Origin of the sequence: Streptomyces sp. B15 (assembly GCF_018070605.1) — a bacterium.
Lineage (GTDB): Bacteria > Actinomycetota > Actinomycetes > Streptomycetales > Streptomycetaceae > Streptomyces > Streptomyces smyrnaeus.
Genome location: NZ_JAGPXJ010000002.1, coordinates 1 through 57,671, shown reverse-complemented (window position 1 = coordinate 57,671; position 57,671 = coordinate 1). Strand labels below are relative to the sequence as shown.

At 71.3% G+C, this 57,671-nt stretch carries 45 protein-coding genes; 28 read left to right on the top strand and 17 right to left on the bottom strand.

Annotated features, from left to right (window positions below):
* Positions 1-92: 92 nt before the first annotated feature.
* The 3 genes from KBY19_RS01685 (at position 93) to KBY19_RS01680 (ending at position 3,031) form a co-directional block, all read left to right on the top strand.
* Positions 93-851 carry an LPXTG cell wall anchor domain-containing protein gene (locus KBY19_RS01685; RefSeq protein ID WP_185017060.1) on the top strand — a complete coding sequence of 253 codons (759 nt, stop codon included), beginning with the start codon at positions 93-95 and terminating at the stop codon, positions 849-851.
* A gap of 102 nt (positions 852-953) precedes the next feature.
* Positions 954-1,919, top strand: a complete 966-nt coding sequence (locus KBY19_RS36120; RefSeq protein WP_247690501.1) for a DUF916 domain-containing protein — start codon at positions 954-956, stop codon at positions 1,917-1,919.
* A 71-nt stretch (positions 1,920-1,990) separates the two neighbouring features.
* On the top strand, positions 1,991-3,031 hold the full coding sequence (locus KBY19_RS01680) for a neocarzinostatin apoprotein domain-containing protein (protein WP_307843421.1): 1,041 nt from the start codon (positions 1,991-1,993) through the stop codon (positions 3,029-3,031).
* Between the two features lie 91 nt (positions 3,032-3,122).
* Here KBY19_RS01680 and KBY19_RS01675 read toward each other — a convergent pair whose 3' ends face one another.
* Positions 3,123-4,649, bottom strand: coding sequence for a peptide MFS transporter (locus KBY19_RS01675; protein WP_099881630.1), 1,527 nt, complete (start codon positions 4,647-4,649; stop codon positions 3,123-3,125).
* Positions 4,650-4,970: 321 nt separating this feature from the next.
* On the opposite strand from KBY19_RS01675, the gene KBY19_RS01670 reads away from it, so the two are divergent.
* Together KBY19_RS01670 and KBY19_RS01665 are read left to right on the top strand one after the other, a co-directional pair.
* Entirely contained in the window at positions 4,971-5,651 is a 681-nt protein-coding gene (locus KBY19_RS01670) for a response regulator transcription factor (RefSeq protein ID WP_210964960.1), read from the top strand.
* Positions 5,652-5,717: 66 nt separating this feature from the next.
* Positions 5,718-7,004: an ATP-binding protein gene (locus tag KBY19_RS01665; protein ID WP_099881625.1), complete on the top strand. Its 1,287-nt coding sequence runs from the start codon at positions 5,718-5,720 to the stop codon at positions 7,002-7,004.
* Here KBY19_RS01665 and KBY19_RS01660 read toward each other — a convergent pair.
* Positions 6,924-7,571, bottom strand: a complete 648-nt coding sequence (locus tag KBY19_RS01660) for a GtrA family protein (RefSeq protein ID WP_247690500.1) — start codon at positions 7,569-7,571, stop codon at positions 6,924-6,926. The genes KBY19_RS01665 and KBY19_RS01660 overlap by 81 nt on opposite strands.
* Positions 7,572-7,712: 141 nt before the next feature.
* Positions 7,713-8,222 carry a protease inhibitor I42 family protein gene (locus tag KBY19_RS01655; RefSeq protein ID WP_210956692.1) on the bottom strand — a complete coding sequence of 170 codons (510 nt, stop codon included), beginning with the start codon at positions 8,220-8,222 and terminating at the stop codon, positions 7,713-7,715.
* 48 nt (positions 8,223-8,270) lie between these two features.
* On the opposite strand from KBY19_RS01655, the gene KBY19_RS01650 reads away from it, so the two are divergent.
* From KBY19_RS01650 to KBY19_RS01635, 4 genes are all read left to right on the top strand, one after another.
* Positions 8,271-9,476, top strand: a complete 1,206-nt coding sequence (locus KBY19_RS01650; protein WP_099881621.1) for a 5-(carboxyamino)imidazole ribonucleotide synthase — start codon at positions 8,271-8,273, stop codon at positions 9,474-9,476.
* A 141-nt stretch (positions 9,477-9,617) separates the two neighbouring features.
* Entirely contained in the window at positions 9,618-10,130 is a 513-nt protein-coding gene (gene purE, locus KBY19_RS01645) for a 5-(carboxyamino)imidazole ribonucleotide mutase (RefSeq protein WP_099886547.1), read from the top strand.
* On the top strand, positions 10,127-11,326 hold the full coding sequence (locus KBY19_RS01640) for a dipeptidase (RefSeq protein WP_099881619.1): 1,200 nt from the start codon (positions 10,127-10,129) through the stop codon (positions 11,324-11,326). The genes purE and KBY19_RS01640 overlap by 4 nt, the downstream gene beginning before the upstream one ends.
* A 161-nt stretch (positions 11,327-11,487) precedes the next feature.
* On the top strand, positions 11,488-14,757 hold the full coding sequence (locus KBY19_RS01635) for an amidohydrolase family protein (protein WP_210964958.1): 3,270 nt from the start codon (positions 11,488-11,490) through the stop codon (positions 14,755-14,757).
* Positions 14,758-14,823: 66 nt separating this feature from the next.
* On the opposite strand, the gene KBY19_RS01630 is transcribed toward KBY19_RS01635, so the two are convergent.
* Positions 14,824-15,990: an acyl-CoA dehydrogenase gene (locus KBY19_RS01630; protein WP_282106792.1), complete on the bottom strand. Its 1,167-nt coding sequence runs from the start codon at positions 15,988-15,990 to the stop codon at positions 14,824-14,826.
* A gap of 220 nt (positions 15,991-16,210) precedes the next feature.
* Here KBY19_RS01630 and KBY19_RS01625 point away from each other — a divergent pair, with 220 nt between their 5' ends.
* Positions 16,211-17,554, top strand: a complete 1,344-nt coding sequence (locus tag KBY19_RS01625) for a UDP-glucose/GDP-mannose dehydrogenase family protein (RefSeq protein WP_099881615.1) — start codon at positions 16,211-16,213, stop codon at positions 17,552-17,554.
* A 96-nt stretch (positions 17,555-17,650) separates the two neighbouring features.
* Here KBY19_RS01625 and KBY19_RS01620 read toward each other — a convergent pair whose 3' ends face one another.
* Positions 17,651-18,199 carry a CGNR zinc finger domain-containing protein gene (locus KBY19_RS01620; RefSeq protein ID WP_210964956.1) on the bottom strand — a complete coding sequence of 183 codons (549 nt, stop codon included), beginning with the start codon at positions 18,197-18,199 and terminating at the stop codon, positions 17,651-17,653.
* Between the two features lie 116 nt (positions 18,200-18,315).
* Here KBY19_RS01620 and KBY19_RS01615 point away from each other — a divergent pair, with 116 nt between their 5' ends.
* On the top strand, positions 18,316-18,699 hold the full coding sequence (locus KBY19_RS01615; protein WP_099886545.1) for a VOC family protein: 384 nt from the start codon (positions 18,316-18,318) through the stop codon (positions 18,697-18,699).
* Between the two features lie 137 nt (positions 18,700-18,836).
* Here KBY19_RS01615 and KBY19_RS01610 read toward each other — a convergent pair whose 3' ends face one another.
* On the bottom strand, positions 18,837-20,096 hold the full coding sequence (locus KBY19_RS01610; protein ID WP_185017050.1) for an LCP family protein: 1,260 nt from the start codon (positions 20,094-20,096) through the stop codon (positions 18,837-18,839).
* 186 nt (positions 20,097-20,282) lie between these two features.
* Here KBY19_RS01610 and KBY19_RS01605 point away from each other — a divergent pair, with 186 nt between their 5' ends.
* Positions 20,283-20,822, top strand: a complete 540-nt coding sequence (locus KBY19_RS01605) for an acyl-CoA thioesterase (protein WP_099881609.1) — start codon at positions 20,283-20,285, stop codon at positions 20,820-20,822.
* Between the two features lie 21 nt (positions 20,823-20,843).
* Here the strand turns inward: KBY19_RS01605 and KBY19_RS01600 are convergent, their stop codons facing one another.
* Entirely contained in the window at positions 20,844-22,286 is a 1,443-nt protein-coding gene (locus KBY19_RS01600; RefSeq protein WP_210964953.1) for an LCP family protein, read from the bottom strand.
* A gap of 187 nt (positions 22,287-22,473) precedes the next feature.
* Between KBY19_RS01600 and KBY19_RS01595 the strand changes: the two genes are divergently transcribed.
* Positions 22,474-23,529: a glycosyltransferase family 2 protein gene (locus tag KBY19_RS01595; protein WP_099886544.1), complete on the top strand. Its 1,056-nt coding sequence runs from the start codon at positions 22,474-22,476 to the stop codon at positions 23,527-23,529.
* Between the two features lie 129 nt (positions 23,530-23,658).
* Here the strand turns inward: KBY19_RS01595 and KBY19_RS01590 are convergent, their stop codons facing one another.
* From KBY19_RS01590 to KBY19_RS01575, 4 genes are all read right to left on the bottom strand, one after another.
* The gene (locus KBY19_RS01590; protein ID WP_210964952.1) at positions 23,659-25,428 is read right to left on the bottom strand and encodes an LCP family protein; all 1,770 of its coding nucleotides are present in this window, start codon (positions 25,426-25,428) and stop codon (positions 23,659-23,661) included.
* A 70-nt stretch (positions 25,429-25,498) separates the two neighbouring features.
* On the bottom strand, positions 25,499-27,322 hold the full coding sequence (locus tag KBY19_RS01585) for an LCP family protein (protein WP_210964951.1): 1,824 nt from the start codon (positions 27,320-27,322) through the stop codon (positions 25,499-25,501).
* Between the two features lie 147 nt (positions 27,323-27,469).
* Positions 27,470-28,621 (bottom strand): LCP family protein, encoded by a 1,152-nt coding sequence (locus tag KBY19_RS01580; protein ID WP_210964950.1) that lies wholly within the window; start codon positions 28,619-28,621, stop codon positions 27,470-27,472.
* Between the two features lie 197 nt (positions 28,622-28,818).
* On the bottom strand, positions 28,819-29,574 hold the full coding sequence (locus KBY19_RS01575; protein WP_210964949.1) for a TIGR03089 family protein: 756 nt from the start codon (positions 29,572-29,574) through the stop codon (positions 28,819-28,821).
* Between the two features lie 79 nt (positions 29,575-29,653).
* Between KBY19_RS01575 and KBY19_RS01570 the strand changes: the two genes are divergently transcribed.
* The 3 genes from KBY19_RS01570 to KBY19_RS01560 all read left to right on the top strand — a co-directional run bounded on the left by KBY19_RS01570 (position 29,654) and on the right by KBY19_RS01560 (position 33,415).
* Positions 29,654-31,198, top strand: coding sequence for an N-acetylmuramoyl-L-alanine amidase (locus tag KBY19_RS01570; protein ID WP_247690499.1), 1,545 nt, complete (start codon positions 29,654-29,656; stop codon positions 31,196-31,198).
* A 160-nt stretch (positions 31,199-31,358) separates the two neighbouring features.
* The gene (locus KBY19_RS01565; RefSeq protein ID WP_099881597.1) at positions 31,359-32,441 is read left to right on the top strand and encodes a sugar phosphate nucleotidyltransferase; all 1,083 of its coding nucleotides are present in this window, start codon (positions 31,359-31,361) and stop codon (positions 32,439-32,441) included.
* Positions 32,442-32,500: 59 nt separating this feature from the next.
* Positions 32,501-33,415: a DNA-3-methyladenine glycosylase gene (locus KBY19_RS01560; protein ID WP_210964947.1), complete on the top strand. Its 915-nt coding sequence runs from the start codon at positions 32,501-32,503 to the stop codon at positions 33,413-33,415.
* 19 nt (positions 33,416-33,434) lie between these two features.
* Here the strand turns inward: KBY19_RS01560 and KBY19_RS01555 are convergent, their stop codons facing one another.
* From KBY19_RS01555 to KBY19_RS01545, 3 genes are read right to left on the bottom strand one after another with little or no spacing between them, the layout of a single operon-like run.
* Positions 33,435-34,922 carry a coenzyme F420-0:L-glutamate ligase gene (locus tag KBY19_RS01555; protein ID WP_307843415.1) on the bottom strand — a complete coding sequence of 496 codons (1,488 nt, stop codon included), beginning with the start codon at positions 34,920-34,922 and terminating at the stop codon, positions 33,435-33,437.
* Positions 34,919-35,923, bottom strand: a complete 1,005-nt coding sequence (gene cofD, locus KBY19_RS01550; RefSeq protein ID WP_099881591.1) for a 2-phospho-L-lactate transferase — start codon at positions 35,921-35,923, stop codon at positions 34,919-34,921. The genes KBY19_RS01555 and cofD overlap by 4 nt, the downstream gene beginning before the upstream one ends.
* Before the next feature lie 37 nt (positions 35,924-35,960).
* A complete protein-coding gene (locus KBY19_RS01545; RefSeq protein WP_210964946.1) occupies positions 35,961-36,506 on the bottom strand; it encodes a cysteine dioxygenase family protein in 546 nt (181 codons plus the stop codon).
* Between the two features lie 831 nt (positions 36,507-37,337).
* Here KBY19_RS01545 and KBY19_RS01540 point away from each other — a divergent pair.
* The 3 genes from KBY19_RS01540 to KBY19_RS01530 all read left to right on the top strand — a co-directional run bounded on the left by KBY19_RS01540 (position 37,338) and on the right by KBY19_RS01530 (position 43,338).
* A complete protein-coding gene (locus tag KBY19_RS01540; protein ID WP_004952403.1) occupies positions 37,338-37,601 on the top strand; it encodes a WhiB family transcriptional regulator in 264 nt (87 codons plus the stop codon).
* Positions 37,602-37,882: 281 nt separating this feature from the next.
* Entirely contained in the window at positions 37,883-41,740 is a 3,858-nt protein-coding gene (locus tag KBY19_RS01535) for a glycosyltransferase family 2 protein (RefSeq protein ID WP_210964945.1), read from the top strand.
* Positions 41,737-43,338 (top strand): DUF5719 family protein, encoded by a 1,602-nt coding sequence (locus KBY19_RS01530; RefSeq protein WP_210964944.1) that lies wholly within the window; start codon positions 41,737-41,739, stop codon positions 43,336-43,338. The genes KBY19_RS01535 and KBY19_RS01530 overlap by 4 nt, the downstream gene beginning before the upstream one ends.
* 170 nt (positions 43,339-43,508) lie before the next feature.
* Here KBY19_RS01530 and KBY19_RS01525 read toward each other — a convergent pair whose 3' ends face one another.
* Positions 43,509-43,958 (bottom strand): metallopeptidase family protein, encoded by a 450-nt coding sequence (locus tag KBY19_RS01525; RefSeq protein ID WP_099881585.1) that lies wholly within the window; start codon positions 43,956-43,958, stop codon positions 43,509-43,511.
* A 289-nt stretch (positions 43,959-44,247) separates the two neighbouring features.
* Here KBY19_RS01525 and KBY19_RS01520 point away from each other — a divergent pair, with 289 nt between their 5' ends.
* The 6 genes from KBY19_RS01520 (at position 44,248) to KBY19_RS01495 (ending at position 50,239) form a co-directional block, all read left to right on the top strand.
* Positions 44,248-44,694 carry a DUF3499 domain-containing protein gene (locus tag KBY19_RS01520; RefSeq protein ID WP_099881583.1) on the top strand — a complete coding sequence of 149 codons (447 nt, stop codon included), beginning with the start codon at positions 44,248-44,250 and terminating at the stop codon, positions 44,692-44,694.
* A gap of 84 nt (positions 44,695-44,778) precedes the next feature.
* Positions 44,779-46,164, top strand: a complete 1,386-nt coding sequence (locus KBY19_RS01515; RefSeq protein ID WP_099881581.1) for a phosphomannomutase/phosphoglucomutase — start codon at positions 44,779-44,781, stop codon at positions 46,162-46,164.
* Between the two features lie 90 nt (positions 46,165-46,254).
* The gene (locus tag KBY19_RS01510; RefSeq protein WP_099881579.1) at positions 46,255-46,428 is read left to right on the top strand and encodes a Trm112 family protein; all 174 of its coding nucleotides are present in this window, start codon (positions 46,255-46,257) and stop codon (positions 46,426-46,428) included.
* A gap of 117 nt (positions 46,429-46,545) precedes the next feature.
* Entirely contained in the window at positions 46,546-47,877 is a 1,332-nt protein-coding gene (locus KBY19_RS01505) for an SIS domain-containing protein (RefSeq protein ID WP_210964943.1), read from the top strand.
* Positions 47,878-47,999: 122 nt separating this feature from the next.
* Entirely contained in the window at positions 48,000-49,232 is a 1,233-nt protein-coding gene (manA, locus tag KBY19_RS01500) for a mannose-6-phosphate isomerase, class I (RefSeq protein ID WP_210956682.1), read from the top strand.
* Positions 49,233-49,270: 38 nt separating this feature from the next.
* Positions 49,271-50,239, top strand: coding sequence for a cation diffusion facilitator family transporter (locus KBY19_RS01495; protein ID WP_099881575.1), 969 nt, complete (start codon positions 49,271-49,273; stop codon positions 50,237-50,239).
* Between the two features lie 118 nt (positions 50,240-50,357).
* Here KBY19_RS01495 and KBY19_RS01490 read toward each other — a convergent pair whose 3' ends face one another.
* Positions 50,358-52,679, bottom strand: coding sequence for a fructose-specific PTS transporter subunit EIIC (locus tag KBY19_RS01490; RefSeq protein ID WP_210964942.1), 2,322 nt, complete (start codon positions 52,677-52,679; stop codon positions 50,358-50,360).
* A 396-nt stretch (positions 52,680-53,075) separates the two neighbouring features.
* On the opposite strand from KBY19_RS01490, the gene ahcY reads away from it, so the two are divergent.
* Positions 53,076-54,536, top strand: a complete 1,461-nt coding sequence (ahcY, locus tag KBY19_RS01485) for an adenosylhomocysteinase (RefSeq protein ID WP_099881570.1) — start codon at positions 53,076-53,078, stop codon at positions 54,534-54,536.
* Between the two features lie 184 nt (positions 54,537-54,720).
* Positions 54,721-55,335: a hypothetical protein gene (locus KBY19_RS01480; protein WP_099881568.1), complete on the top strand. Its 615-nt coding sequence runs from the start codon at positions 54,721-54,723 to the stop codon at positions 55,333-55,335.
* Positions 55,336-55,374: 39 nt separating this feature from the next.
* Here the strand turns inward: KBY19_RS01480 and KBY19_RS01475 are convergent, their stop codons facing one another.
* Entirely contained in the window at positions 55,375-56,217 is an 843-nt protein-coding gene (locus KBY19_RS01475; protein ID WP_185017028.1) for an RDD family protein, read from the bottom strand.
* A gap of 93 nt (positions 56,218-56,310) precedes the next feature.
* Between KBY19_RS01475 and KBY19_RS01470 the strand changes: the two genes are divergently transcribed.
* On the top strand, positions 56,311-57,318 hold the full coding sequence (locus KBY19_RS01470) for a stage II sporulation protein M (protein ID WP_099881564.1): 1,008 nt from the start codon (positions 56,311-56,313) through the stop codon (positions 57,316-57,318).
* Positions 57,319-57,671 lie beyond the last annotated feature (353 nt).

Here is a 57,671-nt window from a genome sequence, read left to right as displayed (position 1 = left end):
GGCTCTTCCCTCTGTAAGGGGCTGGGGCTACTGTCGGCGCAAATCTGATGTGTCGTCAGTAACTTGCGAGTCCGGATGAAGGGGGAACCCCCGTGTCCCACAGCAAGAAACGCCACACCCGCAATGTCGCCGCCACGGTGGTGGCAACAGCCCTCGCCGGATCGGCCGTCCTGCTGTCGGCGCCCGCGGCGAGCGCCACCACGGTCGACGTCGACTACCAGTGCAAGACCCCCATCGGCGACAAGAGCGCCGTCTCGCCGATCGACATCAAGTCGACCAAGAGCGGCAGCGGTTACAAGCTGACCATGTCCTTCGAGAAGGGCGTCTCCTCCAGCCCCGTCGAACTCGGCAAGGGCGCGATGAAGCCCAGCGCCAAGATCAAGCTCGGCGGTGCCGAGACCGGCGACGTGTCGGTGAGCGGCCCCGGCAACGACAAGGCCATCCCGGCCAACACTCCGATCAAGATTCCGGACCTGACCGGTACCTACACACCGAAGAAGTCCGGCAAGGTCACCTTCACCGCCAGCACCCTCACCATCAAGGCGCTGGGTACCACCACCACCTGCAACCCGAAGAACAACCCCAAGCCCTCCCTCACCCTCGATGTGACGGCGGCCGGCGGCAGCGGCGGCTCGGGCGGCGGCGACGCCTCGGGTGGCGCGGCGAGCGGCGGGGGCGACGCGTCCGGCGGCGCGGCGAGCGGCGGGAGCGCCCCCAGCGGGGGTGAACTGCCCAAGACCGGTCCCACCGACTCCGCGGTCGCCCTCGGCACCCTCGGTGGCACCGTGCTGCTGGCCGGAATCGGCGGAACACTGTGGGTGACGCGGCGCAGGGCCGCGGTACGGCACTAGCCCGTGGTGGGCCGTAGGCCGCCCCGTAACGGCGCCCGCATCGCGCCGGCCCCCCTTACCCCGGCACCGCGACCGGGCCGCACCCGGGGGGCGCTGGTCTGTGTGCTCGTCGCGCTCTGCGTGTCGACGGCGGGCAGCCCGGCTCGGGCGGCACCGCTCAGGGGCGATCCCACATGGTCGGCTGCGCCCGCTCCGCCCGCGGGCACCCCGGGCCCGGACGCGCGCTCGTACTTCTATCTGGAGGGTGAGCCCGGCACCGTGCTCCGGGACTCCGTCGCGCTCACCAACCCCGGTGACGAGTCCCGTACCTTCCGGCTGCGCGGCGCCGACGCGTACAACGAGCGCGGCGGCGGGTTCGCGGTACGGGAGGAGGGCCGCAGCCGGGGGCCGGGCAAGTGGATCGCCCCCGCCGAGGACACGGTCGAGGTGCCGCCGCGCACCCGGGCCGAGGTGCCGTTGAGCGTGACCCTCCCGGACGGTGCCGTACCCGGCGACCATCCCGCCGCGCTCGTCGTCGACGACGGCGAACGAAAGGTGGGGGTCAGGATGTATCTGCGGGTGAGCGGGCCGACCCTGGCCGCCCTGAGCATCGAGAACGTCTCCGTCGAGGAGCGGGACGACGGCTCCGCGACGATCGGCTACACCCTGGTCAACCGCGGCAACACCACGCTGCGGCCCCGGCTCGCCGTCGACGCCGACGGGCTGTTCGGCTCGCTGGTGCGGCAACCCGCCCGCGTCCTGCCCGTCGAACTGCTCCCCGGCCGGAGCGTCACCCGCCATGAGCGATGGCCCAAGCCGCCCTTGGTCGACGTGGCGCACGTCCGCCTCACGGTGACGGCGGAAGCCGGGGCCCGCTCCACGGCCACCACCACGTACCCGGCCGTGCCGGTCGGATGGCTCGTCGGCGTACTCCTCGTGCTCGCCGGGGGAGCGGTCGGCTGGTACGCCCGCCGCAGACGCGCACGGGGCCGGGCGGACCGGCCCCCCTCGCCCCCGGCCCCGCCGGAACGGCACGAGCGACGGCCTCGACCCCAGCCTGCGGCGCCAACCACGGGAGCGGCGAAGTGAGGACGAACATCCGGCGAACCGTAGGCCTGTTGGGCGCCCTGGTGGGCTGTGTCCTCTCGCTGACCGTACCGGTGGACACGCCCGCGGGCGCCGCGACGAAGCAGCAGCCGAAGGTCACCCTGTCGCGGAGCGAGGCGGGTGCGGGCGCGACCGTCACGGTCCGGGGCACCGGATGGCGCCCCGAGACCCTGCTCACCCTGCTGGTGTGCGGCCAGAACGCGATCGGCGGCACGAACGCCTGCGCCAACGCCGAGGGGCGGGCCGTCACCACGGACGGCGAGGGCCGTTTCCGCAAGAAGATCCCCGTCGCGGAGCCGCCCAAGCCGTGCCCCTGCGTCGTCCGGGCCACCACGGTGACCGGCGACCACGCGGCGGCGAACGCGAAGCTCCGGGTGGCGGGCCACCCGGTGGAGCCGCTGCCCGCCAAGCGGGCCGGCGGGCGGCTCAGCGTGCTGGCGGCGCGGCTGGAGGGCGACAGCGGGCTGCTCAACTGGTTCGGCGCCCCCGAACAGCGCAAGCTGGTGCTGACGGTCGGCAATCTGGGCGCCGACCCCGCCCGGGACCCGGTCTTCGAGGTCGGCACCTCGCACGGCGTCCTCGCCCCCGAGTGGGAGCGTCAGCAGTGGCGCGGCACCATCGACCCGGGCGAGAAGGCACGGGTCGAGCTGACCGTCGAGCTGGCCTCCGGCGCCCACGGCGAGTACACGGTCGCGGCCAAGCTCGGCAAGCGCGTACTGACGGAGCAGCCCTGGGAGGTCGGCCGGCCGTGGGGGGTGACCCTTTTCTGGGTGCTGTTGTGCGTGGTGGTCCCGCTGGCCGCGTTCCGGCTGGGCATGGCGCTCGTGGCGCGGGTGGCGCCGTCCTCGCAGCGCTCCGCCCGTGCGGGCTCCCCCGGCGATGGCCCGACCTCCGGCACCCTTCCCTGGTTCGCCCCCGACACGGCGAGGGCAGCCCCTTCCGACTCCGCTTCCGTTTCCCGTCGTGGGGGCACTTCCCCTGCCACCGGTGGGGATACGCCCACCCGGACGGAGTCCGGGGGAGGTGGGGACGAGGACGGCGAGGGCCTGGGGGCCTCCCGGCCCCAGACCGGGGGAGGAACGGCGACCCGCTGAGCGGATCGCCGTTCCCCGGAGCCTCGCGTCGGTTGCTTCTCGTCGTCGCGGGGGAAGAACTCCCCGCCGACGAGAGGCAAGGGTCGAGGGGCTACTTCGCCTCGGACATGGTCGAGGCGATCTGCCGCCGGTACATGTAGATCGCGAAGCCCGCCAGCACGGAGAGGGTGGCTTCCGTGGCCACCACGCCGGTGGTGCTCAGATCGGCGCCGCCGATCGACAGCAGGCCGGTGATGCTGTCGCCCGCCGTCACGGCGAGGAACCAGACACCCATCAGCTGGCTCGCGTACTTGGCGGGGGCCAGCTTGGTGGTCACCGACAGGCCCACCGGCGAGAGGCACAGCTCCGCGACGGTGTGCAGCAGGAAGATCAGGACCAGCCACATCGGGGTCACCTTCGCCCCGTCGGCGGCCATGCCCATCGGGACGACGAAGACGAAGAACGACAGGCCCATCACGACCAGCGAGAAGGCGAACTTCACGGTGGTCGACGGCTCCTTGCCGCGCCGGTTGAGCGCCAGCCACAGCGCCGCGAAGACCGGGGCGAGCAGCATGATGAACAGCGGGTTGATCGACTGGAACCAGGTCGAGGGGAAGTGCCAGCCCAGTATCTGGGTGGTGGTCTTGGCGTCACCGAACGCCTGCACGGTCGAGGCGCCCTGGTCGTAGATCATCCAGAAGATCGCCGCGGCGGCGAAGAACCAGATGTACCCGGTCATCCGGCCCTGCTCGGCCTGGGTGAGGTCCTTGTCGCGCTTGATCCGCACCAGCATGCCCAGCGGGATGAGCAGGCCCAGGACGGTGAGCGGGATCATCGCCCAGTTGAGGGTGAAGGTGCCGGTGGCGACCACGACGCCATAGAAGATCACGGCGACGACCAGCCACAGCAGCGCCTTGCGCAGCACGCCCGCCTTCTCCTGCTCCGACAGCGGCGAGGGGACCTGGCTGCTCTTGGGGTCCAGGTGGCGCGAGCCGATGAGGAACTGGATCAGGCCCAGGCCCATGCCGACGGCCGCCATGCCGAAGCCCAGGTGCCAGTTGACGGTCTGTCCGACGGTGCCGATGGCGAACGGGGCGAAGAACGAGCCCGCGTTGATGCCCATGTAGAAGACGGTGAAACCGCCGTCGCGGCGCGGGTCGTCGGGGCCGTTGTACAGGTCGCCGACCATCTTGGAGATGTTGGCCTTGAGCAGACCGGAGCCGGTGGCCACCAGGGCCAGGCCGACGAAGAACGTCGGCTCACCCGGCACCGCCAGGGTCAGATGGCCGAGCATGATGATGCCCGCGCCGACGGTGACCGTCTTGCGGGGTCCCCACAGCCGGTCGCCGAACCAGCCGCCCGGCATGGTCAGCAGATAGACCATGGCGTTGTAGACGGAGTAGATCGCCGTCGCCGTGGCCAGGTCCATGGCGAGCCCGCCACCCTGGTGCCCGGCGCCGCCTTCACCCGCGTCGGGCCCGCCGGCCACGAGGTAGACGACGAGCAGTGCGCGGAGGCCGTAGAAGCTGAAGCGCTCCCACATCTCCGTCATGAAGAGCGTGGCCAGACCTCGTGGGTGGCCGAAGAAGGTCTTGCCGCCGGTGTTGCCGGGGGCGTCCTTCGTCAGGCTGGGCGCCATATCGGTGTTCCTTGCCATTGCGCTGCGGGTGCCGCGCTGCCCAGCGGCGATGCTCGCAGCGGGACCCGTACACGGAAAAGGACCCCCGGCCGATGGTGCTGTGGCGCCAGGAGTCCTCGACGTTCACTACATAAGTGCATTCACCATAGGTCACCGTGTACCGCACCAGGGAAGAGGTTGCGAGATACATCACAGGTGAATCGTGCAACCTGCCCATGTATTCGTTGGTGTCGTGTCCATCTCACCTCAAGATCGACAGTGTCCGGGGGAGAGCGCACCAGGTCACCACTGGCGCGCGGCCACGCGGACTACCATCGGTCCATGACCCGTGTACTGCTCGCCGAGGATGACGCGTCGATCTCGGAGCCCCTGGCCCGCGCCCTGCGCCGGGAGGGATACGAGGTCGAGGTGCGCGAGGACGGCCCCACCGCGCTCGACGCCGGGCTGCGCGAGGGTATCGACCTGGTCGTGCTCGACCTGGGGCTGCCCGGTATGGACGGCCTGGAGGTGTGCCGCCGGCTGCGCAACGAGGGCCACGCCTTCCCGGTCCTCGTCCTGACCGCACGCGCCGACGAGGTGGACACCGTCGTCGGCCTCGACGCGGGCGCCGACGACTACGTCACCAAGCCCTTCCGGCTCGCCGAGCTGCTGGCCCGCGTCCGCGCGCTGCTGCGCCGCGGTACGCCCGCCGAGCCGGCCCAGCCCCCCGCCACCCACGGCGTGCGGATCGACGTCGAGTCGCACGCCGCCTGGATGGGCGAGGAGGAGCTGCAGCTGACCGCCAAGGAGTTCGACCTGCTGCGGGTGCTGGTGCGGGACGCGGGCCGGGTCGTCACCCGGGACCAGCTGATGCGCGAGGTGTGGGACACCACCTGGTGGTCGTCGACCAAGACGCTGGACATGCACATCTCGTGGCTGCGCAAGAAGCTCGGCGACGACGCGGCCAACCCGCGCTACATCGCCACCGTGCGCGGCGTCGGGTTCCGCTTCGAGAAGAGCTAGGGCCGGCGGCGGAGAGTCGTACGTTTGGGGTGCGCCCCCTGCAACAGCTAGGAAAGAAGCCAGCACGTGCGCCGTCGGCTCATCCTGTCCATCCTCGCCGTCGTCCTCGTCGTCGTCGCGGTCTTCGGTATCTCGCTGGTGATCGTCGAGTCCCGCACGATCGAGAACAGCACCAAGGAGAACGTCCGCGCCGAGGCGGTCCGCCTGGTCTCGACCGTCGAGAGCCGGCTGGTGGCCGGGGAGCGGGTGACCAAGGAGTCCATCGGCGTCACCACCTCCAAGGACCGCTACGTCCGCTACATCCGCATCGAGCTGCCCGACCGGCGGCCCATCGAGGTCGGTGAGCGGCCCTCCGGCGATGTCGTCGAGGCCAAGGAGACCGGCGCGCACGGCGAGCACGTGACCGTACAGGCGTCGCGCTCCGCGGTGCGGGCCGAGGTCGGCCGCACCCTGCTGATCATCCTCGCGGTCGCGCTGCTGGCGGTGGTCGCCGCGGCCGTGCTGGCCGTACGCCAGGCGCACCGGGTGGCGGCCCCGCTCACCGACCTGGCCGAGACCGCCGAACGCCTCGGCTCCGGCGACCCGCGCCCCCGGCACCGCCGCTACGGGGTGCCGGAGCTGGACCGGGTCGCGGATGTGCTGGACGCCAGCGCCGACCGCATCGGCCGGATGCTCACCGCCGAGCGGCGGCTGGCCGCCGACGCCTCCCACCAGCTGCGCACCCCGCTGACGGCGCTGTCCATGCGGCTGGAGGAGATCATCGCGATGGCCGAGGGCGACGAGCCGGGGGACCGCGCCGTCGTCCGGGAGGAGGCGACCATCGCGCTCGCCCAGGTCGAGCGGCTGACGGACGTGGTGCAGCGGCTGCTGACCAACTCCCGCGACCCGCGCACCGGGTCCGCGGTCAGCTTCGATCTGGACGAGGTCGTCAAGCAGCAGATCGAGGAGTGGAAACCCGCCTACCGCAGTGCGGGCCGGGCCATCGTGCGCTCCGGCAAGACCGGCCTGCGGACCGTGGGCACGCCGGGCGCGGTGGCGCAGGTGCTGGCGACGCTGATCGAGAACTCGCTGATGCACGGCGAGGGCACCGTCGCACTGCGCACCAGGGTCACCGGCAACCAGGTGGTGGTGGAGGTCACCGACGAGGGCCCCGGGGTGGACGAGGCGCTGGGCTCACGCGTCTTCGAGCGGACGGTCAGCGGCCACAACTCCACCGGTCTCGGCCTCGCCGTCGCCCGCGACCTCGCGGAGGCGGACGGCGGACGACTGGAGCTACTTCAGCAGCTGCCGCCGGTCTTCGCGCTGTTCCTCAGCCGCGAGGCCGCCGACGTCGACGCGTCCGCCTCCGGCTGAGCCCGCCGGTTCCACGGCGAACCGGACACCGCCGGATCCGGCACCCGCGGGTTCGTCGCCGGGCCGCGCCTCCCGGGCCTGCTCGGGCGCCGGGCCCACGTCCGTACCGGCGTCGGTGTCCGCTGCCGCCCGCGCTCCCACCTTGAAGACCCAGGTGCGGTACGCCCAGAAGCGGAAGACGGTGCCGATGGCGAGCCCGATGACGTTCTTGGCGATGTTGTCCGCCAGCGGCGAGGTGTAGCCGAAACCGTAGTGCGAGAGGGCGAGGATGCCGTTCTCCAGCACCAGCCCGGCGCCGCTGAACAGGAAGAAGAGGACCGTCTCGCGGTGGATCCGGTTCTTGTCGATGTGCCGGTAGGTCCAGTAGCGGTTGCCCAGGTAGTTGGTGCCGATCGCGACGACCTGCGAGATGACACCGGAGCGGATGGGTGCGAGCTGGAACGTGTGGATGCACAGGTTGAAGATCGCGACGTTCACCAGGAAGCCCAGCGCACCGACGGCGCCGAACTTGGCCAGTTCGCGCACGAGCCGCTCCAGTCCCGGGCGCATCGTGCGCCATTCACCCATAGCGATACTGAGCCCCGTTCCGGTCGGCGTGTCGAAGGCTGCCCATGCTAACCAGCCGTGCATGAGCTCTGTAGGGCGATTGACGCACACCGGGCGGCGAGGGTTGAGCGCGGCCCGGCAGGGCCCGGCGGCAGCCGCTGGTCAGTCGGCGACGGTGATACGGAAGGTGACGTCGGTAACGCCGTGGTCCTCGTCGATCCGCTGGTTGCCGGTCCCGCACTGGAAGCACTCGCGCAGCCGGAGCCGGGTGCTGCCGGGCTTCTCGGCCCGGAAGGAGTACCAGCGCTCACCCCGGTCGCCCGCGCTGTCCGGGTCGAAGCCGTGCGAGGAGATCTCCAGCCGAGTGACGATCTTCGGGTCGGGGCGCTGCCCGCGGACGATCCACCGGTACCCCTCGCCGGGCCGGTAGGGGACCTTCAGCACGAACTGCTCGTCCGGGCGGACATGGACACTGGTCTGCTCGACGCCGAACTCCCGTGGCCGCGGGACACCGCTCCCGCCGTCACCGCCGCTGTCGCTGCCCCCGCCGACCCCGCCGGCCCCGCCACCGCCGCACGCCGTGGCGGCCAGCAGCACGGCCAGGGCCAGCGTGGCTTGTTTCCCCCGTCGCTTCGTACAGCGCATCTCGTCCCCCGTTGTAGACAGGTCCATTTCAAGATCGGCCCGTGCCGAGGGTAGCCGGAGCGGTGGAAGGCGGACCTGGCGGGCGGAGCGCTCCGCCCCGCCCCGTACCCTGGAACCGTGACATTCCCGGTAGTCGGCATGGTCGGCGGCGGCCAGCTCGCTCGTATGACCCACGAGGCGGGCATCCCGCTCGGCATCAGATTCAAGCTCCTTTCCGATACGCCGCAGGACTCCGCGGCACAGGTCGCAGGCGACGTCGTCGTCGGTGACCACCGAGATCTGGACACGCTGCGGCGCTTCGCCGAGGGCTGCGACGTGATCACTTTCGATCACGAGCATGTGCCCACCGAGCACCTCCGCGCCCTGGAGGCGGACGGCATCCCGGTGCGCCCGGGCCCCGACGCGCTCGTCCACGCGCAGGACAAGGGGGTGATGCGCGCCCGCCTCGCCGAACTCGGCGTGCCCGCGCCGCGCAACCGGATCGTCACCGGGCCCGACGACGTGGCGGCGTTCGCGGCGGAGGGTGCGGGCGAGGACGGGGGCGACGGCTTTCCCGTCGTCCTCAAGACGGTGCGCGGCGGCTACGACGGCAAGGGCGTGTGGGTCGTGCGCGGCGCCGACGACCCGAACGCGGCCGAGCCCTTCAAAGCGGGCGTCCCGGTGCTCGCCGAGGAGAAGGTCGACTTCGCGCGGGAGCTGGCCGCGAACGTCGTACGTTCCCCGCACGGACAGGCCGTCGCCTACCCCGTGGTGGAGTCCATCCAGGTCGACGGCGTCTGCGACACCGTGATCGCACCCGCGCCCGAGCTACCCGAGAACGCCGCCGTGCGCGCCCAGGAGATCGCGCTGCGCATCGCGCACGAGCTGGGCGTCGTCGGGCATCTGGCCGTCGAGCTGTTCGAGACCAAGGACGGTGGGCTGCTCGTCAACGAGCTGGCCATGCGGCCGCACAACTCCGGGCACTGGACCCAGGACGGCGCCGTGACCTCCCAGTTCGCCAACCATGTGCGAGCCGTGCTCGACCTGCCGCTGGGCGACCCGCGCTGCCGGGAGCGCTGGACCGTGATGGCCAATGTGCTGGGCGGCGACTATCCGGACATGTACGCGGCGTATCTGCACTGCATGGCGCGCGACCCCCAGCTCAAGATCCATATGTACGGGAAGGACGTGAAGCCCGGCCGCAAGGTCGGACACGTCAACGTCTACGGGGACGACCTCGCCGACGTACGGGAACGTGCCGCCCACGCCGCGGGTTACCTACGGGGCACCATCGTGGAGTGAGTACCCCGTGACGGCCGGCTGTCCCGCCGTGGGGGTGCGCGCCCTTCCCACCCGCTCACCCGCCCCTCGCTCCCGCCCTGAGCCGTTTCTCTCTTTCTAGGAGCCGCATTGAGTACAGCCAGCCCTCTCGTGGGGATCGTCATGGGATCCGACTCGGACTGGCCCGTCATGGAGGAGGCGGCCAAGGCGCTGGACGAGTTCGCGGTGCCGTACGAGGTCGATGTCGTCTCCGCGCACCGGATGCCCCGCGAGATGATCGCCTACGGCGAGGACGCCGCCGATCGCGGGCTGAAGGCCGTCATCGCGGGCGCCGGCGGCGCGGCACACCTGCCGGGCATGCTCGCCTCGGTCACCCCGCTGCCCGTCATCGGCGTGCCCGTACCGCTCAAGTACCTGGACGGCATGGACTCGCTGCTGTCCATCGTGCAGATGCCGGCCGGCGTTCCCGTCGCCACCGTCTCGGTGGGCGGGGCGCGCAACGCCGGGCTGCTCGCCGTACGGATGCTGGCCGCCCACGACAGCGAACTGCGCGAGAAGATGCGCGACTTCCAGCAGGAGCTCAACGAGCAGGCCACCGAGAAGGGCAAGCGGCTGCGCGCCAAGGCCGCGGGAGAGACCGGGTTCGGTTTCGGCCAGGCGGGAGGCAACCGATGACCCGTCCCGACAGCCCCAACCTTCAGCGCGCCCGGGCGCTGCTGACCGAGCACCCCGTCGTGGACGGGCACAACGACCTGCCCTGGGCGCTGCGTGAACAGGCGCGCTACGACCTGGACAAGCTCGACATCGCCCAGGACCAGCGCGAGAAGCTGCACACCGACCTCGCGCGGCTGCGCGCGGGCGGGGTCGGCGCGCAGTTCTGGTCCGTCTACGTTCCCGGCGAGCTGACCGGGGACGACGCGGTGAGCGCCACCCTGGAGCAGATCGACGCCGTGCGGCTGCTGGCGGAGCGCTACCCCGAGGACCTCCAGCTGGCCTTCACCGCTCAGGACGTGGAGGACGCACACGCCCAGCGCCGCATCGCCTCGCTGATGGGGGCCGAGGGCGGGCACTCCATCAACGATTCACTGGCCGCGCTGCGCGCCCTCTACCAGCTGGGTGTGCGCTATCTGACGCTCACCCACAACAACTCGCTGGACTGGGCCGACTCGGCCACCGACGAGCCGCGCGCGGGAGGGCTGAGCCGCTTCGGTGAGGAGGTCGTCCGCGAGATGAACCGGCTCGGCATGCTGGTGGACCTGTCGCACGTGGCGGCGGAGACGATGCGGGACGCGCTGCGGGTCACCGAGGCACCCGTGATCTTCTCGCACTCCTCAGCGCGCGCCGTCTGCGACCACCCGCGCAACATCCCCGACGACGTGCTCGCCCAGCTCCCCGCCAACGGCGGCGTGGCGATGGCCACCTTCGTGCCCAAGTTCATCCTCCCGGAGGCGGTGGCCTGGACCCGGGCGGCCGACGAGAACATGCGGGCGCACGGCCTGGACCATCTGGACCTGAGCGACGAGGGCCGCAAGGTGCAGCGCGAGTTCGAGCAGGCCAACCCGCGGCCGGTCCCGGACGCCGCCACGGTCGCCGACCACCTCGACCACATGCGCGAGGTCGCGGGCATCGACCACATCGGCATCGGCGGCGACTACGACGGCACCGCCTTCACCCCGGCCCAGCTGGAGGACGTCTCCGGCTATCCGCACCTGGTCGCCGAACTGCTGGACCGCAAGTGGTCCGAGGCGGACCTGGCCAAGCTGACGTGGACCAACGCCTTGCGGGTGCTGCGCGAGGCGGAGGAGGTGGCCCGCACGCTGCAGACCCGGCGCGGGCCCTCGATCGCCACGATCGGACAGCTGGACGGCTGACCGGCCGCCGGCCGAGCCGGCGTCAACTCCCCGCGGTCGGCGCCGACTCCCTGCGGGAGGCGGCCGTGGAGCAGCGGGCCCCGAGGCGGTGAGTGGTCTTGACCTCGCCCCCGGGGCCCGCGAGCATCAGCGGGCCCACTCCTTGTGTCCAGGGAGGACCATTGGCCACTTCGGAATCGTCCGGCTCGCACCCCACCCCAGCGACTTCCACCCCTTCCGATTCCCCCGGTGCCCTCGCCCGGCGCCGCCTCCTCCAGGCGTCCGCCGCCGCGGGCGGCGCCCTCGCCGTCTCGGGCACGGCTCTCACCGCACCGGCAGCCGCCGCACCGACGCCGACCGCCGTCCCCGCGCAGGCCGCCACCAAGGCCCGCACCGTCTCCTTCTCCGCCGCCACCAACGGCGCCGCCACGCTGGTACCCGGCAGCGACCGGATGATCGCGGAGATGCAGAACATCCTCTGGTCCATCCCCCGTTCGGGTGGCGCGGCGCGTGCACTCAGCGCCCCGGGACTGGAGCCCACCCGGCCCGTGCTGGCCCCCGACGGCAAGACGGTCGCCGTGTGCGCCTACCACGACGGCGGCTTCCACATCTGGACCCTGCGCCCGGACGGCTCCGGCCTCCAACAGCGCACCGACGGGCCCTGGGACGACCGCGGCCCCTCCTGGTCGCCGGACGGCACCCGCGTCGCGTTCGCCTCCGAGCGCGAGGGCGACCCGGTCAAGGGCAGCCCGTACCGCATCTGGGTGCTGGACGTACGCAGCGGCGAACTGACCCGCCTCACCGGCAGGAAAGGGCAGGAAGGGCCGCTCCAGGGCGGCGACTGGGAGGACTTCGACCCCACCTGGTCGCCCGACGGCCGGCGGGTGCTGTGCGTGCGCGGCAGCGTGATCGAGGGGGAGTCCGGCCCGCAACTGCGGGCGCGCACCCTCGTCTCCGTCGCGGCCGACGGTTCCGGGGACGTCCGCACCGAGCACGAGGACCCGACCGAGGGCGTCGCCGTGATGACGCCCGCCGTCTCGCCCGCCGGCAAGGTCGCCTATCTGCGCACCACCGCCGCGCCCAAGGCGTCCTGCACCCTGGTGGTGGACGGCGAGGCGGTGCGGGTCGAGGGCGACCTGGCGCCGGTGCCGCCCCGCTGGGCCGACCGCGAGACGCTGCTGCTGACCGTCTCCGGAACCTTCCGGCTGCTGCGCCCGGCCCGCCCCGAGTCGGTCGAGCGCATCCCCTTCACCGCCGAACTCCCCACCCAGCGCCCCCGCTACCGCGTCAAGGACTACGGCTTCGAGGCGCCCGGCAGACACCGGGTGCGCGGTGTGCAGCAGCCCGTCCTCTCCCCGGACGGCGAACACGTCGCCTACGTCGCCCTCAACGCGCTCTGGCTGGCCCGCACCGACGGCCGGGGCCGCCCACGCAAGCTCGTCGAGGCCTCCGAGTCCCGCTACATCTGCGCGCCCTCCTTCTCCAGGGACGGCGAAGCACTGCTCTACAGCGACGACCGCGACGGGCTGCCGGCCGTGCGCCGCAGAGAACTCGACTCGGGGAAGGACAAGGAACTCGCCGCCGGTGGCCGCGTCTTCGGGGCGCTGTCCCCGGACGGCGACAAGCTGGCCTGCCTGGACATGGCGGGCAATGTGCTCGTCAAGGATCTGGACAGCGGCCGGGAGCGCACGCTGGCCGGGCCGCTGGGCGGCGGTGGCCTCCCCGGTCCGCCCTCCTGGTCGCCGGACGGCCGCCGACTGGCGCTGTGCGACCGCAACCGGCTCAACCACCGCTTCCGTGAGGGCTACAACCTCATCCGCGTCCTCGACACCGACAGCGGCGAGGAGGCCCTGCACCCGCTGGCGCCGCACGCCTCGCTCGCCGACCGCTACGCCGCCGGGCCCGTCTGGTCGCCCGACGGGAAGTGGATGGCGGCCGTGTCCGAGTCGGCGCTGTGGGTGCTGCCCGTGGGGAAGGACGGCAGCCCGGCGGGGAAGGCGCGGCGGCTGTCCGACGAGAGCGCCGACCACCCCTCCTGGTCCGGCGACTCCCGCACCCTGCTGTATCTGTCCGCGGGCAAACTGCGACTGCGCCAGGTCAAGGGCGGGAAGGCGCGTACCGTCCGGCTGGAGATGTCCTGGCGGCGGCCCGCACCCAAGCAGACCGTCGTCCACGCCGGACGGCTGTGGGACGGCACCGGGGACAGCGTGGTCGAGGACGTCGATCTGGTGCTGCGGGACGGCCGGATCGCCGAGATCTCCCCGCACCGCCCGGGCCGCCGCGCAGAGCGACGGCTGGACGCCTCCGGGCTGACGGTGCTGCCGGGCCTGTGGGACACCCATACACACCCCTGGCAGACGACGTACGGCGGCAGGCAGACCGTCGCCCAGCTCGCCTACGGCATCACCACCGCGGTCTCCTTCGGCGGCTTCGCCTACGAACAGGCGCGGCTGCGCGAGGCGGTGGCCGCCGGGAAGCTGGCGGGCCCGCGGCTGCTGGCCACCGGCGAACTGCTGGACGGTGCCCGCGTCGCCTACAGCATGGGCAGGGCCCACCGCACGGCGGACGGGCTGCGGCGTTCCCTGGAGCGTGCGGGAGCGCTCGACTGGGACTTCGTCAAGACGTATGTACGCGCACCCGCCACGGCGATGCGCCAGGCGGCCCGCTACGCCCACGAAGAGCTCCAGGTCCGCTCCGGCAGCCACCTGTGCACCCCCGGCGTGCAGGCCGGCCAGGACCTGACGACCCACCTCCAGGCCACCCAGCGGCTGGAGTTCGGCCATGCCACGACCGCCACCGGGCGCGCCTCCGAGGACGTCGTCGGCATCTACTCCACGCCGGGCGACTTCCACCTGGTCGCCACGCCCTTCACCGCCCTCCCGCTGCTGGGCTCCCACCCGGAGCTGGCCGAGGACGAGCGGGTGACCCGGCTGCTGCCTCCGTGGGACGTGCAGGCCGTACGGGAGCGGGCGGCCACCGCGCCCACGAAGGACGAGCTGGCCACCCTCGATGTGGAGACGGCCGTCTACCGGCGCGTGCTGGCCGCGGGCGGCTACGTGGCGCTGGGCACCGACCAGCCGCTGGTGCCGGTCGGGCTCCACCTCCACCTGGCGCTGCGCGCACTGCACCGGGCCGGGCTCAAGCCGCACGAGGCGCTGCGTACGGCGACCGTGCTGCCCGCCAAGGTCTTCGGTGCCGAGCGCGAGCTGGGCACCGTGGAGGAGGGCAAGCTGGCGGACCTCACCCTGGTGGACGGCAACCCGCTGACCGACTTCGACTCCCTGGTGCGCACGGTGACGGTCGTACGCGGCGGCGTCCCGTACGAACAGAAGGAGCTGGTCGACGCCTACGGCGCCGAGCGGACCCGCGCCCACGGCGAGGGGCGGCAGTCGCACTGGCGGCAGGTGAGCAGCCGGCTGCGCCGGGACGGCTGCTGCGACATGGGGCACTGAGCCACACCAGCATGGCTGAGGGCCGGCGTCCCAGGACGCCGGCCCTCGGATGCGTGCGGTGCGCCGTTACGGGAGGTTGCGCGCCATCACGATGCGCTGGACCTGGTTGGTGCCTTCGTAGATCTGGGTGATCTTCGCGTCCCGCATCATCCGCTCGACCGGGTAGTCACGGGTGTAGCCGTAGCCGCCGAGCAGCTGGACGGCGTCGGTGGTGATCTCCATGGCGGCGTCCGAGGCGTAGCACTTGGCGGCCGCGCCGAAGAAGGTCAGGTCCTCCTTCTCGTTGCCCTCGGAGACCCGCTCGGAGCGTGCGGCAGCCGCGTAGGTGAGCTGCCGGGCCGCCTCGATCTTCATGGCCATGTCGGCGAGCATGAACTGCACGCCCTGGAAGTCGCCGATGGGCTTGCCGAACTGCTTGCGCTCCTGCACATACCCCTTGGCGTAGTCCAGGGCACCCTGTGCGATGCCGAGGGCCTGCGCGGCGATGGTGATACGGGTGTGGTCCAGGGTCTGCATGGCGGTGGCGAAGCCGGTGCCCTCGGCGCCGATCATCCGGTCGGCCGGGATGCGCACGTTGTCCAGATAGACCTCGCGCGTGGGGGAGCCCTTGATGCCCAGCTTCTTCTCCGGAGCGCCGAAGGAGACGCCCTCGTCGTCCTTCTCCACCACGAACGCGGAGATGCCCTTGGTGCGCTTGTCCGGGTCGGTGACGGCCATCACCGTGTAGTAGTCGGAGACCCCGGCGTTGGTGATCCAGCGCTTGACGCCGTTGAGCACCCAGCTGTCCCCGTCACGCACGGCCTTGGTCTTCATACCGCCCGCGTCCGAACCGGCGTCCGGCTCGCTCAGGCAGTACGAGAACATCGCGTCGCCCTTGGCCAGCGGCGCCAGGTAGCGCTTCTTGAGCTCCTCGGAGGCGGAGAGGATCACCGGCAGCGACCCGAGCTTGTTGACGGCCGGGATGAGGGAGGAGGAGCCGCAGACCCGGGCGACCTCCTCGATGACGATCACGGTGGCCAGCGCGTCGGCGCCGGCGCCGCCGTACGCCTCCGGTACGTGCACCGCGTGCAGGTCGTTGGCCACCAGCGCGTCCAGCGCCTCCTGCGGGAACCGCGCCTCCTCGTCCACCTCGGCGGCGTACGGGGCGATCTTCGCCTCGGCGAGCGCGCGCACCGAGTCGCGGAGCATCTCGTGCTCCTCGGACGGCCGGTAGAGGTCGAAATCAGACGCCAAGGTGTCTCACTCCTTCGCCGAGCCCGCCAAGGCCTGGGGCTGCCGGGCTCGCTGGGGGTTGCCTGGGTGCTTGGTTGCCGAGTGGTCCGGCACTGCTAATTACCGTTAAGTAACACTGATTTTAGTGGCCGAGGGCTCCCTGGGGGTACGTGAGGTTCACGACAGGAGCGGTCCCGTTATGCTCGCGGACAGCGTTCTGCCGTCACAAGGAGCTATCCGCATGGCCTCGCCCAAGATCACCGTGATTGGCCTCGGCTACCTCGGCGCCACCCACGCGGCCGCCATGGCCGAGCTGGGCTTCGAGGTGCTGGGGCTGGACGTGGTCCCGGAGAAGATGCGCAAGCTGGAGCAGGGGCAGGCCCCCATGTTCGAGCCGGGACTGGAGGAGCTGCTGCGCGCACACGTCGCCGGCGTTGAGGGCTCCACCGGACGGCTGCGCTTCACCGACTCCTGGGAGGAGGTCGGCGCCTTCGGCGACGTCCACTTCCTGTGCGTCAACACTCCGCAGAAGCACGGTGAGTTCGCCGCCGACATGAGCTACGTCGACCGCGCCGTCGACTCCCTCGCGCCGCATCTGCACCAGCCCGCGCTCGTCGTCGGCAAGTCCACCGTCCCGGTCGGCAGCGCGGAGCGGCTCGCGGCCCGGATCGCCGAGCTGGCGCCCGCCGGGGACGAGGCCGAGCTGGCCTGGAACCCGGAGTTCCTGCGGGAGGGTTTCGCCGTCAAGGACACCCTCCACCCCGACCGCATCGTCGTCGGGGTCGGCGGGCCGCGCGGCGAAGGGCTGCTGCGCGAGGTGTACGCGCGGCCCATCGCCGAGGGCACCCCGTTCCTGGTCACCGACTTCCCGACGGCCGAACTGGTCAAGACCTCCGCCAACTCCTTCCTCGCCACCAAGATCTCCTTCATCAACGCCATGGCCGAGGTCTGCGAGGCGGCGGGCGGTGACGTGGTGAAGCTCGCCGAGGCCATCGGCCACGACGACCGCATCGGCCGCAAGTTCCTCCGGGCCGGGATCGGCTTCGGCGGCGGCTGTCTGCCCAAGGACATCCGCGCCTTCATGGCCCGCGCCGGTGAGCTGGGCGCCTCCGAGGCGCTGTCCTTCCTGCGCGAGGTGGACTCCATCAACATGCGCCGCCGTGCCCAGATGGTCGAGCTGGCGCGCGATGCGCTGGGCGGCGCGCTGCTGGGCAAGCGCATCGCCGTCCTGGGCGCCACGTTCAAGCCCGACTCCGACGACGTACGGGACTCGCCCGCGCTCAACGTCGCGGGCCAGCTGCATCTGCAGGGCGCGCAGGTGACGGTGTACGACCCGAAGGGCATGGAGAACGCGCGGGCCGTCTTCCCCACGCTGGGCTACGCGGACAGCGCCCTGGACGCCGCCCGCGGGGCCGATGTCGTGCTGCATCTGACGGAGTGGTCGGAGTTCAAGGAGCTGGACCCGGCCGGGCTCGGTGACGTCGTCGCCACCCGCCACATTCTCGACGGCCGCAACACGCTGGACCCGGCGCTGTGGCGCAAGGCCGGCTGGACGTTCCGCGCTCTGGGGCGGCCGACGCTGTGACCCCGGCCGCCCGCCCGTAGCCCCGCAGCGGGCAGCCGGGCGCCGTTCCTCCCCCGGCAGCTCTCCGCCGCCGCAGGGCCGGCACCTCCCGGTCTGCTACCGGGCGCGGCGCGCACGGTAGGTGCGCATCTTGGCGCGGCTGCCGCACACGGACATGGTGCACCAGCGGCTGCGGCCGGCCGGGCTGCGGTCGTAGTAGACCCACTGGCAGTCGTGTGTCTCGCAGGCCTTCAGGCGCTGCCAGCTGCCGTCGCCCGCCGCGATGGCGATGTGGGCGGCGAGGTGGGCCGTCAGAGCGGGCAGCCCCGTGAGGCCGGGCGCCGCCTCCAGCGCGGCCTCGCCCCCCGCCTCGATCCGCAGGGCCAGTGGCGCCGCGCCCAAGTGCCGCTCCAGCGTCTCGGCGGCTTCCGGTGACGCCGGTGCGCCGCTGGTGTGGGCCAGACAGGCGGCACGCAGCGCCTCGCGGAGCTCCCGCAGGCCTGCCAGGTCGGGTTTGCCCAGCCGGAACCGCGTCAACCCGTGGTCGCTGACGAACCGGGCCAGGCCCTCCGGGGTGGCGAGCTGGTCCTTGCCGGTCTCGATGTCCAGCGTGTTCACCAACTCCTGCACCAAAAGGAGTGGTTCCGGCGCCTGTCTGTCTCCCACCCTTGTGACGTTACCGGTATTCGGCCATCATGTGGTAACCCGGCCGTTACCACTTGGAGCCAAGTACCGGTAACGGTCGATCGATGGTCGACGGCGAGCAACCGGGAGGATTCACGATGGCCATCCCCAAGATGGGCGTAGTCGTACTGGACTGCCCCGACACCTGGCGTCTGGCGGAGTTCTACGCGCAGCTGCTGGGCTGGAAGGTGGACCCGGAAAGCGACAGCTCGTGGACGGAGGTGCTCGACGAGGACGGCCGGCGGCGGCTGGCGTTCCAGCAGGCGCCGGGGTTCGTCCCGCCGCAGTGGCCGAGCGAGGAGCACTCGCAGCAGTTCCACCTCGATTTGGACGTACCGCCGTCCCGGATCGAGGAGGCCGAACAGGAGGCACTGGCGCTGGGCGCACGCCTCCTCCAGGACGACGGGGACGGCGCCCGGGATTTCCGCGTCTATCTCGACCCGGCCGGGCACCCCTTCTGCCTCTGTCTGGTCGACCGCTGAGCCGAGCGGCAGCGGCGGGCGGAAACACCGAAGGCCGGGCCCTGTCCAGGGCCCGGCCTCGGTTCTCGCTCCGCCTCGGCTCACCGGTACGCCTCGGCGCTTGGCGCGTCGGCGGCCCGCACTGCAGCGGTCGCAGGTCAGCGGTCGGAGGTCACGGTCACCTTCTCGTCGTTGTTGAGCTGGCTGACCAACTTCTTGACCTTGGCCTTGTCCCACTGGAGGTTGCCGTTCGGGGCGTTGCCGGCGATCGGCATGTTCATGGACTTGCCCTCGCCGCCGGAGACACCCTTCATGGCCCAGAACATCGAGGCGACGTTCCACAGGCTCATGTCCTTGTCCACCTTGAGGGTGTCCAGTCCGGCGCCCATCGTCGGGTAGAGCTTGAACGGGTTGAGGACGGTGCTCGGAGTCGCGGTCTGGTTCGCCAGCGCCGAGAGGAACTTCTGCTGGTTCTTGGTGCGGTCCAGGTCGCTGCCGGGCAGCGCGTACCGGGTGCGCACGAAGGCGAGCGCCTGCCGGCCGTCGAGGGTCTGCTTGCCCTTCTGCAGATCGGCTCCGGACTTCTCGTCCTTGATGTCGCGCGGGATGTCCATCTCGACGCCGCCGACCGAATCCACGATCTTCGCGAAGCCGCCGAAGCCGATCTCAGCGTAGTGGTCGATCTTCAGCCCGGTGTTGTGCTCGACCGTACGGACGAGCAGCTCGGGCCCGTCCTCGGCATAGGTGGCGTTGATCTTCGTCTGGCGGCCCTGCGCGGGGTAGTGCTTGCCGGACTCGGAGCCGGTGTAGGACGGAACCTCGACGTTCGAGTCGCGCGGCAGCGAGATCATGGTGTTCCCGTTGCTGCCCACGTGCAGAATCATGATCGAGTCGGTGCGGCCCTCGTCCGTGGGCCCGCCGGTGTGGAGCTCCTTCTTCTCCTCGTCGCTCATGCCCTCGCGGCTGTCCGAGCCGACGATGAGGTAGTTGGTGCCGTCCCCGGCCTCGGGGCGGTCCTCGACGATGCTGAGGTCCACCTCCCGGCGCAGCTTGGAGTCGGCCCAGAAGTAGGTGCCGATCGACCAGGCCAGCACCACGACGACCAGCGTGATCAGTGTCCACTTGGTACGGCGGCGCCAGTCCGGCCGTGGCCGGCCGCCGTAGTCGCCGCGGTCGCCGCCCCGGCCGCCTCCGTAGACCTGGCCCTCGTTGTAGCCGGAGTCGTAGCCGTCGTGCGGCCGTCCGTGGCCCGCGTCGTATCCGGGGCCCCCGCCGTAGCCGGGCCCCTGGCCCGGGCCCCGGCTCTGCGGAGGGACGCCCGGGGCCGATGTGTGGGGCATGACACGTGTGGGGTCGGGACGGGACGCGCCGCTGCCACGACCTTCCCGGCCCCGCGAGCTATCGGGCCACTGATTCATGCCCCGCAGTGTGCCTGCCCCGGAGGGGAGGAACACAGGGCGGGTACCACTTCGGGGTCAGGCTGTAGCAGTTCTGATGCAAATTGCCGCGGTCTGCGGGGCTTCCCGAGGCGGCGCGGGGCGGGGGCGGGGCGGCCCGACCTCGGCGGCGCACGGGGCCCGGAGCCGTCCGCTTATGGTGGTGTCATGTCTGATCAGGGCCCTCGGCCGGCAGGGGACGACCTTCCCGGAAAGCCGACATCGGCGTCTCGCACGACGCTGTCGCACATCATGACGGCGGCCGACACCAACCTCCTCGGTACCGTCCACGGTGGCGTGATCATGAAGCTGGTGGACGACGCGGCCGGGGCGGTCGCCGGCCGTCACTCGTCGGGGCCCGCGGTAACGGCGTCCATGGACGAGATGGCGTTCCTCTCACCGGTCCGCGTCGGCGATCTCGTCCACGTCCACGCGCAGTGCAACTGGACGGGCCGCACCTCCATGGAGGTGGGCGTACGCGTCATGGCCGAGCGCTGGAACGAGTCGACCCCCGCACAGCAGGTCGGATCGGCCTATCTGGTCTTCGCCGCGGTCGACGAGGAGGGCAAGCCGCGCTCGGTGCCGCCGGTGCTCCCGGAGACCGAGCGGGACCACCGGCGGTTCCAGGAGGCGCAGATCAGGCGTACGCATCGGCTCGCCCGGCGCCGGGCCATCAGGGAGCTACGCGAACAGCGTCCCGCCCAGTAGCACCCGCACCCGGGCGGACGGCTACTCGCAGTCCGCCTCGTCCCCCCGCATGGGTGCCTCGCCCGGGGAGCTGTCCACCTCCGGGGGCTCGACCCGGCGCACCCGTTGGTCCGGGTCACCGATCGTCACCTTCATCCGTGCGCCCCGGCGCTCGGCCTTCACCAGTTCGGCTCCGGGAAGCGCTGCGGCCAAAGAGCGGGCGGAACGGTTCCAGCGGGGGTCGTAGGTGATGGTCGTCCGGGGGCGGTCGGCGCGCGGAGCGTTGGTGGCGACCCCGGCGGTGGCGAAGCCGGTGCCGCGCAGCTGCCGGTCGATCCGCGCACCGAGCCCTTGGCGGCCCGTGGCATTGGCCACCTCCACCCTGATGTTGCGCGGGGCGACCTCGACCTGCGGGGGACCGCCCCGCTTCGGCTCGGTCGGCCCGGACAGCGGACGGTCCTCGCGCAGCGCCGCGAACAGCTTGGCCGCCTTGCGCTCGTCCCATGTGACGGTCGAGCCCAGGCCGGGCACCCGATGATCGGTGTCGGCCAGCGGTACGGAGGCGAACTCCGAGGACGCCGGGCTGAAGCCGCGCATCGCCTGGCCGAGGGCCATCATCTGCTCGGTGCCGAATCCCTGGTCGGCGCGCACCGACTCCAGCAGAGTGGCTGCCACCTTGTTGAAGCGCACCGGGTTCATCAGCACCCCGGTGTCGGTGGCCCGCGACATCACCGAGGCGAGGAAGTGCTGCTGCCGCTTCATCCGGCTCAGGTCCGAGCCGCCGTCCAGGTGCCGCGCCCGGACGTACTGCAGTGCCTGTCCGCCGTTCAGCTTGGTGGTGCCCTTGGGCAGGTCGAGACCCGAGTAGCTGTCCTTGAGCGGCTTGGTCGTACAGACCGGCACGCCACCCAGCACGTCCACGGTGCTCATGAAGCTGGTGAAATCGACCTCCAGGTAGTGGTCGACATGGACGCGCGTGAGCTTCTCCACGGTCCGCACGGTCAAGGGGGCGCCGCCCGCCGTGTAGGCGGCGTTCAGCTTGGCGGGGCGCTCGGCCACCCGCTTGCCGGTGGTGCGGTCCTTGTGCGGCGGCAGTTTTGTGTACGTGTCGCGCGGAAGGCTGACGACCGTGGCGCGCTCCCGGTCGCCGGAGAGGTGGACCAGCAGCATCGTGTCCGTGCAGTCGCAGGCCGAGCCGCCCAGGTTGTAGCGCTCCTTCTGGGTGGCCGAGAGCCCGTCTCTGCGGTCGGTGCCGACGACGAGGAAGTTGACGCCGTTGTCGTCCTTGGGGCGGCTGTCGGTGTCCAGTCCGTCGAACGGGTCGACCCTGCGCACGTCCGAACTCAGTCCTGTCACCATCGCGTGCCCGACGCCACCGGCGGCCAGCAGCAGCACGGAGGTGCCCGTGGCGATCCGCAGGCCCCAGCGCGGGCCCTGACGGCGTCGGCGTGGGCCGTCGTGGGGGGAGGAGGCGCGTCGAGGCAAGAGTGGCCGCCTTCCGCAGAGACGAACAGAGAAAGTACTTAGGGTGACAATACGGTGACTTGAAGTTCCCACACTGTATGCCGGTACGATCTCCGGATCGCGCGTACACGCCGTCCCGTCCCGGGACCGGCCCCAGGAGGGGCGCGGGCGTACGGACCGTTCGCCCGATCGCGGTAACGTGAGCGCCGTGACTCGCGAGAACCGACGTCCTTCCCCGGACTCCCCCCCGGACGCAGCCCAGCCTCCCGTCTCCGTGATCATGCCGGTCCTCAACGAGGAACGGCATCTGCGCAGCTCCGTGCGGCACATCCTGCAGCAGCGCTACGACGGCGAGCTGGAGGTGGTCATCGCGCTGGGGCCCTCCACGGACCGTACGGACGAGATCGCCGCCGAGCTGGTCGCCGAGGACCCCCGCGTGCACACGGTGCCCAACCCCACCGGCCGTACCCCGGCCGGGCTGAACGCCGCGATCAAGGCGTCCCGGCATCCGGTGGTGGTGCGTGTCGACGGGCACGGGATGCTCTCCGCCGACTACATCGCCACGGCCGTGCGGCTCCTGGAGGAGACCGGCGCCGCCAATGTCGGCGGCATCATGCACGCCGAGGGTGAGAACGCCTGGGAGCACGCCGTCGCGGCGGCGATGACCTCGAAGATCGGTGTGGGCAACGCCGCCTTCCACACCGGCGGCACCGCCGGCGAGGCCGAGACGGTCTATCTGGGGGTCTTCCGCCGCGAGGTGCTGGAGCAGCAGGGCGGCTACAACGAGGAGTTCATCCGCGCCCAGGACTGGGAGCTGAACTTCCGCATCCGCGAGGCGGGCGGGCTGATCTGGTTCTCGCCCGAGCTGCGGGTCTCCTACCGGCCCCGGCCCAGCGTGCGCGCGCTGGCCAAGCAGTACCGCAACTACGGCCGCTGGCGGCACGTCGTGGCCCGCTACCACGCCGGGTCCATCAATCTGCGCTATCTGGCTCCTCCGGCCGCCGTGTGCGCCATCGCGGCCGGCCTGGTGGTGGGCGTCGCCGTCACCCCGTGGGGGCTGGTGGTGCCCGGCGGCTATCTGGCGGCCATCGTCGCCGGCTCGCTGCCCGCGGGCCGGGGGCTGTCGCTGAAGGCCCGCGCCCAGATCCCCGTCGCGCTCGCCACCATGCACATGTCGTGGGGGTGGGGTTTCCTGACCAGCCCGAAGAAGCTGGCCCGCAAGGTCATCGCGAGCCGGCGGGCGCCGGTGCCGGCTACGCAGTAGCGGCAGCCGGAGCTCACCGGCGGCGGACGAACATATGTAAGGGGCGCCCTCTCGGAAGGGCGCCCCTTACGCGTTCAACTGCGTCCTACGCGTTCGGCTGCGCCACCCGCCCCGGGCGGCGTCAGCGCCTCACCACGTGTAGTTCGGGTTGACGTCCATGCACGCCTTCTTGTTGTCGCCGCGCAGCGCGTCCGCGCTGTCCGGCGCCTTCTGGTCGTCCTTCTTGCCGTCCGCACCGCTGTCGCCCTCGGGGTAGGCCGACCCCTCCCGCCAGTCGGCCCCGATGATGAGGGTGACCCGCTGCACGCCCGCGGAGTGCTTGACCAGCCGCTCCGGGATACCGAGCGCCTTGGCGACGGCCAGCGCGTCACCGCGCTGCTCCTCACGCGGATAGCTGATGGTGGTGTCGGCGCGCGACTGGGGCGTCTGGTCGGCGGTGGCCTGGCGGAACCCCTTGTTGGCCAGTGCGCCCGCGATGACGCTCGCCCGACCGGTGACCGGCCGCTGGAGCGCGGTGCCGGTTCCGTTCATCACGCTGATCGGGATCTCGGCCTTCGGCTGCGACGGCTCGGTGGGTTGCGCCGACTTGCTGGCCTCGGCCTTCTTCTTGTCCTTGCCGTCGAGCGCCACGTCGTTGCGCACCAGGGAGAAGACCTTGTCCGCGTCGCCCTCCTTGGGCACCACATAGCTGCCGCCGGGACCGTACTCCCACGGCATGGTGGCCATGGTGATGCGCTTGGTCGGCACCTGCTTGAGATCGTTGCCCAGGTCGTAGAGCTTCTTGACCGAGCCGATGCCCTTGTCGACGGTGAGCGCCTTGGTGGCGGCCTCCGCCAGATCGCGCAGCTTGCCAGGGTCGGTCAGCTTGGTGCCGGCCTTGAGCTGGCGCACCATCGCGTTCATGTACATGTGCTGCGCCTTGGCACGCCCTATGTCCGTACCGTCGCCGAAGCCGTGCCGGGTGCGCAGCCAGCTGAGGGCCTGCTCGCCCTTGATGACGGAGGTGCCCTTCTTCAGCTTCAGCTTCGACTTCGGGTCGTGCACGTTCTCCTTGACGCAGACCGGGACACCGCCGACCGCGTCGGCCATGGAGACCACGCCCGAGAAGTCGATCATCATGAAGTGATCGATCGGGATGCCGCTCATCTCTTCCCAGGTGGCCACGGTGCACCCGGGGCCGCCGTGCTGCAGGCTGGTGTTGATCTTGTCGGTGGTCGCCGGATAGACCTTCCCGTCGTCCGGGTCGGTGCACTTGGGGATCGTCGTCCTGGTGTCCCGCGGTACGGAGATGACCGACATGTTGCTGCGGTCGGCGGAGACGTGCAGCAGCATCTGCACGTCCGCCAGGGGCGGCCGGTCGCGGTCGGCGCGGGAGCCGCCGAGCCGTACGTTCTCCTCGGAGGCGCGTGAGTCGGAGCCCAGCAGCAGGATGTTCATCGGCCGCTGTCCGGCGGCGTTGGGGTCGGAACGGTGGAGCTTGTTGTCCCCGAGGTTCAGTTCGTCCTTGTCGAGGTTGCTGTTGAGGTGCTGGTAGTAGAGGTAGCCCGCTCCCGCCGTGCCGAGTATGAGCACCGCGAGGACGACCGCGGACCAGCGCAGCGCGCGTTTGCCCCGGCTCGGCCGCTTGGCACGGCTCACCGCTGCCCCGCCTCCGCCGGCCCGGCCGGCTCTGTTTCCCGCCCCGCTTGTCTTCTCGCTCCCGCGCTGTCCGCGGCGGCCCCGGCCGCCCTCGGCGCCGGGCGCGTCCGGGGGTGCGGACGCCGCACCGGAAGCGCTCTCGGGGCTCGGGTCCCGCTCTGCCGGGTGGGCCCCGTACAGGCTTTCGTCCCAGCCGCGGTCGGCGGCGGTGGGGGCGCCGCGCTGCGCCTCCCTGCCGCCGCCGGTGTCGTTCTGCCGCACGGGACCTCCCCGAGATGTTCAGGTTGTGCTGCCCCCGGGCGCCTGGCGGGACGTACCGGAGGGGTAGAAGTCACTTCGCACACACGTTCTTGTCGTTGGCGCGGACCTTGTCGACCCCGGAAGGCGCCTTGTCGGGAGCGCCCGGTGACTTGCCCGGCTCGGAGAAGTCCTTGCCGAGCGTCAGCGTCATGCTCGATCCCGAGTCCTCGGATTTCTTCAGCGCCGAGGCCGGAAGCTTGAGCATGTCCGCCAGCCTGGCCGCCTCACCCTCCTGCGACGGGGGGAACTCGAGCCGGGTCTTGGACAGCTGCTGCGCCGCGTTGCCGCCGGACGCCGCCTGTCCCACGCCCCTGTTGAGCAGCCAGTCCGCCGTCGTCGCCGCCGCACCCGAGGGGCCGCCGCCGTTCAGGATGGAGACGTTCACCTCGGACGCCGGAGCCTTCTTCGCCTTCGGCTTGTCGGCCTTCTTCTTCTTGTTCTTCCCGGTCAGCGACTTGTCCTCGCGGACCATCTCGAACAGCGGCTCGGCCTTCTGGCGGTTGAGCACCACCGTGGCCGGGTCGTTCGGGTTGTCGACGACCGGGACCGTGGCGAAGGTGATGTTCTTGATGCTCACGCGCTTGAGGTCGTTCGCCAGGTCCATCAGCTTCTTGACGCTGCCGATCCCGGTGTCCACCGTCAGCGCCTTGGTCGCGGCGTTGCTCAGCTTGAACAGCTTGGAGGGGCTGGTCAGCGTGCCGCTGGACTTCATCTTGCGGATCATCGAGCTGAGGAACTGCTGCTGCAGCTTGATCCGGTCCAGGTCGCTGCCGAAGCCGACCGCGTGCCGGGTCCGTACGAACGCGAGGGCCTGCTCGCCCTTGACGACGTGCTTGCCCGCCTTCAGCTTCAGATGCGACTTGGGGTCGTTTATCGGCTTGCGTGTGCAGACCTCGACCCCGCCGATCGCCGTGGACAGCTCCTTGACGGCGTTGAAGTCCGCCATCATGAAGTGGTGGATCTGCACACCGGTCAGCTTCTCGACGGTGTCCCAGGTGCACTTCGGGTTCCGGTCCGCCTGGCCGAGGCTGGTGTTGAAGCGCACTCCCTGCTCCGCCGGGATGATCTTCTTCTCGCCGTTCTCCAGCGTGGTCTCGCACCGGGGGATGTCGGTGATCATGTCGCGCGGGATGGAGAGCACGGTGGCGTTGGAGCGGTCCTCGGAGACGTGGAAGAGGAGCGTGGTGTCCGCGTGGCCGACACTGCCCTTGTCCCCGTAGCCGGTGTTCCCCTTGCCGGAGCGGGCGTCGGTGCCGATGACCAGGATGTTGACCGGGCCGTCGGTGACGGCGGGGTTGTTCTCCCCCACGTCGATCTTGTTGATGTTGCCGTTGAGCTTCTGGTAGAGGACGGTGCCGGCGATGCAGCCCCCCACCAGGACGAAACCGACGACGCCGCCGCCGATGCGCAGCGCCTTCTGCTTGCCCGAGAGCTGCCGTTTGGCCTTTCTGCGCCCCCGACCGCCGCTGCCTCTGCCCGGTCCCTCCGCCGAGCCGGACCGCTCGGAGGCGCGGGCCCGCCGCTGGGTGGGGAGCTTGGCGTCGGCGCGCCGGGCCGAGCGTGAGCCGGGGCGGTCGGCCCGCTCACTCGCGCCTTCACCGGTACGGGAGCGCACACGATCTCCGGTACGCCCCCCGGAACGCTCACCGGCGCCGGGCTCGGCAGGTGTGGAAGTGCGCTCATCGGGGGAGGAACTTCTCTGGCGCGGGGCGGAGGTGCGGCGGGAGCCGTACCGACTCTGCGAGTCGTCGGCGACGGGATTCAGTCGCAGTTCGTAGCTGCCGGTGTTCGGGTTGAACACCCACTGATCCGCGGGATCGACATCTCCCGCGTGCCCACGGCCTTGCGCGTCCACGATTGCGTAAGTCCTCCATAGAACCGGCTGCTGATGCCGCCCCGGGGCCGACCGGAACGCTCACACTATCCGGCAGGTTCTGCGGCTAGCGACGCTGGTGACAAATTCGGTGCACCCAGAAACGGTCAATTCGCCTCATTCCCAGCGTCATTCGTTCGCGCAGATGTCCACGTCTGCCGTTGTCCCGCGGTACGCCCCGTCCGGCTTCTCCTTTCCGTCGTTCTTCTCCGCGTTCTTGTCCCCGACGCGTACCGGGCGGTCCTCGCGCAGCTTCGTGAAGAGCTCGTCGGCGGCGGGCTGCACCAACTCGTCCCGATTGATGTCCAGTCTGTACGACTGCCGGGGCACCGTGAGAAATCGGATGTGCTCTTCGGGGATATCCCGCACGCTCCGCACCAGTTCGTACAGTTCGGAGAGGGAATCAAGACCGGAATCAGCGGTCAATGACGAGGTCGCGGCGTCCAGCACCGGATACGCCCGGGTGGGATTCAGCAGTACGCCGTTGCTGCGCACCTTCTTCACCAGAGATCCCAGGAATCGTTGCTGGCGCTCGATGCGCTGCGTATCGCTGCCGTTGCCCAGACCGTGCCGGGCGCGGACGTATCCGAGGGCGTCCTCGCCGTTCAGCGTCTGCCGTCCGGCGGGCAGGTCGAGCTTCGCCTCCCGGTCGTGCACCGGCTCCGCCAGACAGACCTCCACCCCGTCCACCGCGTCCACCAGCTTCTTGAAACCCTGGAAGTCCACGACCAGATGGTGATCCACGCGGATGTCGGTCATCTTCTCCACCGTGCGGATCGCACACGCCGCGCCACCGGTCTGGAACGCCCAGTTGAACTGCGCGAACTGCGCCTGGCGGGACGAACCGTCCGGCCGCCGGCAGTCGGGGATGTCCACCATCAGGTCACGCGGTATCGACACCCCCGTCGCGCTGCGCCCGTCGGCCGCTATGTGCAGCAGGATCGCCGTGTCCGAGCGCTGGCTGCCCTCGTCGCGGCCGTAGGCGCCGTTGCCGTCGCCGCGGTTGTCCGAGCCCAGTACGAGAATGTTGCGTGCCTTGCCCGCCGCCCGCACCGGAGTGGGGCGCTCCTTCTCGTACGGCGCCAGCGCCTGGGCGGTGTCCGAGTCGGTTCGGATGTTCCCGTCCAGCTTCCGGTAGAGGGACCAGCCGGTGGCTGCCACGGCCAGCACGAGGACCGAGGCCCCCAGGGCGCCCCAGCGCAGCCAGTGGCGCCTACGGGGGCGTACGGAAGCCGAACTGGACGCGCCGGGGTCGGCTTCGGTGGTACCCGCTTCGGTCACGGCTGTTCATCCCTCGGGTGACGACGCCGGCGCACATGGAGTACAGGGCGTACACACGTACGGGTGCGCCGGTCATGAAGACAGACGCCCGAACCACTCGCAAGGTTGTACGGACCATCCGACTCACGCCGCGCACCGCCCTCCGCCGACCCGCGACGCGGGCCATCCGCAGGCCTGGATCGCGCTCCTCGCGCTCCTCAGCCGGCAGTGTGCGTGACCCGCTCGTTCTCCTTGCGCTGGTCGAGCGAGGCGGTATCCAGGCGCTCCAGCCGCGGCGCGAGCACCACTGAACCGCCTCCCGCCAGCGGCGCCAGCAGCCCTGCGCTGACACCCTCCCAGCCGTCGTACGGCAGTGCGGACAACAGCCGCCCACCGGGCCCCAGTCCGCGCGCGGCGGCGTCCGCCCGCGCCCGCTCCACCACCTGCGTACCCGTCAGCTCACTGCCGTCGGGAAGCGCCAGCGCGGGCGCGTCCGGGTCGACGGGGACATACGGTGCGAACTGGTCGCCCTGGCCCGGAACCTCCACCGCGTAGTCCACAAAACCCTCCGGCGGCTGCGGGAAGCGCCCGCCCATCGGGCGCAGGCTGAGCGCCACCCGGTCACCGGAGCAGCCCCGGGCCGCCTCCAGCGTGTCCGGTCCGCTCACCACCAGATCGGCGCCCGAGGCGTCCCCGCCCAGATCGGCGACGACACCCACGGAGGAGCAGGCCAGCAGCCAGACGGCCGTCTGCCAGTGCGCCGGCAGCAGCAGCGCGAGCCGGTCACCGGGCTCGGCCGAGAGCTCGTCCTGGAGGAGGTTCGCGGTCTTGGCCACCCAGTTGGCGAACGTCGCGACCGAGAGTTCGACGCGTTCGCCCGTGGCGTCGTCGTAGTAGGTCACAAGGGGACGTGACGGGTCGTCGGACAGGGCGGTCCGCAGCAGGTCGGCGGGGGTGCGGTCTGAGTCGTTCATCCGCGCAAGCGTACGCCGGACGCCCAGCTGGCGGTGCGTCAATAGACAGGAATAATCACATATGCCCATGATCATGGGTATGCGTGCCAATCTTGCTCAATCGATCGGCGTCGCGAGTGCGGCGGCCCTGCTGCTGCCGCTCGCTCCCCTCGCCACGGCAGCCGCGCTGTCCCCCTCCGCCCCAACCTCCCCGTCATCGCCGTCCTCGCGGTCCGCCGCCTCCTCCCCGGACGAGATCCCGGGCCACACCCAGTCGCTCTCCTTCGGTGACACTGCAGCGGAGCCACCCGGCACCCGCGCCCCGGGCGAAGCGCGAACCTCGGTGCGGCTGGCCGCCCGTACGGTGCGTCCGTACTCGCTGCTCGGCGTCGTCTGGGACAGCGCCGACCAACCGCTCCCCGGGCGCGTGGAAGTCCGCACGCGTGACGCGGACACCGGCCGCTGGTCGGAGTGGCGGCAGTTGGACGTCCATCCCAGCGGCGCGGGGCGCACCGGAGAGGGCGCAGGGGCGCGCGGTGCGACGGCCCCGCTGTGGGTCGGTGCCTCCGACGGCGTCGAGGCCCGCGTCCTGCTGGAGCGGACGGATGCCGACCCGGCACTGCCGAAGGGGCTCCGTCTGGAACTGGTCGACCCGGGGCCGGGCGGGGCCGCATCGGGCGAGGCCACCGACCCCTCGCAGTCGCCCGACGCGGCAGAGCCGGCAAAGCCCGCGGAGCCGACCCGGCCCTCCGGCACCGACAAGGCCCCCGGCACCGACAAGGCCCCCGATCCGGGCCAGGCACCCAACCCGGACAAGGCGCCCGGGACCGGCGCCGGGCCCGACACGGGCACCGAGACAGGACCCGGAACGGACCCGGGAACCGGAACGGATACAAGACCCGGAGCGGACCCGGGAACCGGCGCGGGGACGGATGCCGGAGCCGAAGCCGGGGGTGCGGGCGGTCAGGCCGAGGCCGGCGCCGCCGTACTGCCCGCGCTCTCCAAGGAGGCGACCCGGAAGCAGTATCCGACCGCCGAGTCGTTCGTCGGCCCCCGCCCGCGCATCGTCACCCGCAAGGGCTGGGGTGCGGACGAGAAGCTCCGCGAGTCCGGTCACGCCTACACCAAGAGGGTGAAGGCCGCCTTCGTGCACCACACCGCGATGACGAACCAGTACAAGTGCGGCCAGGCGCCCTCGATCATTCGTGCGATGTACCGCTACCACGTCAAGAGCAGCAAGTGGCGGGACATCGGCTACAACTTCCTCGTCGACAAGTGCGGCACCATCTACGAAGGCCGGGCCGGTGGCGTGGCCAAGCCCGTGATGGGGGCACACACCTACGGCTTCAACACCAACACCACGGGCATCGCCGTCCTCGGCTCCTACGGCAAGACGGAGCCCTCCAAGCGCGCCGTCGACGCCATCGCCCGGCTCACCAGTTGGAAGCTGGGCCTGTTCGGCGTGGACCCGGCCGGCAAGACCTGGCTGAAGTCCGGCGGCGGAAAGTTCAAGAAGGGCCGGAAGATCAGATTCCATACGGTCTCCGGGCACAAGGACGGGTATGTCACCGAGTGTCCCGGCGCCCGCCTCTACGGCAAGCTCGGCGAGATCCGCACCGCTGCGGCCCGGCTGCAGGGCCGCTGACCGCCGGGTCGCCGACCGCCGGTGAACCGTCCGGCCGCCGAAGGCGTCTGCCGGGGACGGGCGCACAGGGCCGACCACGCGTCCGCAGGTGTCTGCATACACTGTCCGCCGACCACCCGAAGGGCGGTCGGCGGACCCCGGCAGGAAGCAGAGACAACAGGTGACAGAAGCGATCCTTCTGGTCGGGGGCAAGGGCACCCGGCTGCGTCCGCTCACGGTGAACACCCCCAAGCCCATGGTCCCCGCCGCCGGGGTGCCCTTCCTCAGCCACCAACTGGCCAGGGCCCGCGCCGCAGGCGTCGACCATGTGGTGATGGCCACCTCCTACCTGGCCGAGGTCTTCGAGCCGTACTTCGGGGACGGGTCCCAGTTGGGGCTGCATCTGGAGTACGTCACCGAGGAGGAGCCGCTCGGTACCGGCGGCGCCATCCGCAACGTCGCCTCCCGGCTCCACTCGCGCCCCGACGAGCCGGTGCTCGTCTTCAACGGCGACATCCTCTCCGGCCTCGACATCCGCGCCCTGGTCGACCAGCACACCCGGGCCGACGCCGACGTCTCGCTGCATCTGACGCGCGTCTCCGACCCGCGTGCCTTCGGGCTCGTCCCCACGGACAGCACCGGACGCGTGACCGCGTTCCTGGAGAAGCCGCAGACGCCCGAGGAGATCGTCACCGATCAGATCAACGCGGGCGCCTATGTCTTCACCCGTTCCGTCATCGACACCATCCCCGCCGGGCGGCCCGTCTCGGTGGAGCGGGAGACCTTCCCCGGGCTGCTGGCGGCCGGGGCCGAGCTGCACGGCATGGTCGACTCGACCTACTGGCTCGACCTGGGCACCCCGGAGTCCTTCGTCCGCGGCTCCGCCGACCTCGTACTGGGCCGCGCCCCCTCGCCCGCCGTACCGGGCAGATGCGGGGAGCGGCTGATACTGGAGAGCGCAGCAGTGGCACGGGACGCGAAGCTCACCGGTGGCACCGTCGCCGGGGCGGGAGCCGAGGTCGGAGCCGGTGCCCGGATCGACGGCAGCGCACTGTTGGACGGTGCGGTAGTGGCACCCGGAGCGCGCATCAGGGACTCGCTGATCGGCGCCGGCGCCCGTATCGGCGCCGACACCGTGCTGGACGGCGCGGTCATCGGTGACGGTGCCGTCATCGGCGAGGGCAACGAACTGCGTGGCGGCATCCGCGTGTGGTGCCATGCCCGCATCCCGGCCGGTGCGGTGCGCTTCTCCTCCGACCGCTAGCCCGCCCCCCCGGCGACCGGGCGGCCTGCTGTCAGAGCCGGGCCGTACGCTTGCTGTCCGTGTCACTGACCCGTTCCTGGACCCCGCCGGGCCCGTACGACCTGCACAGCAACCTGCGCGTGCTGCGCCGCGGGCCGTACGACCCGACGTACCGCACCGAGGGCGGCACGATCTGGCGCGGCACCCGCACCCCGGACGGTCCGGCGACGCTCAGCGTGTGCGTACAGCGCGGCGGTACGCACGGCGTCGTGTGCGCCCAGGCATGGGGGCCGGGCGCGGGGTGGCTGCTGGACGGACTGCCCGCACTGCTCGGCGCCCACGACGACCCGGACGCCTTCGTCCCGCACCACGACATCACTCACGAGGCGCACCGCCGCAACCCCGGACTGCGCCTCATCCGCACGGGACGGGTGCTGGAAGCGCTGATCCCCACCGTCCTGGAGCAGAAGATCACCACCGATGAGGCGTACCGCGCCTGGCGGCTGCTCGTCCGCCGGTTCGGCGAGCGCGCCCCGGGACCGCACCCCGACCTGTGGGTGATGCCGCCCCCTCGCGGCTGGCTGCGCATCCCCTCCTGGGAGTGGCACCGCGCCGGTGTCGACCAGAAGCGCTCCGCCGCCATCCTGCGCGCCCTGCAACGGGCCGGCCGGATGGAGGAGGCGGCACACATGGATCTCGACGCCGCGCTGGCCCGTCTCCAGGCCATCCCCGGTATCGGTCCCTGGACGGCGGCCGAGGTGCTGCAGCGCTCGAACGGGGAGCCGGACGCCGTCACGGTCGGGGATCTGCATCTGCCACGCCTGGTCGGCTACGCGCTCACCGGCGCACGGGGCACCGACGACGACGGCATGCTGGAGTTGCTTGCCCCCTACGAGGGGCAGCGGCACCGCGCCTCCCGCCTCATCCTGCTGGGCGGCCCGCGCATGCCACGCCGTCAGCCCCGCTTCCCGGTGGGGAACATAGCCCCGCTGTAGGGGTGCCCGGCGCTCCCGCTCACCGCTCGACGACGAAGTCGGCGGCGGAGCGGGGCGGGCGCTCCCGCGGCGGGGCCGCCGGGTGGCCGATGGCGACCGCCCCCATCGGGTCCCAGTCCGCCGGCAGCTCCAGCACCTCGCGCACCACCTCGCGGCAGAACATCGTGGAAGAGATCCACGCCGAGCCCAGCCGCTCTCCGGCCAGCGCGACCAGGAAGTTCTGGATGCCCGCACCCGTCGCCACCACGAACATCTCCCGCTCGGCCGCGTTCCGGCGCTCGTCCGGGTAGGTGTGCGAGCCGTCCATGACCAGGCAGGGGACGGCCAGGCAGGGGGCGTTGCGCAGCACGTCGCCGCGCTTGACCCGCTTGGCGATGCTCTGTTCGCTCTTGCCGTCGCCGCGCAGGTCGTCGATCCAGGCGTCCCGCATGGCGTCCAGCAGCCGGGTGCGGGACTCGGCGCTCTCCAGCAGCACGAACCGCCACGGTGTGGTGTGGTGTGGTGCGGGCGCGGTCACCGCGGCGGCGACCGCACGCCGTACGGCCTGCCCGTCCACCGGCTCCGCCGTGAACTCCCGTACGGTCCGCCGCAGGGTCACGGCCTCGCGTACGGCCTCCGAGGTGCCCAGCCGGAACATGTCGTTGGCGGCGTCGCGCACCAGCGCCCGCGCCCCACCGGCGTCGGATGCCCAGCCGGCGTCGGGTGCCCCGCCGTCCGCGTGGCCGTGGCCCTGCCGCGCCGCGGGCAGCACATGGTGGGCCAGTCCGCGCACCACCGACACTGGCAGCCCGCTCGCCTTGCCCTTGACCAGCTCACCGGCCGCCGCGAGTTCGTCCCCGACAGCGGTGACGGTCACCCCCAGCGGATTGCCGTACATGTCGACACTGCCGCGCAGATCGTCCAGCACCCGTACCCCGGCGGCGCCGATCGCCACATCGGTCTGCCCCTCGCGCCATGGCCGGCCGAAGGTGTCGGTGACGACGACGCCGACGGTGATCCCGAGCGCCTTCCGTACCCCGTCCCGCACCTGCCGGGCCGCCGCGTCCGGGTCCTCGGGCAGCAGCAGCACCGTGCCCTTGGGGGTGTTGGAGGCGTCGACCCCGGCAGCCGCCATCACGAAACCGTGCCGGGACTCCACGATGCGGGCGGCGCCGCGCCGGGCGACGACGCGTACGGTCTCGGCGTCGATGGCGGCCTCGCGGTCGTCCGCCTGCACGATGCGGCCCTCGGCCTTGCTGACGATCTTCGAGGTGACGACCAGCACATCACCGTCGACCAGCCCCCGTCCGCCGCGGGCAGCGGCGGCGGCCAGGATGAGTTCGACCAGGTCGTCGCCGGGCCGCACCTCCGGGATACCCGGCAGCGACCACACCTCGTACGAGCTGCCCTGCGCTGCCTCCGCGTGCTGTGCCGTCTCCGCGTTCCGTGCCGTCTCCGGGGTGTCGGCGGCCGGGTCCTTCGGGGTGTCGGCCGGGTCCGTCGTTCCCGTGGTCACCGCCGCCGTCACGCCCGTACCTCCTCGGCCAGCTCCAGCGCCTGCCGCGCCATCTGGGCCGTGGCCTCCTCGTCGCGCATCAGCAGCGGAACGGCACGGCAGCGGATGCCCGCTTCCTCGACGGTCTGCACGGCGCCGGCGTCCACGGTGTCGACCAGCCAGCCGTCCAGCAGCCCCGAGCCGTAGTGCGCGGCGACTGCGGCAGCGGTGGTCTCGACGCCGACGGCCGACAGCACCTTGTCCGCCATTCCCCGGACCGGTGCGTCCCCGACGATGGGCGACAGGCCGACGACGGGTACGCCCGCGTCGGCGATGGCCTCCCGGATGCCGGGCACGGCAAGGATCGTGCCGACGCTGACGACCGGGTTGGACGGTGGGAAGAGAATGGTGTCCGCCTCGGCGATGGCCTCCAGGACGCCCGGCGCCGGCTTCGCGGCGTCGGCGCCGACGGGGACCACGGCGTGCGCGTCCACGGAGGCGCGCAGCCGCACCCAGTACTCCTGGAAGTGCACCGCCTTGCGGCCGCCCCGGCCGCCCGCGGTGTCCGGGGCGCCCTGGCCGTCCTCGGCGTCCGGGTCGTCGATCAGCACATGGGTCTCGACCCGGTCGTCCGTCATCGGCAGCAGCCGCACCCCGGGCTGCCAGCGCGCACACAGTGCCTCGGTGACGGCGCTGAGCGGATACCCCGCGGAGATCATCTGGGTGCGGACGATATGGGTGGCGAAGTCCCGGTCGCCGAGCCCGAACCACTCCGGGCCCACGCCGTAGGCGGCCAGTTCCTCCTTCACCGTGAAGGTCTCCTCGGCCCGGCCCCAGCCCTGTTCCTCGTGGATGCCCCCGCCCAGGGTGTACATCACGGTGTCGAGGTCGGGACAGACCTTCAGGCCGAACAGATGGATGTCGTCACCGGTGTTGCCGACGACGGTGATCTCCGCGTCGGGCACCGCGGACCTGAGCCCGCGCAGAAAGCGGGCACCGCCGATGCCCCCGGCCAGAACCACAATGCGCTGCATGGGCACCAGTCTCGCAGCCCGGTGCTCGGCCCCGACATCAGGTCCGTGGCCCCGGCACGGGTGGCACGGCGTCAGGCCAGGGCCTCGTGGGTGGCATGTGGGTGGCATCGCGTGTGGTGGCGGGGTCGATGGAGCAGTGCTGCGGCATCTCGGTCAGCCCGGGTGCGTAGACGTGCACACTCACGACGGGTTCCAGCCCGTCGTTGACCACTTCGTGCACATATCCGGGAGCGAAGACCCGCACCGTCCCGGCGTCGAGTACACGTTTGGCTTCGCCGTGTTCGGTCAACTCGCCCTCGAGTACGCCGAACACGCCGAACGAACGCCCGTGGTCGTGTCGTCCACTGCCCTGCCCGGGCAGCCAGCTGAGCAGCCACACCTCGTAGCCGGGGCCGGTGCGCAGCCGGTGGTACCAGCGCAGGGTCGGGTCGTAGCGCACCAGCGGCGCCCAGGCGGCGCGGTCGGCGGCGAGCTCGCGGATGAGTCCGGCGAAGTCCGCGACGGTGACGGGATGAGCGGGGGCCGGGGGGAGGAGATGCGGAATGGCGAGCAGGTCGCCCGCGATTTCGAGGTCGCTGTTCACGTTCGGGGATGCCTTCGTCGGAGGGCCGGCCGGGGGCCGGACGGGAGCAGGGAGGGGCCGCTCCGGCGGGGGAGCGGGCATGGCACGGGGCGTGGAAGGGCGTGACGAGAGGTACGGAAGGACGCGGCGCGCGATGCGTTCAGCCGGAGCGGGTGCTCGACGGCGGGACTGCCGGCGTACGGCTCAGAACGAGCCGGTCCTCAGCAGCGGCACGAGCCGGACCTCAGCGGCAACAGCGCGCGTGACACCCACGCGGACAGCGACAGCGGTGGGGCTCCAGGACATGAGAGGCGGCGCGGGGGAGCACGGGCGCACCCCCGGCAGACCGCGCGGCGAGGGGGCCGCGGGTCGTACGGGTCTCAGAGGTCACTGCCATGCGCTCCAGAACAGCGCCCCCGTGCCCCAGGTGTCAACCTGTTGTCGCGTTTGTGGTGAATGTTTCATCCCTTCCGGTCCCCATGGCTGGCGAAAGGTTTGTGCCGTCCCGGGCGGGAGAGGTGGCGCCCGAGACCTGCCTGTACGCCGTTGCACTTCTGTGATCAAAGTGTGATCAGGGCCATCCGGGCGGTGGTGCGGAACGTGATCGCAGGTCATCGCGTTCTCCATACAGGAGTCGGGCAAAACGCCCCGGCTCCAGGCGCGAGTGTCATATTTCGTAGTGATTTGAACACTTACTGCGAAGGCTTGGTTCCGCCGGGTGAATAACGGGCTCAATAGCAGATCTCGGCTTGACTGCCCCGGATCGGCACACTTGTAATTTCACTCGTGTCGTTCAAGAGGGTTCGATAACGACAGCATCACGGGGTCGAAGAGACGGATCGAGGGGCGCACATGACCGAGCTGTTCCAACAACTGCTCGTCGAAGAGGCGGACGAGGAGCTGGGCTGGCAGGAGCGCGCCTTGTGCGCTCAGACCGACCCTGAGTCGTTCTTCCCCGAGAAGGGCGGATCCACCCGCGAGGCGAAAAAAGTCTGCCTTGCGTGTGAAGTCCGCTCCGAATGCCTCGAATACGCCCTCGCCAATGACGAGCGTTTCGGTATTTGGGGCGGCCTGTCCGAACGCGAACGGCGCCGCCTGAAGAAAGCCGCTGTCTGACCTGGTCCCTACCGGACAGGGCCGGCCGGCCACAGCTCAGCACCGCCCCAGCAAGCCGAGCCGTGCCCCCGCACCGCTCGCCGGGCAACCAGGAGCCCGCCCGGGACAGTTGCGACGGAGCGCCGGACCCGTGAGGACGAGCCGTTAGTGTGGGGCCGTCCGCGACGCACCACCCTGCCAAGGGCGTGCGTTCACCGCTCCGATACGCGTCTTCCGGGGGCTTGCAGCCGACCGCGGCACTGCCGCGAGGCCCCGGCACCCCGGGGAGGGCCCCTACCTCGATGTCCGTGCACAGCCATATGGCGGCCCACTACGAGGCGGCCGCAGCAGGGTTGGCCACCTTGGAGCCGCCCGAGTTCCCCCGGCACGTCGTCACCGCCGTCATCGTCGCCCACGACGGCGCCCGCTGGCTTCCCGAGGCGCTGAGCGGGCTGCTGGAGCAGAACCGCCCGGTCCAGAACATCGTCGCGGCCGACACCGGCAGCGCGGACAACTCGGCACAGCTGCTGACCGAAGCGCTCGGCGCCGAGCGCGTGCTGCACATGGCGCGCCGCACCGGCTTCGGCGCCGCCGTCGAGGAGGCCGCCCGCGCAGCGCGCTGGCTCACCCCCGACGACCTGCCGTACCTCAAGCGGCCCAGCGGCTGGGACCCGGTCAACCGCACCTGGCGCGACGACGCCTACGACATGCCGGAACTGCCCTACGGCGAGCCGGTGCAGTGGCTGTGGCTGCTGCACGACGACTGCGCACCCGAGCCGGACACCCTCGCGCAACTGCTGCGCGTCGTCGACGCCGACCCGTCGGTCACCGTCACCGGGCCCAAGCTGCGCAGCTGGTACGACCACCGGCAGCTGCTGGAGGCCGGGGTCTCCATCGCCCACAGCGGCCGGCGCTGGACAGGCATCGAACGCCGCGAGCAGGACCAGGGCCAGCACGACCAGGTGCGCCCGGTACTGGCCGTCTCCACCGCCGGCATGCTCATCCGCCGCGACGTCTTCGACCAGCTCGGCGGGTTCGACCGCCGACTGCCCCTGATGCGCGACGACATCGACCTGTGCTGGCGCGCCCAGGCCGCCGGGCACCGGGTGCTGACCGCGCCGGAAGCCGTGATGCGGCACGCAGAGGCGGCCTCACGGGAACGCCGCCCCGTCGACTGCGTCGGCCGCGCCAGCCGCGGCGCCAGCCCGCACCGGGTCGACAAGGCGGGCGCCGTCTACACACTGCTCGCCAACATGCCGGGCGCACTGCTGCCATGGGTACTGCTGCGCCTCGTCGTCGGCACACTGCTGCGCACCCTCGCCTACCTCGTCGGCAAGGTCCCCGGGCAGGCTCTGGACGAGATCGCCGGACTGTCCGGCACCCTGCTGCGCGGCGGAAGCGTCCTGACCGCCCGCCGCAGGCGGGGCAGACCGGCAGTGACGCACAAGGAGCTGCGCCCCCTCTTCCCGCCGCCCGGAGCCACCCTGCGGGCCACCCTGGAACAGGTCACCAGCAACTTCACCGGCCGCTCCGAGCCCGACTCGTCCGCCGGAGGCCGGCACGGCGCCGTCGAATCCGGCCCGGGGGGCGAGGACGCGGACTTCCTGGAGGTCGAACAGTTCGCGCGCCTCAAACGGCTCGCGCACAAGCCGGGTCCCGTCCTGTTCGCCGTACTGCTCGTCGTCTCCCTGGTGGCCTGCCGGGCGCTGCTCGGCGGTGGCTCCCTGGCCGGAGGCGCGCTGCTGCCCGCCCCTGACGGCGTGTCGGGCCTGTGGGCACGGTACGCGGAAGGCTGGCATCCGGTCGGCACGGGCGGCTCCGAGTCGGCGCCGCCCTATCTGGCCGTCCTCGCCACGTTCGCCACGCTGCTGTTCGGCAGCACGGGCCTGGCGCTGACGCTGCTGCTGGTGTGCTCGGTCCCGCTCGCCGGTGTCACCGCCTACTTCGCCTCCCGGCCGCTGGTCGACTCCCGTCTGCTGCGCGCCTGGGGAAGCGTCGCCTACGCCTTCCTGCCCGCCGCCACCGGTGCGCTCGCCCAGGGCCGCATCGGTACCGCCGTGCTCGCCGTACTGCTGCCCCTGCTGGCACGCGCCGCGGTGGCGGCCGGGGGGCTGCGCGGAAAGAGCGGCTGGCGTTCGGCGTGGGCGTACGCGCTGCTGCTGACCCTCACCATGGCATTCACCCCTGTCGTGTGGCCGCTCGCCGCCGTGCTGGCACTCGCGGTGCTCGCGGTGCGCCGGGCGGAAGGCGCCTCCCTCGGTGCGCTCCTGGCCCGGCAGGCCGCCGTCCTGGTGACACCACTGGTACTGCTCGCGCCCTGGTCGCTGTCGCTGTTCACCCAGCCCGACCAGTTCTTCTCCGAGGCGGGCCTGGAGTACGGAACGGGTGCGGCCTCCGCCCTCGATCTGCTGACTCTCTCGCCCGGTGGCCCCGGCACCACGGACGGGCTGTTCCTGGTCGGCCTGGTGTCGGCCGGACTCGCGGCACTGCTGCGCACCGAGCGCCAGCTGGCCGTACGGGCCGCATGGGTCGCCGCACTGGCCGGACTGCTGGCGGCGGCACTGTCCAACGGTTCGGCCTGGGCCGGGCCCGCCACGCTCGTCTACGGCCTCGCGCTGCTGTGCGCCGCCGCCGTCGGTGCCGAGGGCGCCAAGGAACGCGTCGCGGCACAGAGCTTCGGCTGGCGGCAGCCCGTGGCCGCACTGATCGCCGCAGCCTGTGTCCTGGCACCGCTGGTGGCCGCCGCCGGCTGGATGGTGCGCGGCGCCGACGGACCGCTCTCGCGGCGCGACCCGGTGCAGGTGCCGGCCTTCGTCGCGGAGGAGAGCACCACCAGCGACCAGGCCCGCACCCTGGTGCTCGACCAGCCCGAGGGCGCCTCGAACGTCACCTACACGCTGGCGCGCGGCTCCGGCGCCCGGCTGGGGGACGCCGAACTCGCGGCGGCCGACGGGGACGACACGCGTCTGGGCGACGTGGTCTCCAACCTCGTCGCGGGCTCCGGCGCCGATCAATCCAGCCAACTGGGCGGTTACGCCGTCCGGTACGTCCTGCTGCGCGACGGCGCCTCACGCGAGACGAGCCGCACTCTGGACGCGACGCCGGGTCTGACCCGGCTCAGCCAGGCCGACGGCAGCGCACTGTGGCGCGTCGACCGGCAGGTCTCCCGCGTCTCCATCGGTCCCGGCGAGCAGGAGGACGGCGCGGGCGGTGCGGTGACCGCCCCGGTCGCCGTTCCCGCCGGTCCGGTGGAGTCGCACGCGACGCTGCCGTCCGGCCCGTCGGGTCGGGTGCTGCGGCTCGCGGACCGGGCCGACAGCGGCTGGCAGGCCACGCTCGACGGCAGCCCGCTCAAGAGCGTCACGGTCGACGGCTGGGCGCAGGGCTTCGAACTGCCCGCCGAGGGCGGCAAGCTGGACCTCGGCTACGAGACCCCGCTCACCCACACGGTCTGGGTCTGGACGCAGGGCTTCCTCCTGCTGGTCGTCCTCGTCCTCGCACTGCCGGGCCGTCGGCGCGATGTGGACGACGACCTCCCGGACGCCCCGGTGGAACCCGACCTGTCCGCCCTCGGTGACGGCCGCAGGGCCCGCAGACTCCGCGCTGCCGCCGAGGCCGCCCAGGCGCCGCCCGAGCAGTCCCCGCAGGAGCCGGTGCCGCCGCAGGCGCCGCCCTCCCCACAGGACGTGCCCCCACAGCCGGACCACGACCCCTACGGTCAGCAGCCCTACGTCCCGCAGCAGCCGCCGTACGACGCCGGCGGGCAGGGCCACGGCCAGGGGTCGTACGAGCAGCCGTCCTACGACGCCTACGGCCGGCCGACCTACGGCCAGGTCCCGCAGCAGCAGTCGTACGACCAGCAGTACGGCCGGCAGCAGTACGACCAGCAGTACGAGCCCCAGCAGTACGACCAGCAGTCGTATCAGCAGCAGCCGTACCAGCAGCCGTCCTACGACCCGCAGTCCGCGTACGACCCGCAGCCCACGTACGACGCGTACCAGCAGCAGGCCTCCTACGAGGAGTGGCAGGCACAGCAGTACGCGGCCCAGCAGCATGCCGACCCCTACGGCTACCAGCAGGGCTACGAGGGCACAGGGGCGCACCAGTCCGACGGCTACGACAGCAGGTACGGCAACGGCAACGGGAGCGAGCAGCAGTGAACCGCACAGTCCTCAGCTTCGGCGCCGTCGCCGTGGCGCTCGCCGCGGTGACCGGAGTCGCCGCGCTCTCCGCCCCGGACGAGGCGGCGCAGGGCGGGGAGAGCGCCAAGGCGGCCGCTCACAAGCCCGTGGAGCGCTCCACGCTGGTCTGCCCGCGGCCGAGTGCCTCCGACGTCGCGGAGACCGCCTACGAGGCGTTCACGCCCAAGGGTGGCACCGGCAAGAAGGGCAGCGCTGCGCTGTACCCCGCCGAGCTCGTCGAGACGGGCACACCGCTGAGCCCCGACGACGAGGGGGGTAGGAAAGACAAGGGGGACGAGGAAGAGAAGGGGGAGAGGGACGGCAAGGGTGACAAGGGCGGCGAGAAGGGCGACAAGGGGAGCGGAAAGCCCTTCCTGCGCCTCAGCAGCCCCGGCACTCCGGTGACCGCTGACACGCAGGATCCGAAGGCGCCCGCGCTGACCGGCACGGCAGACGGCCCCTTCGCGCCCGGCTGGACGGTGCAGCAGACCACGAGTATCGGCGCCGGAGCGGGCCGCGGTCTGCAGGGCACCTCCTGCACGGCGCCCGACACGTCGTTCTGGTTCCCCGGTTCCAGCACGGCCGAGGACCGACAGGACTACGTCCACCTCACCAACCCGGACAGCACCAGCGCGGTCGTCGATCTGGACGTGTACGGCAAGAAGGGCAAGGAGAAGGCCGGTGCGGGCGCCGGAGAGGCCATCACCGTTCCGCCGCACTCCACTGTCCCGGTCCTGTTGTCCACCCTGACCGCCGAACCGGTCACCAATGTCACGCTGCGCGTCACCGCGCGGTCCGGCCGGGTGGGCGCGCAAGTACAGGCATCCGACCGCAAATTGGGCGGCGACTGGCTGCCGCCCGCAACCGACCCGAGTCCCCGCCTGGTGCTGCCCGGCATCCCCGAGGACGCGAGCTCCGTCCGGCTGTCCGTCTTCGCTCCCGGGGACGAGGACGCCGACCTCAAGGTGAAGCTCGCGGGGCGGAACGGGCTGATCAGCCCCGCTGGCCATGAGTCCCTGCATGTGAAGGCGGGCATGGTCACCACCGTCGACCTCAAGGACCTCACCAAGGGCGAGGCCGGGTCGCTGGTGCTCTCCCCGGCCGAGGACGGCGCCGACGCCCCCGACGTGGTGGCGGCGGCGCGGGTCCTGCGTGGCAAGGGTGACAAGCAGGAGACGGCGTTCATCCCCGCGACGGCGCCGGTGCACAAGCGGGCCACTGCCGCGGGCAACAGTGCGACCGGCTCCACCCTGGCGCTGACCGCTCCGGAGAGCGGGGCGAAGGTCCGGGTGACCGCTTCGCCGGGCAGCGACGGCGGCAGCCCCAAGAGCACCACCGTCACGGTCAAGGCCCACACCACCAAGGCGTTCACCCCACCGCGGCCCACCGGCAGCAAGGGCACCTACGCGGTGACGGTGGAGCGGCTTTCGGGCGGTCCGCTGTACGCCTCCCGCACGCTGGAGGACGAACAGTCCGGACTTCCGGCCTTCACCGTGCAGACGCTTCCGGACGACAGGAGCACGGTCGCGGTCCCCGAGTCGGGCCAGGATCTGTCGGTGCTGAACGACGAGAACTGAGCCGCACGTGTGCCAGGCGCTTGTGCCCGCCCGTGGCACGGGCGCCCTTCGGCCGGAGGTAGGAGGCCCGGGGGAGCGGGCTGAGCGCGCTCGAGCGCGACGTTCGCCCAGCAGCGCGGCGAGCGCGAGCACCCGGGCAGGACGCCCCGTCAGTCGGGACGGACGCCCAGTCAGTCCTGCCCGTACCGTGGGTCGACCGACTCCGGCGCCAGCCCCAGCAGTTCGGCCACCTGCTCCACCACGACCTCGTGCACCAGCAGGGCCCGCTCGTCCCTGCTCCTGCTGCGGATCTCCACCGGGCGCCGGAAGACGATCACACGGTCCGGGTGCTCGCCGCCGCCCTCGGTGACCCGGCCGAGCGGCACGGCGTCGTCGCCCTCGCGCACCTCGCCGTTGTCCGACCGGGGCACTTCCTGGACGGCGAACTCGACGGCGGCCAGCTGCGGCCAGTGCCTCTCCAGCCGGGTCACCGAATCGCGCACCAGATCGTCGAACGCCTCCGCCCGGCTGATGGCGAGCGGCACTTGGGGAGGGGCGATGGGGCCGCGCATGCCACGGCCGTGGCGGTCTCGGCGGCGCGGCCGGGCGTCGGCCCGGCGCGGCGGTACGGGGCTGTCCATCACGTCCGAGCCTAGCCCGCCGCAGGTCGCACGCGGGGCACGACGGGCAGGTGCGGAGCATCTCGCGTATATCAGCGCATGAAGCCTCTTTGCCCTTTCTGCCGCTCTCATCGCCCTATTTGACGGAACGGAGCATGGGAAATGACCGTGATCAGGTGAATGGCGAACGCTTGATGATCGGATCGTGTCCGCCGACCGTCGGCCAAGGGGCGCTCGCCCGCTCGACGCGCACACCTTTCAGCAGATCAGGCGTTTCCGGCGAACGTGGACGACACGGCAGGGTGACGTCATGGAGAGTCGTCGCAGCCCGCTCAAGAGTGCGGTACGGTCCAACGTCGTGAGCCCTGTACGTCGCTGTTCGCGCACCGCTTGCGGTCGTCCCGCCGTCGCGACGCTCACGTACGTCTACGCGGACTCCACCGCCGTCCTGGGACCCCTCGCCACCTACGCCGAGCCGCACTGCTACGACCTGTGCGCCGAGCACTCCGAGCGGCTCACGGCACCCCGCGGCTGGGAGGTGGTCAGGCTGGCCGTCGACACGGCCGCGGCCCGACCCAGCAGTGACGACCTCGAAGCGCTGGCCAACGCCGTCCGTGAGGCGGCCAGGACACCGCGCCCCGAGCCGCCGGACCCGGGCCCCAAGGACCGGCTCAGGGGCCCCGGCGGGCGTGACGCCGATCCGATGGAGGTCGCCCGGCGCGGCCATCTGAGGGTCCTGCGGTCCCCGGAGCCGTAGCTCACCGTGCTGCCGCACCGCAGCCCTCACCCGCGCGGGTAGATTTGGGACCGTTGCCGACCGACGACCCAGGAGAGGCTGGCCGTGGCTGATCTGTCTCAGATCGTGAAGGCGTACGACGTGCGCGGTGTGGTTCCGGACCAGTGGGACGAGACGACGGCCGAGCTCTTCGGCGCCGCGTTCGTCCGCGTCACCGGGGCCTCGGCCGTCGTCGTCGGACACGACATGCGGCCCTCCTCGCCCGGCCTCGTCCGGGCGTTCGGACGGGGTGCGTCCGGCCAGGGCGCCGACGTCACCGAGATCGGCCTGTGCTCCACCGACGAGCTCTACTTCGCCAGCGGCAAACTCGATCTGCCGGGCGCGATGTTCACCGCCAGCCACAACCCCGCCCAGTACAACGGCATCAAGATGTGCCGCGCCGGTGCCGCTCCGGTGGGCGAGGAGACCGGGCTGGCCGAGATCCGCTCCCTGGTGGAACGGTGGAGCGACGCGGGCGGCGCCCCGGCGACGGACAAGCCGCAAGGCAGCGTCACCCAGCGGGACATGCTGGAGGAGTACGCGGCGCATCTGCACTCCCTGGTCGATCTGGCGGACATCCGCCCGCTCAAGGTCGTGGTCGACGCCGGCAACGGCATGGGCGGTCTGACCGTCCCCTTCGTACTGGCCGGGCTGCCGGTCGAACTGCACCAGATGTACTTCGAGCTGGACGGCACGTTCCCCAACCACGAGGCCAACCCGCTCGATCCGAAGAACCTCGTCGACCTCCAGCAGCGGGTGCGCGAGGTCGGCGCCGACATCGGTCTGGCCTTCGACGGAGACGCCGACCGCTGCTTCGTCGTGGACGAGAACGGCGACCCGGTCTCCCCCTCCGCGATCACCGCGCTGGTCGCCTCCCGCGAGCTGGCCAAGGAGCCCGGCTCCACGGTGATCCACAACCTCATCACCTCCTGGTCCGTGCCGGAGGTCATCAGGGAGAGCGGTGGCCTGCCCGTCCGCACCCGCGTCGGCCACTCCTTCATCAAGCAGGAGATGGCCAGGACCGGCGCCATCTTCGGCGGCGAACACTCGGCCCACTACTACTTCCGCGACTTCTGGAACGCCGACACCGGCATGCTCGCCGCCCTGCACGTGCTGGCCGCGCTCGGCAGGCAGGACGGCACCCTCTCCCAGCTGGTCGCCCGCTACGACCGCTACGCCTCCTCCGGGGAGATCAACAGCACCGTCCGCGACCAGTTCAACCGCACAGCAGCCGTCAAAGCGGCCTTCGCCGGCCGCGAGGGCGTCACACTGGACGAGCTCGACGGACTCACCGTCACCGGCGTCAACTGGTGGTTCAACCTCCGCCCCTCCAACACCGAACCGCTGCTCAGGCTGAACGTGGAGGCCCGCGACACCACCACCGTCGAGCGCGTCCGCGACGAGGTGCTGGCCATCGTCCGGGCGGAGGAGGAGCCCACCTCCGCGGTCTGACGGCCGCCCCGGGTACCGTCGGCCGCCCCCGGCGGTACCCTGACCGCACAGTCAGCACACAGCTGCCGCGCACCGCACCAGGAGGAACACATGCCGCTCGAAGCCGGACTTCTTGAGATCCTCGCCTGTCCGGCGTGCCACGCGCCGCTGCGCGAGGAGGGCGACGAGCTGCTGTGCACCTCGGAGGCGGAGTGCGGCCTGGTGTACCCGGTGCGCGACGGCATCCCGGTGCTCCTGGTGGACGAGGCACGCCGACCCGCCTGAGCCGATTCGGCTGAGCCCCAGCGCTCCCGCCGGGACGCGCTGCACGCGCCGTACGCCCAGCAGGCCCGACCAGCAGGCGTACCCGCAGCACCGGAAGCCGATCGGAGGCCACGGAAGATGCTCGACGAGACGCTCCTCGACACCCCCGAGGCTCTGGCCCGTGCCGACGTACGCGGCTTGCTGCGTGGCGCCGCACAGGCCGGAGCACGCGTCCGCACTGGGGTGCGCCAGGCAGCCGAGGCGGGCTTGGACAAGCTCCAGCCCGAGGGCCGGCCCCGGGCGCTCCTGGTCGCCGGGCCGGGTCCCGCGACCGCCTGTGTCACCGATCTGCTCGGCGCCCTCACCAGCGGAGCGGTGCCCGTCACCGGGCTGCGTCCCTCCGGAGCCCTGGCGGCCACCGGTGCGCTGCGCTGGTCGCTGCCCGGCTGGGCGGGGCCGCTCGACCTGCTGCTGCTCGTGACCCCTGACGGCACCGAACCCGGCCTCATCGCCCTGGTCGACCAGGCGTACCGCCGCGGCTGCACCGTCGTCGCCGTCACGCCGCAGGGCGCGCCGCTCGTCGACGCGCTCGGTGAGACACGGGGCCTCGCCGTACCGCTGGCACCCGGTCCGTACCAGGTCTATCCCTCACCGGATGTCCCCGCGCACCCGCTGGACGCGGATGCTGCCGCCGCCCCACCCGGCTCGGACGGCTTCGACGAGGGGAGCGGCCTCGGCGGCGAAGGCGTCGTGAACGGCGGCGTCGACCAGGACGGTGACCGGGGCGACGACCAGGACGGTGACCGGGAGGAGCGGCGGGGCGCCGGAACCCCGGCCGGGCGGCCCGTCGGCGCCCCCGGCACGCTCTGGGCGTTGCTCACCCCGCTGTTGCTGCTGTGCGACCGCCTCGGGCTGACGCAGACCGGCCCGTCGGCCCTCACCGCGCTCGCCGACCGGCTGGACGAGATCGCCGAACGCTGCGGCCCCGCCATCCCGCCCTACAGCAACCCCGGCAAGACCCTGGCCGTCGAACTGTCCGGCGCGGTACCGCTGCTGTGGAGCGAGGGCGCCATCGCGGGTGCCGCCGCCCACCACTGGTCCGCCGTACTGGCAGCGCTCTGCGGCCGGCCCGCCCTCACAGCCGAACTGCCCGAGGCCATGTCGGCACACGGCGCACTGCTGGCCGGGCCCTTCGCGCCGGGCTCCGACCCGGACGACTTCTTCCGCGACCGGGTCGAGGAACCGGAGACGACACATGCCCGGGTCGTCCTGCTGCGCGAGGCGGCGCCCGGCGGCGAGTCCGCGACGGTGGCCGCCCGCGACCTGGCCTACGCGCACGAGGCGGCACTCAGCGAGCTGGAACCGGCCGAGGGCAGCAGCGCGCTGGAGGCCGCGGCCGAGCTGATCGCCACCGCCGATTTCTGCGCCGTTTACCTCACGCTCGCCGACAGCGACTCCCCTTGGGCGTGACCGCGGCACCACGTCCGCACTTCCGCGCCCGTACGTCCGCACGAACCGCCGCACCCGCACCTCGTACCTCGTACCTCGTACCTCGTACAGATCCTCTGAGCACGACAGGAACAGCGCACCTCATGGACCGTCTGGAGAACACCGTCAGGCCGTACGCCTGGGGTTCCACCACCGCCCTCCCGGAACTGCTCGGTGTGAAGCCCACCGGTCAGCCCCAGGCCGAGCTGTGGATGGGCGCCCACCCCGGCGCACCGTCCCGCATCGACAGGGGCACCGGCCCGCTCCCGCTGTCCGAGGTGGTCGCCGCCGACCCGGAGCGCGAACTGGGCGTCCCGACGGTGCGCACTTTCGGGCCCCGACTGCCGTTCCTGCTGAAGCTGCTCGCAGCCGCCGCCCCGCTCTCCCTCCAGGTGCACCCCGACAGCACACAGGCGGCCCAGGGTTACGCCGACGAGGAGGCGCGCGGTATCCCGCTGGACGCGGCCGAGCGCAACTACAAGGACGACAGCCACAAGCCCGAACTCGTCTGCGCCCTCACCCCGTTCGAGGGGCTGTGCGGCTTCCGGCACCCGCAGGAGGCCGCGGCGCTGCTTGACGGGCTCGGCGTCGACGGCCTCAAGCCGTACGTGGACATCCTGCGCGCCCGCCCGGAGAGCGAGGCGCTGCGCGAGGTCCTGACGGCTCTTCTGACGGCCGACAAGGACGCGATGGCCGCCACGGTCGCCGAAGCCGCCGAGGCGGCGTCCGAGCGCTCCGAGTACGCGGTGTACGCGGACATCGCGCACCACTACCCGGGCGACCCCGGGGTACTGGCCGCGATGCTCCTCAACCACGTCGTGCTGCGCCCCGGCGAGGCGCTGTACCTGGGCGCGGGCGTCCCGCACGCCTATCTCGGCGGCCTCGGCGTCGAGATCATGGCCAACTCCGACAACGTGCTGCGCTGCGGCCTGACGCCCAAGCACGTGGACGTACCCGAACTGCTGCGCGTCGTCCGCTTCGAGCCGGCGGAACCCGGCATCCTGCGCCCCGAGGCCGACGGGGCGACCGGCGAGGAGATCTACGAGACACCCGTCGGCGAGTTCCGCCTCTCCCGTTTCGTCCTCGTACCCGGCGCCGCACCGCACACCCTGCACGCGTCCGCCGCGCAGATCCTGCTGTGCACTGAGGGAGCGGTCGTCCTGCACGGCGGAGAGGAAGGCGTTCGGCACCACCCGGAGGGCGGCGCCGACGGTGGTACCGAAGGCGGCGCAGCGGACATCGACCTCGCCCCCGGACAATCCGCGTACGTTCCGGCAGGAGAGCCGGTACGGATCTCGGGGGACGGTACGCTCTTCCGCGCCACAGTGGCCGTCTGACCGGACGGTCGCACAGCAGCAGGAAGGATCCGGGACTCGTGAGTGCATCAGGCGGAACAAAGGCGATCGTCGCCGCGCTGGGCGCCAACCTGGCCATCGCCGTCGCCAAGTTCGTCGCAGCCGGCTTCAGCGGCTCGGCCTCGATGCTGGCGGAAGGCGTCCACTCCGTCGCCGACTCCGGAAACCAGGCGCTCCTCCTGCTCGGCGGGAAGAAGGCCAAGAAGGCGGCCAGCGAGGAACACCCCTTCGGCTACGGCCGCGAACGCTACATCTACGGCTTCCTGGTCTCCATCGTCCTGTTCACCGTCGGTGGCGTCTTCGCCCTGTACGAGGGCTACGAGAAGATCGCTCACCCACACGAAGTCGAGCACTGGTACTGGCCGGTCGGCGTCCTGGTCTTCGCCATCATCGCCGAGACGTTCTCCTTCCGGACCGCCATTCAGGAGTCCAACCAGGTCCGCGGCAAGCTCAGCTGGGGCCAGTTCGTCCGCCGCGCCAAGGCGCCGGAGCTGCCCGTCGTCCTGCTGGAGGACCTCGGTGCGCTCGTCGGCCTCTTCCTCGCCCTCGGCGGCGTCGGAGTGGCGCTGCTGACGGGCAACGGCGTCTGGGACGGCGTGGGCACCATGTGCATCGGTGCGCTGCTCGTCGTCATCGCACTGGTGCTGGCCGTGGAGACCAAGTCGCTGCTGCTGGGGGAGTCCGCCGACCCGGCCGAACGCGACAAGATCAACGCCGCACTGGTCGACGGCGAGACCGTCACCCGCGTCATCCACATGCGCACCCTGCACCTCGGCCCGGAAGAGCTCCTGGTGGCCGCCAAGGTCGCCGTCCAGCACGACGAAACGGCCGTACAGATCGCCGACGCCATCGACGCCGCCGAGGGGCGCGTCCGCGAAGCCGTGCCGATCGCCCGGGTCATCTACCTGGAACCGGACATCTACCGTGCGCAGGAGACCGAGGGCGAGTCGGTCTCGGAGCCGTCGGACGTGACCGGGCCGCGCGTCTGACCGCGAGCAGCCATCCGCTGCAGCGGGTACGCCCGCAGCACGACGAGGGCCCGCCCCGGAATCCCGGGTCGGGCCCTCGTCGCGCTATGGGCTCAGCCGCCCGACCGGCCAGGGGCCGTCACTCGATCTCGGCGAGCGCGTCCAGCACCGCCTCCTTGCCGGGGGCCTCCAGCAGTCGGGTGCGGAACGCCGGATCCATCAGCTTGCGGGACAGCAGCGCCAGGATGCGCAGATGCTCGTCACCCGCTGCGGCCTCGGGCACGGCGATCATGAACACCAGCCGTGCCTTCGTCCCGTCCAGCGCGCCCCACTCGATGCCCTCGGCCGACCGTGCGAACCCGACGACCGGAGCTGTGACCGCGTCCGTCTTGGCGTGCGGAATCGCGATCTCCTCGCCGAGCCCCGTCGTGCCCTGCTCCTCCCGAGCGAGCGCGGCCCGTACGAGCGCCGTGCTGTCGGTGACCTTGCCGCTGCGGTCCAACAGCGCGGCCATCTCCCGGATACCGGCTTCCTTGTCGTCCGCTGCCAACTGCTCGCTGACGGTGTCCGCCGTGAGGTACCCGGACAGCACTCCGGCCGCCCCGGCGGTTTCCTCCTCAGCCCCGGTGGCTTTCCCTTCGGTCCCGGTGCTCTCCTTGAGCCCGGTTGTCGCCGGCTCGGCAGGGGCGGCCTGAGGCGGTACGACGGGCTCCTCGGCCGACGAGCCGGAGGCGCTGCCCTGTGCGGCGTTCGCCTCGGTGGTGGCCGTGGCGCCTCGGGCGTCGGCAGGGGCGCCCACGGGGGCATCCACCGAGGCATCGACGGGAGCGTCGGCGCCCGCGGCGGGGGCGTCGGCGGTCACGGGGGCGGTCTGTTCCTTCGTACGCTCCGCGGCACGGCGCGCCCCGACCGTCACCAGTCCGGCCGTGGTGAGCCCGGTGACCGCCGTGCCCGCCAGTAGCGCCACGAAGAACAGCGCCACTCCGTCGATCGCGCCCAGCACCGCCACGATCGGCCCGCCGTGCGGCACGTTGTCACCGACCGCGGCGAGCCCGGCGATGCCGCCCGCGACGGCGCCACCGAGCATGTTCGCCGGAATCACCGTGGCCGGCCGCGCGGCGGCGAACGGGATGGCGCCCTCCGTGATGCCGAAGAAGCCCATGAACAGCGCGGCCAGGCCGGTCTCCCGCTCCTGGTCGGAGTAGAACCTGCGACGCAGCAGTGTCGCCAGGCCCTGTCCCAGCGGCGGCACCGGGATGGCCGCCGCGCACATCCCCATCACCTCGGGGCTCTTGGACACCAGCCCGGTCCCGAACAGGAACGCTGTCTTGTTGACCGGGCCGCCCATGTCGAACGCGATCATCAGTCCGAGCACCACACCCAGCAGGGCGGCACTGGTACCCGTCATGCTGCCCAGGAAGTCGGTCAGGTTCTCGAAGACCCAGGAGATCGGCTTCCCGATGACGTAGATGAAGAACAGCCCGAGCGCGGAGGTCGCCACGATCGGAATCACGATGATCGGCATGATCGGCCGCACGAACCGGGAGACCGGCACCAGCTTGATCCAGCGGACGAGATACCCCGCCAGGAACCCGGTCACGATCGCGCCGATGAAGCCGGCACCCGACTTGGAGTCGTACAGCTCGCCCGTGTTCGCGATCCAGCCGCCGATCATGCCCGGCACCAGGGCGGGCCGGTCGCCGATCGCGTAGGCGATGTAGCCGGAGAGGATCGGCACCATCAGCGTGAACCCGATGGTGCCGATGTCGTTGACGTGCTTCCAGAAGCTCCCGTCGGGTATCACCAGACCGCCGTCGGCCTGCGGATGCCCGCCGAGGGCGAGCGACAGCGCGATCAGCAGACCGCCGACGACCACGAACGGAATCATGTACGAGACGCCGTTCATCAGCGCCTTGTAGCCGACGCTGCGCTCCCGTGCCTTTGCCCCCGCCGGACCCGGGAGTCCTCCGCCCGCCTCGGCGCCGCCCGCCCCGGCACCACCTGTGCCGCCTCCCGGGCCGCCGGCGTCTGCGCCGCTGCCGTCTGCGCCGCTGCCGTCGCCCCGGCCGCCGTCGGCCGCGTCGAAGACCGCGCCGCCCTGGTGGACGGGCGCCCGGCGTACGCGGTCGAGGAGGCCGTCCGGGTCGCTGATGCCGTCGGCCACTCCGACGACCAGCACCCGCTTGCCCCCGAACCGACTGAGATCCACGTCCTTGTCGGCGGCGACGATGACGCCGTCCGCGGCGTTGACATCGTTGTCGGAGAGGACGTTCTCAGCCCCGATGGAGCCCTGGGTCTCCACCTTCATGGCGATACCACGGGCCTGTGCGGCCTGGGTCAGTTTTTCCGCGGCCATGTACGTATGAGCGATACCGGTGGGACACGCCGTCACGGCGAGCAGTTTCAGCCCCGGCTCGGCCGGGGGAGCCGCTCCGTCACGGGGATCGGCAGGACTGGTCACGTGGGAACTCCTAGCTCGGCCAGTGTGTGGAGGGATGCGTTCTCGCGCCATCGCAGTCGCAGTCGCAGAGGCCGCAGGGTGCACCGAACCAGCCGGGCGGCCAAAAAAGCAAGCGGCCGAAAACCGACCCCGAGGCGCACTTGCTGTCACCGCCGCCCGTCCGGTCCCCTGGACGGGCGGTGTAGATTCGTAGAGCCAGACGTCGCTGCTGATGGCGGTCGGGAGGCCCGTACCGCGGGCCACCGAGGGAGAGAGGGCCTCCGACGGACTGAGCTGCGAGCAGGGGACGAGTGTGCCCGGCGACGATGTGCGCCTCCGCGCGACCGGCACCACACCGCCCCGCGCCGCAGCACGGACCAGCCAGCCTTATATCTCGACACCGAGGAGCAGCTCGCAATGACGACGACCTCCACGACCGGCCAGGACTTCAAGGTCGCGGACCTCTCGCTGGCGGCCTTCGGCCGCAAGGAGATCACGCTGGCCGAGCATGAGATGCCCGGCCTGATGGCGATCCGCAAGGAATACGCCGCGGATCAGCCCCTGGCGGGCGCCCGCATCACCGGCTCCCTGCACATGACCGTGCAGACGGCCGTGCTCATCGAAACGCTGGTCGCCCTGGGAGCAGAGGTCCGCTGGGCCTCCTGCAACATCTTCTCCACCCAGGACCACGCCGCCGCGGCCGTCGCCGTCGGCCCCAACGGCACGCCGGACAACCCGCAGGGCGTCCCGGTCTTCGCCTGGAAGGGCGAGACCCTGGAGGAGTACTGGTGGTGCACGGAGCAGGCCCTCACCTGGCCGAACGCCACCACCGGCGGTCCGAACATGATCCTCGACGACGGTGGTGACGCCACCCTCCTCGTCCACAAGGGCGTCGAGTACGAGAAGGCCGGCGCCGCGCCCTCGGTGGACACCGCCGAGAACGACGAGCACCGCGTCATCCTCCAGCTCCTCAACCGCACCCTCGGCGAGAACCCGCAGAAGTGGACGCAGCTCTCCTCCGAGATCCGCGGCGTCACCGAGGAGACCACCACCGGCGTGCACCGTCTCTACGAGATGCACCAGGCCGGCACCCTGCTCTTCCCGGCCATCAACGTCAACGACGCCGTCACCAAGTCGAAGTTCGACAACAAGTACGGCTGCCGCCACTCCCTGATCGACGGCATCAACCGCGCCACGGATGTCCTCATCGGCGGCAAGACCGCTCTCGTCTGCGGCTACGGCGACGTCGGCAAGGGCTGCGCCGAGTCCCTGCGCGGCCAGGGCGCCCGTGTCCTGATCACCGAGATCGACCCGATCTGCGCCCTGCAGGCGGCGATGGACGGCTACCAGGTGGTGACCCTGGACGATGTGGTCGACACCGTCGACATCTTCGTCACCACCACGGGCAACAAGGACATCATCATGGCCTCGGACATGGCCAAGATGAAGCACCAGGCCATCGTCGGCAACATCGGCCACTTCGACAACGAGATCGACATGGCCGGCCTCGCCGCCATCGAGGGCATCGTCAAGGACGAGGTCAAGCCGCAGGTCCACACCTGGACCTTCCCGGACGGCAAGACCATCATCGTCCTGTCCGAGGGCCGCCTGCTGAACCTGGGCAACGCCACCGGGCACCCCTCGTTCGTGATGTCCAACAGCTTCGCGGACCAGACGATCGCCCAGATCGAGCTGTTCACCAAGCCCGAGTCGTACCCGACCGACGTCTATGTGCTGCCCAAGCACCTCGACGAGAAGGTCGCCCGTCTCCACCTGGAGGCACTCGGCGCCAAGCTGACCACCCTCCGCCCGGAGCAGGCGGCCTACATCGGCGTCCCGGTCGAGGGCCCGTACAAGCCGGACCACTACCGCTACTGAGCCGGACAGCGACCAGTGATCCCGCTACCGATCCAGGTAGCGACCCGTTCATGACGTTCCGTCTCTGACCTGCCCGCGCCGAGCCCGGCGGCACAGCCGCCGGGCCGGCCGGGAGGCAGCACGGTCCCAGGCCCCCGCCCCGGCGGGGGCCTGCCCGTCACCGCACCGACTCCGGACCTCGCCCATGCCCCGCGGCCGATATTCGCTTCACGATCCGCACGACCAGACCTTCCTCGGCGAAGAGCACTTCCACTGCGCCACCGGCCCCTCCGGCTGGCGCTACTTCTCCCAACTCACCACCCCCTCGGGCGAGCACGCGGGCTCCGTCGACCTCACCCTCGACGAACTCGGCCGCCCCATCCGGCTCGAACTCCACGCCGCGAACTGGCAGGTCCGTGGCGCCGCACTGGACGGCGTCACCTGGGTGCGCTCGGACCCCACGGGCCAGCAGGCCCAGGAGGGCAACGTCGCCGCCCATTCCTTCACCGGGGCGTCCCCCGCGTTCCTCGTCGCGACCTCGCGGCTGCTGCGCCCGGCTCCCGGTGACCGGGCCACTCGCGTCCGCCTCGTCGCGTTCACACCCCCCGTCCTCGCCCCCCGCACTCTCGACCAGTCCTGGGCGCTGCTGAACAGAGAAACACACGCCACTGACAACGGCCCCCTCGTCGTGGAGAACTACCAGGTCAACGACCTGGAGACGGGGGAGCAGCACGCCGTGCACATCGCCGGCGACGTCGTCCTCGCAGCCCCCGGTATCGAGCTGGAAGATCTTGAAACACCACCGTCGACGTTCGGCTGACTGCTGACCGTCCGGAGACTGCCGACCCGCTCCGGAGACTTACGTGGGCGGCACGAAGCCCGTGGCCGGCGGAGGTGGCCCGCCCGCGTCTTCCTCGGGGACCGGCGCATCGGGCAACGAGGGGGTCGCCCCGGACGCGGGGAAGGCGTGCTGCGCTTCTCGCCGCCGGCGTTCCGCCACAACCCCCGCCAGATAGTCGGCGGCGGGTACCCCGTACGGGGCCGACGTCCCGACCCAGGCTCTGACGTCATTGGCCAATTGCTCGCCCATCGTGTGACGGACGGCCGGGTCCAACTGCCCCGCCCGCAGCAGGAACTGCCGTACCGCGAGCCACAGCGAGTCCGGAACACGCGACAGATCCAGCTCCGCGAACTGCTCGCCCAGCCACTGCGGTGGAGGCGGCACGAACATCCCCTGAGTCGCCGGAAAGCGCTCTCGGACCACCAGCGTCCCGGCGAACACATCTCCCAGCCGACGCCCCCGCTCGGAGACCAGCGACGTCACACAGGCCACCAGGCCGAACAACAACTGGAGCTCCACCACGCCCAGCGCTCCCCGCACCAGTGCATGCCGGAACCGGATCGGCCCACCGTCGTCCCTGACGACCCGCAGCCCCGCTGCCATCTTCCCCACGGAGCGCCCGCCGGTGAGTGTCTCGACGGCGATCGGCACCCCGACGAGGACCAGGAGGAAGAGGCCCACCTGGACAGCCGCCAATGCCGCCACATCAAGAGAGGACACAGCGGTGAGCAGCGCGAGGGACAAAGCCAGATAGATGCCCCAGGCCAGCAGCAGGTCCACACAGATGGCCAGCGCTCTGCTCGGCAGCCGCGCCGGACGCAGCCCGAGCACGACACCATCCCCTGTGACCAGCTCACTCATCGCACACCCCAGTCCCCGCCCCGTGTCACTTGGCAACTGACACTTCATCCTCGGGCCCAGTCTTCCAGTACGACGATCTGCCAAGCTCTCTCCATGGACCTGGATGTCTTCGTCTCGGCCCACCGCGCCGAGTGGGACCGATTGGACGAACTGCTGCGCCGCCACCGTCACCTCTCCGGAGCGGAAGCGGACGAGCTCGTCACGCTCTACCAGCGCGCCGCCACACACCTGTCCCAGGTCCAGACGAGTGCTCCGGACCCAGCGCTTACCGACCGCCTCACCCGCCTCGTCGCTCGCGCCCGCAGTACGGTCACCGGAGCACGCACCGCCTCATGGCGCGACGTCACGCACTTCTTCACAGCGGGCTTCCCCGCCGCTGTCTACCGCTCCCGTAACTGGTGGGTCCCCACCGCACTCCTGTCCACTGTCCTGGCTGCCCTCGTCGCCTGGTGGGTGGCTACGCATCCGGAAGTCCGCGCCACCATCGGGGCTCCGGAGCAGCTGCGCGAGATGACCCGGCCAGGTGGCCAGTACGAGGCGTACTACTCGAACCATCCCGCGACGTCCTTCGCGGCCCAGGTCTGGACGAACAATGCCCAGGCCGCCGCCATCTGTCTCGTCTTCGGAGCCTTCCTCGGCCTCCCGGTGCTCTGGGTCCTGTTCCAGAACGTCCTCAATCTCGGTGTCGGTCTCGGTCTCATGGGCTCCGCCGGCCGCCTCGACACTTTTCTCGGCCTGCTGCTCCCGCATGGGCTGCTCGAACTGACGGCCGTCTTCGTGGCAGCCGGGACGGGACTGCGCCTCGGCTGGACAGTCATCGACCCGGGCCCGCGAAGCCGACGCACGGCGCTGGCCCAAGAGGGGCGCGCCGCCGTCGGCATGGCCCTCGGGCTGGCAGCCGTCCTGCTGGTCTCCGGCGTCATAGAAGCGTTCGTGACCCCTTCCGGCCTGCCCACCTGGGCACGCGTGCTCATCGGGACCTTGGCGGAGCTGCTCTTCCTCGCCTACGTCTATGTGGTGGGCCGACGAGTGGCCAAGGGGGGCGAAACCGGTGACATCGCCGTGTCGGACCGCTCGGCCGAGGTGCCGACTGCCGCATGATGTGCGCGGACCGCAGGGAACCTGCTACTGTCCTCTCCGCCCCGGAAAACCGTTGACGCGGTGAACCATGGGCAGTAGATTCGAACAGTTGCCTAGAGTTGGACAAGCTCGGCAGCAGCAGTTAGATTCTTCTCCGCTTCGAGCAAAGAAATCCGGCAACGGAATTCTGCGCGACAAGCACTCCGAAACTCGAGGCAGATTCGATCTGATAGAGTCGGAGACACCGAAAGGGCAAACGTCCGGAGAAACCGGTGAGATGGTTTCGAAGGAAGCGTCCGTTCCTTGAGAACTCAACAGCGTGCCAAAAGTCAACGCCAGATATGTTGATACCCCGGCCTGTCGACGAGTGTCGA

Coding starts and splice junctions, on each gene's coding strand:
- KBY19_RS01675 (WP_099881630.1), bottom strand. CDS start 4,649: ATGGCGCCCAGCCTGACGAAGGACGCCCCCGGCAACACCGGCGGCAAG.
- KBY19_RS01670 (WP_210964960.1), top strand. CDS start 4,971: ATGACCCGTGTACTGCTCGCCGAGGATGACGCGTCGATCTCGGAGCCC.
- KBY19_RS01660 (WP_247690500.1), bottom strand. CDS start 7,571: ATGGGTGAATGGCGCACGATGCGCCCGGGACTGGAGCGGCTCGTGCGC.
- KBY19_RS01655 (WP_210956692.1), bottom strand. CDS start 8,222: ATGGACCTGTCTACAACGGGGGACGAGATGCGCTGTACGAAGCGACGG.
- purE (WP_099886547.1), top strand. CDS start 9,618: ATGGGATCCGACTCGGACTGGCCCGTCATGGAGGAGGCGGCCAAGGCG.
- KBY19_RS01640 (WP_099881619.1), top strand. CDS start 10,127: ATGACCCGTCCCGACAGCCCCAACCTTCAGCGCGCCCGGGCGCTGCTG.
- KBY19_RS01625 (WP_099881615.1), top strand. CDS start 16,211: ATGGCCTCGCCCAAGATCACCGTGATTGGCCTCGGCTACCTCGGCGCC.
- KBY19_RS01615 (WP_099886545.1), top strand. CDS start 18,316: ATGGCCATCCCCAAGATGGGCGTAGTCGTACTGGACTGCCCCGACACC.
- KBY19_RS01610 (WP_185017050.1), bottom strand. CDS start 20,096: ATGAATCAGTGGCCCGATAGCTCGCGGGGCCGGGAAGGTCGTGGCAGC.
- KBY19_RS01605 (WP_099881609.1), top strand. CDS start 20,283: ATGTCTGATCAGGGCCCTCGGCCGGCAGGGGACGACCTTCCCGGAAAG.
- KBY19_RS01575 (WP_210964949.1), bottom strand. CDS start 29,574: ATGAACGACTCAGACCGCACCCCCGCCGACCTGCTGCGGACCGCCCTG.
- KBY19_RS01570 (WP_247690499.1), top strand. CDS start 29,654: ATGCGTGCCAATCTTGCTCAATCGATCGGCGTCGCGAGTGCGGCGGCC.
- cofD (WP_099881591.1), bottom strand. CDS start 35,923: ATGCAGCGCATTGTGGTTCTGGCCGGGGGCATCGGCGGTGCCCGCTTT.
- KBY19_RS01540 (WP_004952403.1), top strand. CDS start 37,338: ATGACCGAGCTGTTCCAACAACTGCTCGTCGAAGAGGCGGACGAGGAG.
- KBY19_RS01535 (WP_210964945.1), top strand. CDS start 37,883: ATGTCCGTGCACAGCCATATGGCGGCCCACTACGAGGCGGCCGCAGCA.
- KBY19_RS01525 (WP_099881585.1), bottom strand. CDS start 43,958: ATGGACAGCCCCGTACCGCCGCGCCGGGCCGACGCCCGGCCGCGCCGC.
- KBY19_RS01520 (WP_099881583.1), top strand. CDS start 44,248: ATGGAGAGTCGTCGCAGCCCGCTCAAGAGTGCGGTACGGTCCAACGTC.
- KBY19_RS01510 (WP_099881579.1), top strand. CDS start 46,255: ATGCCGCTCGAAGCCGGACTTCTTGAGATCCTCGCCTGTCCGGCGTGC.
- KBY19_RS01505 (WP_210964943.1), top strand. CDS start 46,546: ATGCTCGACGAGACGCTCCTCGACACCCCCGAGGCTCTGGCCCGTGCC.
- manA (WP_210956682.1), top strand. CDS start 48,000: ATGGACCGTCTGGAGAACACCGTCAGGCCGTACGCCTGGGGTTCCACC.
- ahcY (WP_099881570.1), top strand. CDS start 53,076: ATGACGACGACCTCCACGACCGGCCAGGACTTCAAGGTCGCGGACCTC.
- KBY19_RS01480 (WP_099881568.1), top strand. CDS start 54,721: ATGCCCCGCGGCCGATATTCGCTTCACGATCCGCACGACCAGACCTTC.
- KBY19_RS01475 (WP_185017028.1), bottom strand. CDS start 56,217: ATGAGTGAGCTGGTCACAGGGGATGGTGTCGTGCTCGGGCTGCGTCCG.
- KBY19_RS01470 (WP_099881564.1), top strand. CDS start 56,311: ATGGACCTGGATGTCTTCGTCTCGGCCCACCGCGCCGAGTGGGACCGA.